This is a genomic window from Paenibacillus sp. 2RAB27 (assembly GCF_052115445.1).
Taxonomy (GTDB): Bacteria; Bacillota; Bacilli; order Paenibacillales; family NBRC-103111; genus Paenibacillus_E.
This window is the reverse complement of sequence record NZ_JBFRGR010000012.1, coordinates 1-57,671: the sequence shown is the minus strand read 5'-3', so window position 1 is coordinate 57,671 and position 57,671 is coordinate 1. Positions and strand designations below refer to the sequence as shown.

The window sequence follows — 57,671 nt, the reverse complement described above, 5'->3', positions numbered from 1 at the left end:
GCTTTTTATCTACCGAGGTGGAAATCAGCGGCATGGTGCATCCAGAGGCGCGGCGCCGAGGGATTTTCAACCAACTTGTTCAAAGGGCCATGGAAGTGTGCAGCCAAAGAGAGGTTCCTAAGCTTATTTTCATCAATGAGCGTGGCTCGGAAAGCGGAAAAGCTTTTTTGAGCAAGCTGGGCGCGGCGTACTCTTTTTCAGAGTATGTGATGGAGCTGAAAGAGCAGGTAATCCCACTCGCCTCCACGCAAACAGAGTTGAGCATTCGCTTAGCAGATCGTTCCGATTCGGAATTGTTAATTAAGTTGAATATGTCAGGCTTCGACATGACGGAAGCTGACACACGTGAGTATGTGATGCAAACCATTACGGGTGACAAGGAACGGACGTGGATTGCGGAGCTAGGTGAGAACAAAGAGCCGATTGGAAAGCTGGGTGCGATGGTGGAGCCGGGCGTTAGTGGATTTATTTATGGTTTTTGCGTGCTGCCTGGGATCAGGGGCAAGGGGTATGGTCGTCAGATTTTGAGTCAAACGATTACAGCGCTGAAAGAGCAAGATCAAGCGGAGCACATCAAGCTGGAAGTATCGGTAGAGAATGAGAAAGCGCTCGGCCTCTATGAATCCTGTGGATTTGCAACGAAAAACGCGAATGACTATTACGTGCTCCTCCGCGCTTAAAAAAAGGATAGTACAGCAGATTCTGCTGTCTATCCTTTTTTGCTATTCGAAAGGAGGTTAGGTTCATTCCCCCCATGAGAACCGAGAGTGCTGTGGCCCCACATCGCCAACCACCAGCTTGCCCTCTTTCGCCACCCAGCCGAGCTTAACTGGAAAACCTCCATCTATTTTCTCCAATTTAGCTCGATTTGGACGATTAGCTGGAAAAAGTACAGTTAAAATCCCCAATATCAGCCATTTCAGCGAAATAGGCTCAAGTTAACTGGAGGAAATCCAGTTATTTTATCCTACGCGAGAAAAGTAGCAAAATTAGCTGTAGTTTATACAGTTAAAGTCGCTATGGTGCGGAGGTGCGATTTGAGATGGTACGATGGTGCAATTGTCAGTCAACGATGCAGTCGTCGATAGTTAACAGTGCAATGGAGATATTGAAGTTGAAGCCTATCTATTAATGATAAATGAGTTCAGATGACGCGCTAATAATCGTACCCGTATTCAGCCCCGCACAGATGTCCTTCATCGAGCCAGGCTTGTCGAAATTGAACACGTGAATCGGTACATGGTAGTCCCGCGCTAGAATAAAGGCAGATTGATCCATCACCTTCAAATTGTGCTGAATCACATCGTTGTAATGGAGGGATTTGTACTGGAGCGCCTCCTGATGTTGCTTCGGATCTTTGTCGAAGACACCGTCCACGCCTTGTTTGGCCACGAGAATGGCATCGCAATTGACTTCGATCGCCCGCTGTACAGACGGATAATCCGTCGTAACGAAAGGCTGCCCATTTCCGCCGGCGAAAATGACGATGTACCCTTTTTCCAAGTGATGAATGGCTCGTAAACGAATGAATGGCTCCGCCACAGATGCGATCGGGATGGCTGTCATAACACGGACCTCGGCCTCTGTCTTGGCTTTCAACACACCGCGCAGCATCAAACTGTTGATGACTGTTGCAAGTGTGCCGATATTATCAGCCTCCGCTTTCTCGATGCCCCAGCTTTCGCCCATATTGCCGCGGAAAATATTACCTCCACCAATTACAAGACACACTTCAACGCCTAAATTCACGACGGTCATAATTTCATTGGCGATATGATCCAGCTGTGTAGGGTCAAATCCGAAGGAGTTGTCACCTGCGACAGCACCGCCACTAAGTTTAATGAGGACTCGCTTGTACCGTAAAGCCATTACCATATCCCCTCTTTCTGATGAGAACGCCTGTACGATAGTTTGTGTCTGACTAGGAAGTATAGTGCGGCAATCAACGGATGCTTACAAAAAAACACTAAAGCCTTAAATGCTCTAGTGTTTTCTGTGTCTGCTTCCTCATGTTAGATGTAATTGTACATGAATTAAGCGGAATTTTGCAATTTTTGCGGAACTCGCATGTGGACGATAAGTCCAATGATGACTAGGACCAGTAAAGAGCCAAGTGCTACTCGGCTCGCTAGGTTGCCAGTAGAGGCCATTGCCCATGTGATGGAGCCATAGAGTAGAGGTCCGACAATGGAGGACACCTTCCCTGAGAAGGCGAATAGGCCGAAAAATTGACCGCGTTTTTCTTCCGGTGTTAGCTGCACGATCAATGTACGAGAGGTCACCCACATCGCACCCATAGAAACACCATACAAGCTGCCTGCTACCCAGAAGATGCTTTGGCTTGTTGCTAAGGAAGCGAGGGAGATGGCCACAATGAGGATGATAGCGACAATGGTTACGGCTTTCTTAGGTCCAATACTGCGTGTCACATAACCGAATAGGAAGGACCCGATCACGCTAGACACCGTGGATACAAGATAAAGTAGAATGAACTGCCCTGTCGAGAAGCCCATGACGGTATTCGCATAAATGGCCATAACGGCAATCGCTGTAGCAATGGCATCGTTGAAGAAGAAGTAGGCGATCATGAACGTGAAAGCTGCTTGGTACTTTCGAGCTTCCTTGAACGTCGTCCAAATCTCGCGATAACCGCTAAGCAACGACTTATTGCTAGCCACTGGCTTTTGCCGCTTCTCTTTATACAAGAACATGATCGGCAGTGAGAAGATGAGGAACATGACCGCACTTGGGATGAATGTACTCTCGAAGTGATTATCGTGAACGAACAAGAAAACAATAAGCCCCACGAGCGTACCTACATAACCGACGGCTACACCAAATCCGGAGATCAAAGGAATCTCGCGTTCATTGCCCAGATCAGAAATCATGGAGTCGTAGAACACTAAGCTGGAGTTATAGAAAAATTTGGCGACCATGAAAAATAAAATAACACCAAGGATGGATGTATTGAGGCCGAGCCATTCTTTATTTGTATCCCATACGGCCGATGCCCCCATCAAAAATGTTGCGATGATCGCGATCAGTGTGAAGGGGACGAGATAGGCTTTCTTTTTGCCCGTGCGATCGATCCAAACACCGAATAAGGGAGATAGGAGCACTAAGAAGAAGCTAGATAACGCATTGGAGTACGTGATGAACGTACTTGCAATCTGGTTCATTTCCTCGCTGCTGCCTAAGGTTTCTTTTAAATAAAAAGGGTAGAACACAGTTACGATATTGGAAGAAAAAATGGTATTTGCAAAATCGTACATCGCCCATGCGAAAATAGGCAGGGAGAAAAATAACGCCCAAACACTGCGGCCTTGCAATGGTTTGGAAGCGGGTTCAAGCTTTGCCATTCGGGCACACCCTTTCTCTTCACTTACCTCTATTTTTCTATTATATTGGCGATTCTGTAGGGAAATCCCTTTTCTTCACAATAATAATAAAATCTCCCCCACCTAAGTAGGTAGGAGAGTTCTGTAGGAGAGATCAATAAAAGGCTACTTGTCCGATGGAGGTCTAATGAGATCAACCTCGATCATGTCCTGATTCTCTTGCATTTTGAGCACGTTAATGCCGTTGCGTTCTAAGGTGGTGGAGAGGGTTTCTTTGTTTTGAGCTGGGAAAACGTAGGCTAGGCTGCTTTTATTGTCGAGCAGGCGTTTCGCCACCTGTACAAGTCGTTCCATTGTGAACGGCTTTTTGAGATATTTCTCAATCTCTTTCTCATGATAATCATGAGGCGGATCGAGCGCTGTTGAAACAATGACCGGCGTTTGTGCATGCACAGGATGCTTGTACAAGTCTGCGATGAAGTCCCAGCCCGTTTTCTCGCCTTCTAGATGGATGTCTACGATGAACAGAACAGGACCTTCACCCTCACAGCGACGCAATGCGATCATGCCTTCCTCAGCGGAACGCAGTTGGATGGAAGGTAGACTTAGCTTATTTAAAGCGACTTGAATTAATTTGGCCAAGTTATCATCATCTTCGAAAATAACGATTTTCCCGTCTAAGCCGGAAATTTCATATTGATCGAGTTCAATCCGGAACGTGGTGCCGTGTCCCATCTCGGACGTATAGGAGATGTGCCCGCCATGGCCCTCGACGATTTCTTTTACAATGGCGAGTCCGAGGCCAGTGCCGCCTATTTGACGGCGGTCGGAGTTGTCGACTCGGAAAAACTTCGAAAACATATGCTCATTCGCTTCCGATGGTATACCGAGACCGTAATCTTGAATAGCAATGGTAACTTTACCCTCATGTGTCAACAAGTGAATGTCGATATGATCCGCTGCCGGTGAGTATTTAATAGCATTGCTAATTAGGTTATCAAAGACTTGGCGAATACGGTCCACATCTGCCCGTACCCACAACTCAGGTTCTTGCTGATGAATGACGATCTGATGCAGCTGCTTATCCTGCCATTGCTCTGCGATTTCGGTGACGAGAGACTGCAAATGAATCGGTGCGAAGTTGTACGACTGACGACCGGACTCCATCCGTTGTAGATCTAAGAAGTCATTGATTAAATTCGACAGGCGCTGAGCTTCGTTATGAATGGTTTCCATGTAACGTTTCTGCTTCTCTTGCGGAAGGTCGCGATGCAGTAAAATTTCTATAAATCCAAGCACACTGGCCAGCGGAGTCCGCAGCTCATGTGAAACAATGGAGATGAATTCATTCTTCATTTCATCCACGCGCTCTTCTTCTGTACGGTCACGGAAAACGAAGAGGTAGCCCTGCTGCTCGGTGCCTTCGCTCACAACGGTAGCGTAGAGCTCCGCGTGTTGGAGCTGTTCGTCCTGCTGGAAACTGAAGCGCTGCGTCAAATGAGAAAGCGAACGATCTATCAAGGCCTCGATGGAAGCTGCTACCCCATGAAAACTAGGCGATTTGGCCCCAATCTCATAGCTGCAGCTAACAAGGTTCTGGCCGATCCGTTCATTTATCCCGAAATATTGATTCATCCGATGATTGGCAAAGAGAATCGTACCCTCTGAATCACACATCATCATACCCTCGTGGGCGGATTCTAGAATATTTTGAATAAGGTCATGCTGACCTTCTAATAGCAATTTCTCTGCCGTGAGTTGATCGTTCAGTAAGGCTAAGCTTTCTGCTTGCTGCAGTTTCTCATCATTGACTACCTGTGCATAGAACGCTAGTCCGAATTGACGAACTAAACCTTTGGTTAGTCGTTGATTATCTTCTTGATATTGCGAGCATTGGTAACTCGTCAGTAAGAGAAAACCAATGACTTCTTGTTTGTCATCCGTGAGTGGAATGTAATGATCGATAGCTCGTGTCATACCGTTATGGACACCTTGCTCATTGCCTGTCACATCACGGGTATGTGTGATCGAAACGCCCTCTTCGAATACACGTCTGGCTGGGCCGAAGAGCTCGCTGCGTGAAGCTTGAACGTGTCCCTTGGGATACCCGATAGAATGAATAACCTCGTAGGAACTCGCCCCGTTCTCTGATCGATTCTCGAGGACAACTAAGGCCGCATCCTGCGCAAGCGAATTTAATAAGGCAGGCAGCGTATGTTTCAAGAAATCAGTTAACTTCACATAGCCAGTGAGCTTCTCTTGGTACGAGGAGATGAGTTCCAAATCTCGTTCGCGCTCAGACAACTTAGCCAACGTAATCTGCTGCTCCTCTTGCTGGGCAATAATTTCCTCGTTCTGGGATTCCAGGCTCTCCGCCATATAGCGGTAAGTTTCCTCGCTCTTGCGCAGTTCCTTCTCCGCTTGGTAGGAGCGTAAGGAGATGATGATGGACATAGCTCCTGCAAGAAGAGCGATCAGGAAGCCGACAATGGTGATCAAACGGGAGGTTTGACCTGCTTGCTGAGAAGCCTCATAAGCTGAAGACGTAATCTGCCCAATATTTTTTTCGATACTCGTATGAATGACACGATAGCGATCCATTAGCGTTTTGCCGCCAGTAACACGGGCTTTCGCTTCTTCAATTTTACCTGCACGGAATAATTCTAAAGTCGTATCATAGTACTTTTGCAAATTGGTAATGGCTGGTATCGCCTGTGTATCAATAATGAGTTGTAGGGTTGGATATTGCTTCTCGTAGGTCGAAAGCGTGCTTAAATCCATGGCGACCTGTTCTCTTCCCGTGGTATAAGACTCAAGAAACTGTTCATTTCCACCACCTAGTTGGTAACCGCGGAGACCCGTCTCCTGATTGATTAAGCTGGCCAATAAACTATTGGCCGTCGTCAGAATCGGAAGTGCCTGATTCACGATCGCATTGTTTTCTCTCTCCATATTTCGAGAAGCCATATAGTTGGATACACTGACGAAAGCTAGTAAAACGACTATTAAAATAACATATAGCATGGAGATCCGCGATCTCGTGAAAGTCTTCATTCCAATCGGTCACCTAACTTCTAATAGAGTAAAAGATCACCTAGAAATTCGACAAACGTCAACAAATTCCTCTAAAAATCGATAATGTCATGTTTTCTTCCATCATAGATTGCAGAAAAGGGAGATGTCGTTTAAAATATGAGTCAATAACGATGTGGATGTTAAGTCATGTGACATAAAAATTTCCAAGAGGGAGGCGCACTGTGCAGGTGAAAAACATCAAGATTCCGCCGCGTCATGAAGTACGTCCTTATTTTCAACCGATTATCTCTTTGCAGAGTCAACGAATAATAGGGTATGAAACACTAGGTAGATGGGTTCGCGAGAGTGGTGTGGAGAGCTTAGGTCCCTTTTTCAAAGACCCTGATATTTCCGAGGACATGCAGCTGATGATTGATCGTCATTTAAGAGAGCAGGCCATTGAACGAATAGTTGCTGCATCGGACGAGAGTGAACTGTTTATTAACCTAAAGCCCTCTTGGATTTATAGAACTTACAAGCGAACAGGCATCTTACCAACGATTGAATTGTTAAAAAAATACAAGATTAATCCTTCGCGGATCGTCATTGAAATCACCGAGGAGGAATTTACGGGCAAGCTCCAGGAGCTGACGTGGATTGTTGAATTATATCGTGAATTCGGATGTACGATCGCCATTGATGATGTCGGAAGCGGCTTTAGTAACTTCGACCGAATTGCGAGCTTGCAGCCGAAAATCTTGAAGGTTGACTTGAATATTTTGAAAAAGAGTATCGTCCACGATGGCTACAAGGCAGTTATGCAGTCATTCTCCATTGTATCTGCTCAAATTGGAGCTTCCCTACTCGTTGAAGGCGTCGAAACGAAGCAGGAGCTGCGCAGTGCCTTGCAGGTTGGGGCTAGATATGTGCAAGGCTTTTTGTTCTCAAAAGCAGAGCCAGACCTGCAGCGTCCAGATGCCTACAAAGCTATGCTGGAAGAGGAAATTAAATCGTTCGGACAGGATGAATTTGGGCGATATCATCACCTGCTGAGTGTACATCAAAGGCTGGATGCGTTAATCAACGCCTCCGTTCACTTCTCGACTGCGGAGGAGGCTGATGCGGTAATTGAGCAAACCATCGGTAACGTTACGGACAATTGCATCCGTATGTATATTTGCCAGGGCGATGGCTATCAGATTTCCTCTAACTACACGCGTTCCGAAGACGGGTGGGGCAAAGACGAGAGCTACCGTCAAGCGAATTGGACGTGGCGGCCTTATTTCATCTCTAACATTCTGATGATGAATTTGCAAAAGCAAGGCATTCTCTCCCAAGCCTATACCGACTTGGACACCTCACGACAGATTCAGACTTACTCGTGTGCGATGGGAGAGGGTTATTATTTGTTTTTGGACTTATTGATTTGATGGAGGGGGAAATAACCAATAATCAAATACCGCTCCACATTTCGCGAATAGATGGAAAAGGTACAGCTAATTATATCGTTTAAGCTGTAATAAAACGTTTATATGGAAAATCTCCAGTTAATTTGGGGTAAGTGGTTCATCGGAATCGGGCAGATTAGATGTAGGTTTTACAGTTAAATGAGTTAATTAAGAGAATTGAATGAAAATAGCTGGAGTTTATACAGTTAACTCCTTGGATTAGCTTGTTGGTGGATGGGGTAGTGTGGAGGATGGAAGGGAAATAGTGAAGGGTGGGCGTAGTGGGAGGACGTGTAAGGAGAGTAGCTGAGATCGTGTAGTAGGTTGCTAGAGAGATAGAGTAGGATGGACAACGGATATGCATGGAGCACAAAAGAGGTTATCCCAGGTGAAGCATGGGATAACCTCTTTTGTGCTTAATATGAGGGCCAAGGTGTGTCCCAAAAAGCTACTCGCATAAATAGCGTTATGCCATGACGTTATTCGGCTATATTTCAAATTTTTCCAAGGTATAGGATGATAGCATAACGTTATCTATAACTCGAAATGAGCATGGTTCTAAACTCAAAAAAGAGGTAGCCAAGATGAACTACATCTCAGGCTACCTCTTTTAGCTACTACGCCTCAACCCACTCGCGGCGGAGCGAGAACAAATCGCGCAGCTCGTCGGTCGACAGCTCGGTGATCCAGTTCTCGCCGGAGCCCACGATCTGCTGGCTAAGGCCGAGCTTGCGCTCGATCATCTCGTCGATGCGCTCCTCCAGCGTGCCAAGCGTCACGAACTTGTGCACCTGCACGTGACGCGTCTGGCCGATCCGGAAGGCGCGATCCGTCGCCTGATTCTCGACGGCAGGATTCCACCAGCGATCGTAGTGGAACACATGATTCGCCGCCGTCAGGTTGAGCCCGATGCCGCCGGCCTTCAGCGAAAGAATGAACACATTTCGCTGCTCGTCGACCGGCAGGTCATCATTGTCTTGGAAGTGCGCGATCATCTCATCGCGCCCATTCTTGGATGTTCCGCCGTGCAGGAACAGCACTTTTTCGCCGAGCTCCTGCTGAAGCACATGCTGCAGTAGGTTGCCCGTCTCGACAAATTGCGTGAAGATCAAGCATTTGTCGCCCTCTTGGCGCAGCTCCTGCACCATCTCGAGCAAGCGCTCCAGCTTGTTGGAGCGTCCGCTCCACGGGGCGCCAAGCCCTTCTTTGAGCAGCAAAGCCGGGTGGTTGCACACTTGCTTGAGCTTCGTCAATGCAGCGAGGATGAGGCCACGCCGCTCCATCGCTGATAGCTTATCCAGGCGATCGAACATATCCTGGATGTAATTCTCGTACAACGAGCCTTGCTCCGCTGTGAGCGAGATGAACGTTTTGGACTCGTTCTTCTCTGGCAAATCCAGCTGGATCGCCGGATCCTTTTTCTCGCGCCGCAGTAAGAACGGGCGGATCAGCTTCTGAACCTTGCCAATCGTCACCTCATCGCGTGTCTTCTCGATGGCATTCACATAGCGAGTCGTGAACTCGCGCACGGTGCCGAGGTAGCCAGGATTCGCGAAGTCGAAGATCGACCATAGCTCGGTCAGACGATTCTCGATCGGCGTTCCCGTCAAGGCAATGCGATGGAACCCATTCAAGCGGCGAATCGCCGTAGCTTGCTTGGTATAAGCGTTCTTGATATTTTGAGCTTCGTCCAAACAGATCGAGTTCCAAGCAATAGCGCCCAGCTCACTCTCATCCAAATGGGAAAGCGTGTATGACGTTAAGACAAGATCGTATTTGCCAACGATTTTCTCTGCAAAAGCCGGACCTTTTAACCGTTGTGGTCCATAGTGAAGATGGACACGCAACGAAGGCGCAAATCGTTTCAGCTCCATCTGCCAATTGCCCAGCACGGAGGTCGGGCAAACGAGTAACGATGGTGTGCCTGGCTGCTCGGTCTCTTTGACCGTGAGCAAGTACGTGATCCATTGGATCGTTTTCCCGAGACCCATGTCATCGGCTAAGCAGCCGCCAAGGCCGAATCTACGTAAGAACAACAGCCAGGAGATACCGTCCACTTGGTAGTGGCGAAGGGAGCCGTGAAAGCTAGGCGGTGGCTCAATCATCGGAATCGCCGAGGTCTGCGTCAGCTGTTCGATCATGTGGCGCAGCTGTTCGTTCAGCTCGACCTCCATGTCGAGGTAGCGCATCGCATCTGGATCATCCTCGGCAGGCAGCAAGCCGCCTGCGTCACCGGCAAAATGCAGCTCCAGCACATCGCGGAACGACAGCCCCTGCTTCTTGTGCACTTGCTTCATAATCTGCTCGACCTGCGCCATGAATTTGGGGTCGAGCTGAATCCAGTTGCCGCGAATCTGGATCAGCTTGCGCTTCTCCTCGAGCAATTGACGGAATTCCTCTTCCGTCAGCTCCAAATCCCCAACAGCCAGCTTCCAGTCGAACTGCATCAGCTGGGTTAGCCCGAACATCGTCTCCCGTCCAGAACCGACGGAAGACTTGATCTTCGCGCGCAGCTTCGGCCGCATCTTGCGGATGCGATCCCACCACGCCGGCAGGAACACGCTCGTTCCTGCCTCAACAAGCCTTACGCTTCCTTCTGCGAGGAAGCGCCAAGCCTCCTCCTCCGTCACCGTCTGACGGAGGACGCCCTCGCCCGCATCCAGCCACGGCAGGATGCGCACCCACTTCGCCGTGTCGCGCTCGACACGGGCGATCTCAGGCAGCCACGCCTCCGGCAGTGGCTGCTCCCCTGCGACCGGCTCGCCGACGGTCGTCACGGTGCGCAGCACCTCCGGCGCCAGCCGGTCCTGCAGCAGCACGCGCAGCTGCCAGCCTGCGCCGTGCGCCAGGTCGGGCTCGACGAGCTGCAGGCACGTGCGCATCGGCGTCCGATCCTGACGCCAGCCAATGCTGACGAGCCAGTCTTCCTCGTCGAGCCACACCTCTGCGCTGACATCGCCGCGCCGCATTAATGGATACGCAGATTCGAGCTTGCGTAAATTGTCTTTCATGATCCCGTCGGCATCGACCCATTCCGGGATCAGGGCATGAATCCAGCGTGATATCGCTGGCGTCTCTAACAATTGCAGCTCTTCCGGCAGCTGCAGCTTCCAGCCGATTTCGCCGGACTTCCATTTCTCGTAGTCCGGCATGAAGCGGCCTGTCGCAAGCGACTCGCGAATAGCAGGAGCCAGCGCAATGACATCAGCGCTAGAAGCATGCCACTTCAATTGTAAGTGCTGAACAGGCTGCGGTTCGCTGAAGTAATCGAGCGCTTCAAGCGGCAGCAGTTCGATGCCTTCTCGATTCTGCCATTCACTCGGTTCCATGAAGGTGCCGAAGAAGGAGGCGCGATGCCAGGCGAATAGCATATGTTTTAAATCAAGAGCATCCCAAATACCGCCGTTTTCACGGGAACCCCATAGAAATAATGACCCGTTAGGTAAGGAACTAACGTGAACGGTCAGCGCGCTGGTTTCGATCATCGAATCCATTTTCCTTTCTTGAGCTCTTCTTGGAAAGCACGCAAACGCGAGAACTTATCCGCTAAGCGGTAAATATAGTGCTCCCAGCGGTCATCCTGGCCGATGTGTTTATAAATGCTATGCAGCTTCTTAAGAAGACGGACTGCCGTCTTGTAAGAAGCTCTATTTTTCTCCAGAACAGCCCGTTCGGCTGCTTGATGATAGAGCGGAAGGAGCAGCGCGGAGTCGTGCTCTTCGATTGCTTTGAGCTCCATCCCGTATAAATTCAAGGGTGAAATCCGATTCGCCAGCTGCAAATCCACCCATTGACGGTACCTTTTCGTTTGGAGCAAATACGCGGTGTAATAGTAGTAGGAACGTGGGAGTAAGGACTCCATCACCTGTACCCATTCGCTATCGTTTGCCAGATGCTTCGTCGTATCTAACCAATATTGGCAGAACGTGCGGAAATCATCATGATTCGCATTCGTTATCGAAGGGAACAGCCAGCGCAGCCAGACCAGCATGTGGTCCCACTGTCCATCGCTCGCGAATTTATTTAAATAGAGGAAGAAATCCTTCGCATGTGGATGAGCCAATTGCCCAAGACGTTCGAAGGCTTGCTCGGTATGCCCTTGCATAATATCAAAATGCGCTCTAGCCGCAAGCAACGTATCCTTTTTCTTCGGAAGCAGTTCCTTCTTGGCCAGAAGACCGTCGAGACGTGCGACTTCCTCTTCCTGTGCGCTAGGTTGATCCGTCAGCTTCCACCAGATGAAACGATACACGAACAGCCAATCAACTGGACTGTCCTTGCCTTGCAGGGCGGATTCCCCAACCATTTTCATCGTGGATAACCATATCTTAGGCTCCGCCAGGAAAGAGCGGTTCACATCTATGCGGTCGACGAATTCGACAAGCTTATCTTCACAGTTTTTGGCGGAAATCTTGCACCCATTTTCATGGTAGTAGCTTAGGTAAGAGCTTTTCGTTTCTTGATAAAACTGTTCGATCTTCCGCATCATGAACAGTACAATGTGGAACATATAGAGTTCACGCGTCGTATCGCGCCAATTGGCTGCATAAGGCGGCAACGACTCCAAGGCGGACTCATAGAAGGTTTCTATGGAATGTTGATGCGAAATGGAGAAGCCGTGAAACTTGCCTTCAAAAAAACGATGCCAATCACTCGGCATACTCTCTTCCAAGGGCACGTTCGCCTGTGCGGCCGCTTTGCGTTCTTGTATAACGGAAGCTGCAGCACTTCGGGCTGGTTTCTTCCGTGTATGGATTTGCTGTTTTAGCTGCTGTAGGACAAGCTCTGCACGACCATAAGCGGCGTATAGGTTGAAAAACGTAGCACCGATATGCTGACAGAAGCCATCGAAAGAACAAGTGCAGGTACTTGCAGCGAAATTTTCTAAATGAACTTCTACCTTATGGACTTGTTTGCTTGTGACGGTGGCTAGAACACTAAGCCCTTTGAGATCAACCTCGGTCACGCGGCCTTTATGATAATACTCCCAGCCTTGCTCCAGACGGATGGCGTCAAAGTGCAGCGGGATTTGCTTGATGAGGTAGTTCATTCGATTTTTGGGAATTTGAAGTTTCAACATGTGATCGTTCCTACCCTCCGAGCGGCGCATTCCTTCTTCCATAGTAACAGATTTTTTCCGAAATTGCCCATTTCCACAGTTTATGCCAAAGGTGATATTTTTAATCCGTGCCGAAAGGGGTTAACCCTGCATTCTTACCTAGAATATGATAAAGTGAAGCTAGATGAAATGCTTCTTGAAGGGAGACTGCGCGAGTGGGTATTAAATTTGGTCGTGAATATAAGGACATTGTTACTGATTTTGTACGTGGGATCGAAATGGTGAATGGTTTCTATGAGCTGCTGGAGATGAATGCAGAAGACTGGCAGGAGCTGGATGAAAGTGAACAAGAAGAATGCCTGCGTACGCTGGCTGATGATATATTCTACGGACTAGGCAGTTCACCGGTGATGCAGGTTGGCGCAGGATCAGTTAAGCATGATGCGGGGAATCACGTGCTCAAGGTGCATGATGGCGAGAAGCTGGTTTCGGTCATTTATTTGGTTTAAAACAGGCAGAACTGTACGATAGAAAGGTGTAAAGAAGCTATGTTGGATGGCGCAAGAAAGGTTCTACAACAGGTTTACGGGTATCCGGAGTTCCGGGAAGGCCAGAAAAATATTATTACGAACCTTCTCGAAGGGAAAGATACGCTAGGAATTATGCCGACAGGCGGCGGGAAATCGATCTGCTATCAAGTGCCAGCCCTGCTGATGGAGGGAGTGACGTTAGTCATTTCCCCTCTTATCTCTTTGATGAAGGATCAGGTGGATGCGCTTGGCGCTCTAGGAGTTCCTGCCACATTCATTAATAGTACGTTGGAAGCTAGAGAAGTGGAACAGCGCATGCAGGGGGCTATGCAGGGCAAATATAAGTTGCTTTATATTGCGCCTGAGCGTCTAGAGTCGGAACGGTTTCGTGCCAGGATGGCGGCGTTGAATCTGCCTTTGGTTGCGATTGATGAGGCACACTGTGTCTCGCAGTGGGGACATGATTTCCGTCCGAGTTACGTCTCGATTGCTCCGTTCATTCGTCAGCTGCCGAATCGGCCGATTGTGGCTGCTTTCACCGCAACGGCTACTGCTGAGGTCACAGCGGACATCGCGCGTTTGTTGGATCTGGATGCCGCAGGGATTTTCATCAATGGCTTTTCGCGTGACAATTTGGAGCTAACCATTCTTCGCGGAGAGAAGAAGCGGGATTACATACAGAACTATGTGAAGGAACATACGCATCAGCCCGGCATTATCTACGCTGCGACGCGTAAGGATGTTGAGGATTTGTACGAGACGTTGCGCAAAAAAGGCTTCGCCGCAGGCAAGTATCATGCTGGCATGTCTGATGATGAGCGCTCCTACATGCAGGAGGCGTTTCTCTACGATGATATTCGCGTGATGATCGCCACGAACGCTTTCGGGATGGGGATTGATAAATCCAACGTCCGTTACGTGATTCACTACAATATGCCGAAAAATATGGAAGCTTATTACCAGGAAGCCGGCCGTGCGGGGCGTGATGGTGAGCCAAGCGAGTGTATTCTGCTGTTCAGTGCGCAGGATATTATGACGCAGAAGTTCCTGATCGAGCAGAACCAGCTCTCGCCTGAGCGCAAAGCGAACGAGTACAAGAAGCTCCAAACGATGATCGACTACTGCTATTCGCCGCGCTGTTTGCGGAACGCTATTTTACATTATTTTGATGAGCAAAATATTAAAGACACCTGCGGGAACTGCAGTTCCTGCAAGGACGATCGCGATACCGTCGACATTACGGTCGAGGCGCAGAAGATTTTCTCCTGCATCCGCCGTATGAACGAGCGCTTCGGGATTTCGATGGTCGCTTCGGTTTTGAAGGGCTCCAAGGCGAAAAAGATCATGGACTATCGATTTGATCGCTTGCCGACTCATGGGATTATGAGCAATTTGCCCGAAAAAGAGATCGCTGAATTGATCAATGTGCTGATTTCGGAAGGTTTCTTGCAGCTGTCCGATGGTCAATACCCGGTTGTTCGTTTGATGCAGCCTGCTGCCGAAGTGCTTCAGGGCAAGCTGACCGTGAATCAAAAGGTGCGCAAGCAACCCGTACGCGCTGTCGCCGCAATGGACAATACGTTGTTCGAGCAGCTGCGATTGTTGCGTCGTGAAATGGCTGCGCGCGAGAAGGTGCCGCCTTATATTATTTTCGCCGACAGTACGCTGCGTGAGATGAGTGAGAGCTGTCCGACTACGGAAGTCGCGATGCTGCGCATCAAAGGGGTCGGTGAGGTGAAATACCGTAACTACGGGAAGCCGTTCTTGGAGTTGCTTCGGACGTATGCGGGAGAAAGTGATATGGGTGTAGTTGCCTATGATTACGAGTGAGGGAGTGGGGACACGATCATCCTCACGAGTAGGTGCATCGACCCGATCGCTAACCCAGAATGGGCCTTTGCAATAGGCGTCGATTTTAGAGCCGGCTGTCTCCCCTTACAAAGGTGCGGTCACATACAATTCCAAATAAGGGTCTGCCATAACGCTATTTGTTCCACATACAGATTCTACGAGAAAATAGCATGATCAAATAGCGCTATTTCGATCAAAACGAGCGGCATACGCCGTTAATATCAAAATAAGGCTATGGGGTAACGTTATTATCCTGAATTCTCTTCTATACTAGCGAATAAGGTGTTTTCATAAGGCTATTTTTGGGTTGCCATATTTATTAATAGATACGCTGGCGGTAGAAGTATCGAGGAGTTGGTGAAGGTGAAGCTAGAGAAAGTAACTGTGGATGAGCGGTTGTCCGCGTCGGGAACGTGGAACCTCGAAGCTGAGGAGAGCAAGTGGATCGTACGGAAGTATCGGTTCAAGGCTTTCTTACAGGGAATCGACTTCGTTAACGAGGTAGCTCGCATCTCGGAAGCAGTTAACCACCATCCCATGATCGCCATTGATTATAAAATGGTAACGCTGCGCCTGACCTCGTGGAGTGCCGGTGGTTTGACCGAGCTTGATTTCTCGACTGCTGCGAAGTTTGATCAGGCGTTTGTGGAGTTAACGCGCTAAGAGGATAGTCGGACCTGTATAGACCATGCAGTGGAAGTCAGCTGCTCCGGTTGGCGTCCACTTCTCATAGGTATCCGTGATCGTGAAGCTAGCACGCTGGTAGGCACGAATAGCTCGCTCGTTCCAGACGAGTACCTCGAGGTCGATTTCTTGTTCGGGGGCTCTTTGTTGGGCTTCGGCCACAAGGAGTTGAACGAATTGCGTGCCAAGTCCCCCACCGATTGTGCCACGGATTCCGCCGACATTAGCACCACCGCTGCCGCATAGATCAGGCCGAAGCCCTAGGCCTAGCCGGGTAACGCCAACGATCGGGAAATACTGTACGAATCCGGTTAGCGTACCGTTTATATCCACCACACCGCGATATTGTTCATCCCTTATTGGGGGATCAGCGAATTCGGATTGGTTGTCGAGCATTGTGGCCCAGGTTGGCCAGTTGTAAATGTCGTAGGGAGCCGGATAGCTCCACGTRCACAGTTCCTGACAATCCGATGCCGTTAGCGGGACCACGCGCCAAGGTAAAGTTAAGGTAATAGGTTCAGGCATATTGTGGCAACCTTTCTATAAGCAGTATTTGGCCATTGTTCTATTTTAGACTAACAAATCCCCTTATTCTAGCCGACGTCTGAAAGATACGGAACGACGTTCCGCAATTTTTTAACATTCAATGCTGAAGCGCCCATTTTCATTATATCAATAACAATAAGGAGGGCACCCGTGATGACACAAGTGACCATTCGTGAAGCTGTCATGTCCGATATCCCCCAGCTCAAAACTTTAATGCTCGCTTATATTGTGGATTTCTATCAGTACCGACAACCGGAGGATGAGAAGCTGAACGCTTTGATTCATGAATTGCTCGAACAGAAAATTGGCATTCAATTTGTTGCTGAAACGGAGGAGGGGGCGTTAGTCGGCTTTGCGACGTTATACTTCACATTCAGCACGCTGCGCGCCTCCAAAATTGCGGTGATGAACGATTTGTACGTTGTTGAAGCTGAGCGTGGACAGGGTGCGGCGGCAAAGCTTTTCGCTGCCTGCAAAGGGTACTCGGCCAGACACGGTTATGCAAATTTAACCTGGACAACGGCACCAGATAACTTACGCGCGCAAGCTTTTTACGATAAAATGGGTGGAGATCGAAGCAATTGGCAATCGTACTCCGCTAATCCCACAAGTGGGATGGGAGATTAACTGTAGGTAGGGGAAGGTGGCAGAAACCGTGGAAAATATCGTAAGTCAGTCGTGGTTGCTTGGGCAATTGGGGGATGCGAATATCGTCATCGCGGATTGTCGTTTTGCACTTGGTAAGCCTGAATCAGGCCGTGAACAGTATGAGCAGGATCATATTGAGGGTGCGGTGTATGTCGATTTGGAGAAGGACCTTTCCGGTGCCATTATGGCGCACGGCGGACGACATCCGCTTCCGGATCTTGGTGCATTCTCGATCCTCGTCGGCAGTCTCGGCATTGACGGCACGAAGACCGTCGTTGCTTACGACGATCAAGGCGGAGCTATGGCATCGCGCTTGTGGTGGATGCTGAAATTCCTCGGCCACTCCGAGGTATACGTATTGGATCAAGGGTACACCACGTGGAAATCCGCGGGGTACCCGGTCACGGCTGAAGTGCCAGCGGTATTCCCGCGGACCTTCTCACCGAAGGTGCACCGCTCCATGCTGGCGAGCATGGATGAAGTGAAAGACAAGCTCGGTCGCCCAGGCACCGTGCTGGTGGATTCGCGCGAGGAGCGCCGCTACCTCGGGTTGGAAGAGCCGATCGATGCGGTGGCTGGCCACATCCCGGGCGCGCGCAGCTTCTTCTGGAAAGGCGTTCTCGGCGAGAACGGTGCTTGGTTGTCAGCTGCGGAGCAAGAGCAGCACTTCGCCGCGCTGCGTGACGCTGATGAAATCATCGTCTACTGCGGTTCGGGCGTGACGGCGTGCCCGAACGTTCTGGGGCTTAGCGAAGCGGGCTTTGACAATGTGAAGCTCTACAGCGGAAGCTGGAGCGACTGGATTTCGTGGGCAGATAACCCGATTGCGACGGGTGAGGAAAAATAGGATAGAAGCCGCGTCTGACGCGGGTTTGAGGGCTGTAACAGGTTATGAGTAAGTGACCTGTCACAGCCCTCTTTTGGTCTTTTGCAAACAAGTTTGCAAACAGGAATATGTTGAAAACAGTTGCAGAATACCCGTGACCAACCATAGCTCGGCAATCTTGTTTCCGTCCGTCCACAAACAAGGGCAGCGGAGCTTTTGATCGGGAGCAAGAGTAAGCATACCTTTAATAGCAATTCACTTGCCCTTTTCTCGCGTTTCTGTTGCATACTAGTCTTGGAGTATCCGCAGCAGGAATGGGCAGGTTCGGGGGAGTAGTCGCTGCAAACCAATGATCCACAAGACCTACAAGCCGCTTTGTAAAGTAGCTGTTCGGAGCAAACATTACCTATCCACAGATGTGGCAGCACCGTACGGGAGCAAGAGTAAGCATACTCGTCCACAAACCCCTGTAAGGGGAAAAGCCTAAGCTAAGCTTTGAAGAGTAAGTATTATATTATTTATTATTCTCTTGTTGTCACTCTTCTGTCACTCGCTGTCACCCTTTGTCACTGCGGTGGCAGTTTTACTTGCTCCCTCTCTAGGTTCCTCCTGTTAACTTCTGTCACCTTGTCACCTGTCGATCCCTGTTCCAAGCCATGTTGTTGTTTGCTGGTTGCTGCTTTCAAACTGGTGACATCGTGACAAGACTTGCAACGGTCAACCTTCACCACGTCGCTCGTCCACTGCCACCCCCGTGACAACAAGTGGCAGTCAAACGGGGCAAAGGACTCCCAAATGACTGCCACTACTTTTGTCTGTGTGTTGCTTTAGGTGACATTAGGGGGCCAGTAGAAGCAAACTAATAGCAATAAGTTATTCAAGTACTTTAAGTGCAAAATGGTGCCTATTCCCTACACCGCTTTCATCTATATCAAGCAATTCGACTTCAGAAACGGTTTTACCGATAATAACACGTAGTGCATTCGAAAACGATGAATATGAAGTAGTAAATGGATTAGTTACTCTACCAACCATCTCATTATTTCCATCTATAAGATTAACTGGTCCTTTATCATTCGGATTACCCAAAATTTCAATTTTCAGCCTATCTCCCCTTTTGAAATCTAGGATACTTCTCTTCATATTATACCTCTCTGCTGTGCTCCAAAAACCACTTAAAGTAGTATAACCCATTTCATTTTTGAGTTCGTAAAACTTTCTAATATTTTCATTTATCTGATCTTCTTCGTCTCTCTTAGCTTCTTGTTTACGTTGCTCCTTCATTTGTATTTTGATCGTTTCGGGCAAATTAGACATTAAACTTAATATTTTTTGATTATATTCTTCTAAAACTGCTACTTTTTCATTAATCGTATTATCATTAAAGTCGGTTCCGCTTTCTTTAGATACTTGGAGTGTTAATATTCTTTCCCGCTCTTTGAGGATTTTATTTAGTTCTTCTAGTGTCTCGATTTCATCACCTATTATATCGCCCCAGTCTGCGATAGAGGAACCAATATTTTGTTTTATTCCATCTGTTATTGCTAACAATATCTCAAAGTCCCCCGTACCTGCTGCACTATTTAATTTAATTTTACTTTGGATCTTTTCAGCTAATGCTGTAACTCTCTTATCTAATTCAGTAATTCGTCTATAAGCGGCAATTGCAAATTTCTTCTGGTTTCTTTCGAAATCAATCTGAAAAGAATTCTTAGCAAGAAACCATGAAAATAAAACCGAAAATATAAACTGAATAATATTTAATAATGCAACATCAAACTTTGTTGTTTTTTCGTCAGTCATTGCTACCTGTAAAACAACGATTCCTATCGCGATTATTCCCAAAAATCCTATAACAAGTATTTTCGAAATATGTTTATTAAAGTTCCTCTTTTTCATAATTTTCGACCCCTTATGCAATTTATCCCAATGATTCGACATTATCACATTTTAATTAAAGGGGGAAGTGTTAAATTGTATAATATTGGATCCCTATTGGTTATGCCACCGTCAAGCTTAAATTCTGCTTAGCGGTGGCATAACATCTAATGCTTTAAGGCATCTTGTTCAGGTTCCTCCTCTAAGCGTCTAGTTAACTCGATAGCTGCTTGTTTGATGTTTGCATCCGATTGAAGATCCTCAACGAAGCCAAACATCTCCGTAACCTCTTCCCAATCAAACGCGGTATAACGACCTCCCGCAACGCGATATCCTTGTGGCGCAAGTACTAGCCCATAACCGTCATTAGCCTGTGTTTTTTGGAAGTAGCTCATTATTATCGGCGTCAGCATCCTTTTGTCATATTGGTTTTTGATACCGATGCTGTGAAGTGTTTTTATTGCGCCGGAGATTTTAACGAGCAGCACCCTCCTACCTCGAACCTCCGCTTTCTGTCATTCTGTTATATATTCTCGAATCATATTTCCCTTAATTTCTATTTTCTTGGAAAATCCAACAAGTGGTTCCTGTAAATACTTTTATCGCAGATCCAGAGAACTCTTTGTATTGAATTTGCCCTTATAGATTTTGCCTTATAGACAGCGCTGTGAACTGTATCATAAGTTAAATCCTCCTGCTGGATTGGATTAGTTACTGAAAAGTTCTATAGCAACTGGCAGGGAGTAAGAGCCTCGAAGTTGTACGGTACGGGTACTTGGAGTGTATGGACCTTGGATTAAATATACCTGGTGTCATGTATTCATAATGTCCCAAGTTAATAGGGAGTCAACAAGCGGTTTCAAGAAATGCTTACCTGCAAACCTATTACCGAGTACTTGCCCGTATGTTCTGTGAAGGAAAAAAGCCGATTCGAACCTTGTTTAAGGTGCGTCTCGGCTTTTGAATTTATTCGTAGGGCTACTCGATTTGATCGAAAATCAACATKGGGGATTAATGAGATCTTAACATTAAAGTGTATTGGATTTAACATATTGTACTCATAATGGTCATAGGTCATATAGCAACATGAGGGGGGATAATTTAAATGTCAAGAATAAAAAAGTCAACAACAAAATTGATTCTAGCAATTTTAGTAGTGCTTTTAGCTACAAATGGGCTTGCGATGCCAATGACAGCATCGGCAGCAGCACCCGCGACAATTCCGTCGCAAATCACATTGGCTATAGGTGGAGGCGCAGCACCCGGTAAAACGGCTATGGCTTTCAACTGGCTTACGGATTCGACGGTTAATGTTTCAGAAATCGTTTACGGTACATCTCCTGATCTAACCGGCGCAGCAACAAAAAGCGCAACAGTCGCCACGGTGAATTCTTCGACTGTAGCGGGTAGTGTTCCAAGCGACAAGCTGGTAAACGTTAAAGAAGTTCGCACCTATCGTGTAGTTGTTCAGGATCTGATACCTGAATCCAAGTACTATTACAAAGTAGGTAACGCAACCAACGGTTATTCGGCGATCTCCAGCTTTAACGCTCCTGCAGATCCTGCGGCAAAAAAACCATTTTCTTTTATCGTTACTCCTGATACACAGGGAACATCTCCAAGCACGTATCAAAACACCGCCGACTTGTACGATTATATCAAGGCGAACCATCCAGATGCCGCATTTCTCGTCCATAATGGCGACGTAGTAGAGGATGCGAGCTTTTCGGATCACTGGCAGTATTTCTTTGATGCCGCGCAAAACCTTTCTAGTACGATGCCAATCATGGCTACCCCTGGTAATCATGACAATTCAATCTATGACCAAGATTCCGCTCAGTATACCAACAGATTTAATTATTCATCTTTACAGAGACCAAGCGGTCTGTCCGCGGCTGCTGTTGGGACCGTATATTCCTTTGAATATGGAGACGCTTTGTTTATCTCTCTTAATTCTTTTGGTCTTAATCCCAGCGATGATGCTGTTCAGTGGAAATTCCTGGCCGATGAGGCGGCAGCATCGACTAAGCAGTGGAAGATTGTAGATCTTCATGCTTCGCCTTATGACCCAGGTGCAAGCCACTATGCAGTGGACAATGTAATCGGTAAAAGGTTTACCGATGCCGGCATCGATCTGGTTCTCGCCGGTCACGAGCATGCCTATGCTAGAACTACTTTAAAGACAACGTCTACTGCGTCGGGCACGGGAAGCATTCAAAAAGCGAAGTTCGGCGAAGCGCCTACCTATGTCATAGGCGGATCGGTGTACAATTACGCGTACAGCTTGAATGGCACCAAAGATACTACGTGGAACGACTTCTTCTATGATCTTCGTATCAACAAAACGGGTACAGGTGGCGGATCCATCTATTCGCCAGGCGTTTACAGCAGAGCTGAGGTTACAAGCAACTCGATCATTTATAAAACGTACTATAAGGCGACTGGCTCGGCGAATCCATTCCGTGTCATCGATGAATTCACGATTTTCAAGTCCGGAGACGAAATCACCCAGCCGATAGGTGGCGGCACAGCGCCTACCTCGATGACATTCATGTTCGACAACTTTAATGAACAAACACGCAAACCAGAAAAGGACAAGTATATTGCCCGCTTTAACTGGGTAACTCCGGTAACAACAACGACGACGCAGCTCTTTTATGCGAAAAAATCGGAATTTGACAGTAATGGCCACAAATTCACCGATTTTGTGATGGGCACCAATTTCACGGTAGACTTGAGGAGCAACATTGAGAACTTGAATTATACAGGCGCAGGGACACAATACTCCGTCGATCCTATCCAAAGCCATAAGGCACAAACGGCCGTCCTTGAGCCGGATACGGAATATGTGTACAGCGTAGGCGACGGCGTTAAAAATGTAACGAGCGTTACAGCGCCGGCCAGCTTCAAGACACCTGCCAGCAATATCAATACGTTTAACTTCAACTGGATTTCAGACGCCCAAGCAAACAGTACGCAAGGCTATGAAGCAACACTCAATAGCTATAAAAGTATGAGCAAAAAAGCGCTGGACCAAGCCTTTACAGATTTTCCGAATGCGGCGTTTGTCGTGAGCTCAGGCGACCAGGTCAACTTTGGTTTCGACACTTGGGAATGGGATGCATTCTTCGAGGCCAACCAGAGTTTGTTCTCAAGCACGCCGCTCTACATGGCGACGGGCAATCATGAGTTTGATGGAGCGGGCAACAGCTGGGCAAACAACAGCTGGACTCCTGTAGACCCCACACTGCAGAACTTTTTGGGTCGCCACAATCCGCCTAAAAATGGCGCTTCCTTCTACGGTGGCGGCGACGGCACGAAGAGCATAGTTTCAGGTACGACAAAACTGCAGCTCGAGTCCAGCAACTACTATTATGTATATGGCGACACGCTATTCTTAGTTATGGATTATCAGGATCAGAGCACTTCTGCACAGATCAAAGCACAGCAAGACTGGATGAAGGCCGTCGTGAAGCAAAATCCGACCAAATGGCGTGTTGGAATTTTCCACAAAACGCTGTTCGGATATCGGATGGCTACCCCTGTATCCTCCTGGACGGACGCCTTTGATGCAGCGGGAATTGATGTGGTGCTGATGGGACATGACCATATTTATGCCCGCACCAAGCTTTTCGCGAGTGGTAAAGTCGTTGCGGACTACGGAGACGGAACAACCTATCTAACGAACTACTCTGCAAATAAGGACAACCGCGGAGCGTTATACACTGGAAACACAGCCATTGCGTACATTGATATTAGAGAAGTTGGACGGGGTTATGCCAACATTTCGATTTCACCTACTCAAATTAAAGTAACAAGCAAAGGTTTTGATAAAAGCGATGTACTGCAAACCGGGGATGTCGACGTGCTTGTAACCAACAAGCCGCGCACTTATGATTTGCAGGCGTGGAACTATCCTGCGGAACCGCAAGTAGTCAATGAGTTTACTATCACGAATATTGCCGTTAATGGAATTGCCAAAGAAGGACAAACATTGAATACCTCAATTACCCCGACGAGCGCTACAGCATCTTTCAAGTGGGAAAGCTCGAAGGACGGTATTGCGTGGACGACTATTGCAGGAGCAACTGCTGCTACTTACGTGATCAAAGCGGCGGACGTAGGTTCATATTTGCGAGCCGTTGCAACGGGTACAAGTTTTTATAACGGAGTCGTGACCAGCACCGCCACAGCCAAGGTCACTCCTCTCGCTGGCAACAGCTCAGCAAAAATAAAAATCAAAACAGCAAGTGATTTGGTTGCACTTTCGCAGAAATTTGGCACGCCTGAATATCCGGTTGACGGTAATTACGAGCTGTCGGCGGATATTGATATGAAGGATGTGGAGTTTACATCGATCGGCAAAGCTGCAGTTCCACAACAATTTATTGGAACATTTAACGGAAAAGGTTATACCATTAACAATCTCAAAATTTCGTCCTCAGATACCAGCACTGGCTTCTTCGCTTATATCGGATCGGGTGGCAGAGTCGTAAATACGAATCTGGGGAATGTAGACATAGCCGGCGGCAGTAGAACGGGGATCATTGCAGGGGTATCCAGCGGCACGATTGAAAACAGCTATGTGGACGGCAAAGTAACTGGCACCGGCTATACAGGCGGTATAGTAGGGTTGCTCTATGCGGGTACTTTGCAAAACACTGTGATGAACGCAGCTGTTAGCGGAACCACAGTAGGTGGCTTAATTGGAGGCACCAATTACAACGGTTCTGGTTGGTCACTTACTCAACAACCAACTGTTGGGAATGTAATTTTGAATAACGACGTGAGAGGTACGGTTACAAGGATCGGCGTTACTGATTATACCGGTGGTTTCATTGGTGATATGGGCGGCAGTTCGGGTAGCTTGCTTAAAACCTTAAATGGTAACGCAATCTCATCAGAAGTTATTGCTCATGATAAAAAGCCGCTCGCAGGCTATTGGTCAAGCAGCAGGTCGATCATGGACGCCAATCAAGTGAACAACTATGACAGCACCAAGCTAAACACAACCGGAATACCTTCTGGAACCATTCCTGCTTTTGTAGGGAAGTCGACAGCTGATTTTGCACTGCAAGCAACTTACACGGCTTTGGGATGGGACTTTACGAACATTTGGAAATGGGATACAACGAAAAACGTCCCCGTGCCTCGAGTGCTTGATCTTGGCGGCGCTCCAGCACAAATGAAAATCAAAACAGCAAGTGATTTGGTAGCACTGTCGCAGAATTTTGGCTCAGCTGAATATCCGTTAGACGGAAATTACGAGGTGTCGGCGGATATTGATATGAAGGATGTGGAGTTTGCAACGATCGGCGGAAACGACACTTCAAAGCCATTTATAGGCACATTTAACGGAAAAGGTTATACGATAAGTAATCTCAAAATATCGACCAGTAAAAATAGCACAGGTTTCTTCGCTTATATCGGCGAAGGAGGCAAAGTCGTTAATCTGAAATTGACGAATGTCGATATCGTAGGTGGTAATAGCACAGGTGCCATTGCGGGAGCTTCCCTGTTGGGAACAATTGAAAACAGTTATGTGGACGGTAAAGTAAAAGGTGGCAACTATACAGGCGGTATTGTAGGTACGCTCCATGCGGCTACTTTGAAAAATAACCTCTTACTTGCCGAAGTGACTGGAACTACAGTTGGAGGTTTGATTGGCGGTACTGGCTGGAACGGCGGAGGTTCGCCTATTACCCTACGACATGAATTATCGCCAACTGTAATTCTGAATAACTATGTGGGGGGAACGTTTGATAAGGTTGGCACCTATTCCGGAGCTTTGGTTGGGGATATGGGTGGTTCCGCAGGCAATCTGCTCCAAACCTTAACCGGTAATGTGGTAGCCAATTCCATTGTTGGGTCTACTCCTCCCGGACCAATCGCAGGCTACTGGTCCAGCAGCAGGCCGATCGTCGACACCAATCAAGTCAATTACTATGACGGCGCGAAGTTAAGCACAAGTGGAGTGACTGCAACGGCTGTCCCTGCATTCAAATCAAAGACGGTCGCTGATTTTGCACTGCAAGCAACTTACACGGCTTTGGGATGGGACTTTACGAACATTTGGAAATGGGATACAACGAAAAACATACCCGTGCCTCGAGCGCTTAAGCTCGGCGATGAGGAAGAAGATAACTTCTTAAGCATTATTGCATCGGCAGACCAAGATGGTAAAATTACTCCAGAAGGAAATGTTTTGGTCGAGCGCGGACAGGGTCAGAAGTTTACATTTACACCGAATCAATATTATGAAATTGACACCGTAAGAGTTGATAACGTGGTAAATGATGCTGCGGCGGCGGCAGGTGAGTATATGTTTGAAAATTTGACAGCGGTGCACAATATTCAAGTCACGTTTAAGCTGTCCAATCCTTCTTCCACCGGAGGCGGCGGTAACGACAATAGTAATGGTAATGGTAATGGTAATGACAGCAAACAAACGCTGCCTTCAGGCAGCGGTGGTATAGCTAAATTTGTGAATAACGCCATTACGATCGTAGTTCCTGCAGGGGCATCAGAGAAAGAATTGACGATTACAGTTGAGAAGGTATTGAATACTTCTCAGCTCGTAAGCGATAAAGACGTTCTTCTTAGCCCAGTGTATGAAATTTTGAAAAACTTCACGGGAAATTTCTTGAAGCCGATCGCGCTGACCTTCACGTTCGATCCGAAAATGGTCGGCGCGAATCAAACCGCATCTCTCTTCTACTATGATGAAGTGAAAAAGACTTGGGTGGAAATCGGAGGCAAGGCGAACGGCGACCAGATTACGGCGGAAGTCGATCACTTTACGAAGTTTGCGGTATTCGCCGTAGATAAGAAAGTTGAAGAAAATACTGAAAGCCAGCCAGAAGAGAACTTGGAAGTAAAGTTCAGCGACATTGCAGGCCACTGGGCGGAAGCAAGCATCAAGCAGACAGCGGCGAAGGGCATTGTCAGCGGCTATTCTGACGGTACATTCAAGCCGAACGGCGAGGTTACCCGCGCGGAGTTTGCGGTCATGCTGGCTCGCATGCTGAAGCTGCAAGGAAACGGAGCTGCCCTAGAATTTAACGATAAGGCTAGCATTGGCGAATGGGCGAAGCAAGGCATCGCACAGGCTGTGCAAGCCGGAATCGTGAAAGGTTACGGGGATGGCAGCTTTAGGCCGAACGCGAACATTAGCCGCACCGAGATGGTGACGATGATCGCGAATGCGCTTGGTATCGCCAGTAACGCCAAAGCGGCAACCACATTTGCAGATGACGCCGAGATCCCTGCATGGGCTAGAGCAGCAGTTGCGGCAACTATGGAGCAAGGTATCGTTCAAGGACTTAACGGCAACAAATTCTCACCGAATCAAACGGCGACAAGAGCCGAGGCGACGGTCGTCCTTATTAGAGCACATGTGTTTGCCAGCAAGTAAGTTTCATCTGATCCACAAAACCGGGCCCCGGGTACTTGAAACAGGGGTCTGGTGATTTATTTAGCTATAAACTACCTTGAGGAATTTCTGTTTTCAATCTTCAGTAAGGTGACTTTTATTTGCCTTTCTCGAGTAGTTTTTCCGCTCTATAACTAATTGAACTTAAAGGTTCTAAACAACAATGCATCATGGCACTTCTGGTCGTATCCCGACGTATGCCCTGAAACCATTTGCAGAGAAAATCCTCCAATTGGAGCGATTGGATTTCGTGGTCGGATAACCGGATTGCGACGGGTGAAGAGGAATAGCGGAAAGACCGCGTGGAACGGGAACTTGGCGTACAGTGTGATATCACTGTACGCCTTTTTGCGATGCTTCGGAGGTCGTGCAACGTAGATAATCATTCACAGGCGTATATTCCTATGAGACAATACGATTGAAACAAACTGCTTGCATATTCTTTGTGATGGGGGTACATACTGTGAAGCTGGAAAGGCTCTTATCCATAATTATTCTGCTTCTGAACCGCCGTGTGGTGCAAGCCAAGGAGCTCGCGGAGCGGTTCGAGGTGTCCATACGAACGATATATCGAGATATTGAAGTAATTAATGGGGCTGGCATCCCTATCGTTACCTATCAGGGAACGAATGGTGGCATTGGACTGATGGAAGGTTACCGCTTGGATCATAATGTACTTACCAACAATGAGCTTGCGGACATCGTTACCGCCCTCCGCAGCATCTCAACCTCATACGGCAACGAGCAACAACTGCGGTTATTGGAGAAAATCCATAGCGTTGTCCCGCCTGCATACTCCGAAGATTTCCAACATAAGACGAACAGCGTGTTGATTGACTACTCGCCTTGGGACGGCAATGAAAGGCTGCAACCGAAACTTCAGCTATTAAAGGAAGCCGTAGATAAGTGTCTGATAGCTAGATTTACCTATTCCAATGCCGAAGGTGAAATATCATACCGTACGGTAGAGCCGTATATGCTCATCTTAAAAGGGAGACAGTGGTACTTGCAAGCCTACTGCCTGGAGAAAGAGCAGTTTCGGCTGTTCAAGTTAATGAGAATGAGGGAGCTGGAGATAGCTCCAGGAAGCATATTCATTCGCCGAGAGCTTCCGATGCAAGAGCGTGACACAGGTCAAAACCCATGCGAGCCTTCCCGGGTGACAGAGATCGTCTTGCGTTTTCATGCTGACTCTCGTCATTTGGCTGAGGAGTGGTTTGGCATCGAAGGGCTTGTGCCAGATGAAGACGGCAGTTGGCTAGTAAGGAAGGCATATCCGGAAGATGATTGGTTGTATAGATTCATTCTCGGCTTGGGTCACCATGCAGAGGTACTTGAGCCACCCCATCTGCGGGATATTATCGCTACTCGTGCAGAGCAAGTTGCGAAAATATATCGCAGAGATAAATCAACCTGACAGAGAGATGTCAGGTTTGTTGTTTTATACTAAACTCATTCCAATTAAAGGAGAATGAGTAGTAATGAAACAAGACCAATCTGAATTGAAACACTCGCTGTCGGTAGATTCGGCTACCCGCAAACCAATGGAGCCTGCACGTATAGAGGAACTTCCCTCTTTCACGCTAGCTGGAATTAGCGTCGTCACAACAAATGAAGCCGAATTTAGTGATAAAGGCAAAATCGGCAAGCTGTTTGAACAATACTACATACACGATATTGGCGGACAACTGGCCGCCTATGTTCAGCAACAGGGTCAATATAGCTGTTACTTCAACTACGAACAGGGCGATGCCGGACGGTATGAAGTAATGGTTGGCGTAAACGTTCGGGAAGGATTGCAGGATCAATATCMAGAATCCGTATCGACGTTCACAGTTCCTGCTGCGAAATACGCCGTATTCGTTACAGAGCGGGGACCGATTATAGAGATGGTGCAGCGGGCTTGGGGCGATATTTGGCAATGGTCGCGACAATCCGGCAATGATCGAGCGTTCACAGGCGATTTTGAGTATTATAAACAGAATATCAATCCGAATGACGGGCAAGCTGAAATTTATATCGCTTTACGCCAATAGCCTGTTGCCGTCACCTGAAAAAATAGGATGCGACGATATTCCAGCTTGTAACGACAAAGCCTATGCCATGTATTTTAACTGTCATACCATGTTGGTTGACACATTCAAGGAACTTTTTAGAGATAAATTTAAATTTGAAGGCAATCGAGCGATTGTGTTCGAGGAGAACGATGAAATACCTGTCGACGAATTAAAACAATGTATTGCATCGTCTCTCACTTACCATACCAGAAAGCATCTTCCAATGCTGGGTATATGATAACGTCATTCGTCATCCGTTCCCGACTCTCTCCCATCCTGCAATTTTTGTAAAATCTTGATCTGTTTTGTCGCCCCAATATGCTAGAATAAGAGAATTAGATGGAATAATTAGGCAGAGGGGCTTATAGATGAGGAACAAGAGTGGGATTCTCGTGGTGGGTTGTCTTGGTTTCATTGGCATAATGGTGTTAATTGCGATCATTACAGCAGTAGTTGTATGGGGACAACGGGGGACGGCGATTGCGCTAGATGAGAAGATCAAGTCGCAGCACGTCGCGAATAAGTCGAACTACGATAACATGTGGAAACGATTCAAAGAGATGGCGCAAGTCACCGACATGCAAGCTGATGATATCAAAAAGGTATATACCGACCTCATCGCGGGTCGTTACACGAATACACAAGCTCTTTTCCAAACGATCCAAGAGCAGAACCCGCAGATGAGCAGTACGTTGTATACGAAGCTGCAAAATGAAGTATCTTCGGCGCGAACCGAATTCGACCGGAATCAGAAGAAAATTGCCGATCAAGTCCGTGAGTATAATACGCATATTCGGAAGCATGTGCTGATGAATGCGATTTTCCATTTCGAAACGATGGACGCGGAGAAATTCATTATTACCTCAGACCGCACGAGTGATGCGTATCAGACAGGCAAAGATAACGAAGTGAAGCTGAGGTAGCAGATGGCGTATTGGACAGCGTTATTTCTCGTAATGATTGTTGGTTTTGCCATCGAACTTGTGACGGCCCGTAAATGGTGGCGGTACGTGCTAATATCGCTACTCGCCGTAATCCTATTCGCAAGTGTGGTAGCCGGTGATTTCTATCTACGGACAGTGGATACGGAGGTCTGGTCTGGGCGTGTAACGGACTTAGAGCACATCGAAGAGTGGGACGAGTGGATCCCGGGTAAGGAAGAATGCTCGAATGATGACAATGGGCGCAAGAGGTGTACCCAAAGGCCGGGACATTTCGAGCACCATAAGGAAATAAACAAGATTAAAACCTCGGACAACGGATGGTTTGAGGTCAATGAATCCATGGATGGAAGAACTACTTTCACCAATCGCTCCCCCAATTCGACATCAGAGTTGGCCAAATACTATCCACTTGGGACACCTTCGGCCTCCGTACACAGGTATGTGAATAAGGTGAGAAGCTCTTACAGCCTTTTTAAGCATAACGATATTGATCTAAAAGATTACCCAGGACTGCCTGGATACCCGAGCCACGTCTCGGAGGTGCTTCATGTCGATCGGATTGTGGGTGATGTGCCGAACAAGCCCAGAGCGTTGGCGGCGTTGCAAGCTTGGAATTCCGAGCTCAACAAAGCAGTGCCAGACCCCGATCAACCTGGAGAGACGAAGTCGTGGAAGCAGGTAAATTTGATTTTTGTGAATATGGGGATGGATCTGCCGCAAGAATACGGCTATGCCCTCCAGGATAAATGGAAGAACGGCAACAAGAATGATTTCATTGTGAGTTTTAGCCCGGCTTCGGATGGCTCTATGAATTGGGTGCATGCTTTCTCATGGAGTGAAGTGGATATGCTCAAGCTTGAGGTGCAGGATTATATGACGGAGCAGGGGTATGGCAAGGATTTTGCGCCGATCGTGGATCATGTAGCTCAGATGGTGGCGGATCAATTCGTCAGAAAACAGTTTGCGGACTTTGACTATTTGCAAATTGAAGTAAGTGATACGTCGATCTATATCATTTGGGGACTTGAGATGTCTCTGCTGGCATTTTACATGTACAGATGCATCAAAACCTTCCTTCATCGTCGACGGAAGATGACATTGTATTCATAAGTAAAAGCGTTCTTCCGCCGGATGGTGAGAGAGCGCTTTTTTTCATGCCTAGCTAACCTCTCGTTAAATTAACAAAACAAAAATAATTACCTGTTATACCCCTTACAATTAAGTAATACAATGTGTGGATTACGCTAAGTTAACGAAAGGAAACGAGGCGATGATACCAAAATGGATGAAGTCGACGCTGAAAACTATCCTTGTCGCAGTGATCGTGTATTTTGCTCTGCGAAGCTTGCCACTTCAAGGTGCTGACCTGGTTGCGTTCCTAAAGCGTGCGGATTATCGATTCTATCTATCGATGATTCTATTTGCCGTCTTTTTAATGTTACAAGCGAGCATTTGGGTACTCATCGTTAATGGAGTAGGCATGGGAATCGCGCAAGCGGGCAATAGTCACAAGCTTAGTCTACTGTCAGGTTTGAGGATCTTCCTTGATTCGCAATTTGCGAAGTACATCCCAGGCGGCATTTGGAACTATGCGGGACGTATCGTGCTTGCTACGAGGGCAGGTGTTCCCTTGGCAGCGCAGTTCGCTGCTATTCTATACGAGAACATTCTGTTGGTATTCGCTGCACTCTCATACGCCCTCTTACTCGCTATGAACTTGGTCGCGAAGCCAACACCCATTCTCTTATCTATGCTAACAGCCGTGGCTGGTGTTTATGTGTGCTATGCCCGCATTGTGGCTTGGATTAACCGATTAATTCGGTGAGCTTCCAAGAGGAATTGGCTGCAGAAATGGTTTGAGCGAATCACGAAGCCCAATGACCCACCTTCCAAAGTGAGTTCAGTCTTCCCCGCATACACGCTGTCTCGCAATCAATTTTTTGCGTATTTGTTATGCTTCATAGGTAGTCACTTCGTGATGGGAATCGCTTTTTGGATGCTAACGACAAGCTTTGACGCCGGCCATATCAGCATCTTATATGCTGCGGGTACGTTCGCAACGGCATGGTTGCTCGGTTTATTGAGTCCACTTCCAGGTGGGCTTGGGATAAGGGAAGGATTTCTTGTTTACTTTTTATCACTTAAGTTACCTACAGATGTGGCAGTGCAGATATCGATCATTGCTCGGTTATGGAACGTGATGGCTGAAATTACGTTCTGGATGAGTATTCAGATGGTCAGCAGACTCGCGAGGAAGGTGAGAAGTTATGAATCGTAAAAAGGTCGTACTAGTTACCGGGGTATTTCCACCAGGAATCGGTGGGATGCAAAGTTATTACTTCAACCTGTCCAAACATACCAAACATGACATTACCGTGCTGGCTCCTGAGTATCCGGGGAGTGAAGCATTCGATGACGAACAGTCCTTTCGGACAGTGCGTGGGTCATTTATGCGTGGAGAACGTGCACACTTTTTGAGTTGGGGACGATTGTTCAGCCACGTGAAAAAGATGATGACGGTTGAAGAACCAGATGTCACGGTATATGGCTATGTGCTAATCGGTTTCATTGGATTGCTGTTTAAAGTGTATGGCGGTCGGCGCTATGTCATTTCGACACATGGTATGGATATGCTTATGTTTCGTCGTTTTTTCGGCTTAAATTATTTAGTTAAACAAATATTGATACATGCTGATGGCGTGTTGACGAATAGTTTATTTACTAAAAGGTTCGTGGAGGATTATGGGGTTAATCCTTCTCGTATTAGTCTTGTGCATCCTGGTGTAGAGGCCGTTTTTGAGCGGAAACCTGTCAATGTGGAGCTACTTCGACGACATGGGCTTGAAGGTAAATATATTATTTTATCCGTAGGGAGATTAGTCACGCGAAAAGGGCAAGATCGGGTCATTGAGTCGATGCCTCAAATTATCCAACACATTCCCAATGCGGTGTATGTCATTATTGGTGATGGTCCAGATCGAGCCCGCCTCGAGCAGCTTGCCATTACTACAGGCGTTGCGAATGCTATCATGTTCATTGGAAGCGTTAGCGGCGGTGAGGAATTGAATGACTATTATAACTTGGCTGATCAGTTCATTATGGTATGCAGGGAACTGGAGAAGGGGGATGCGGAAGGGTTTGGCATTGTATATCTGGAAGCAGCATCGACGGGTATCCCGGTTATTGCAGGAAGATCCGGTGGCGCTCTAGAAGCGGTACTTGATGGAGTGACAGGCGTTCTCGTGGATCCAAATTCACATGCCGAAATTGTAGAAAGCGTTCTCCAGTTGGCAAGGGATGAGGCGTTCAGAGAAAGGCTTGTACAAGGTGGTTACAGACGTGCGAAGTCCAGTTTCCAATATGAAGTACTCACAGAGACGTTCGATCAATACGTGGAAATCCTTTGTGCGACCCACTCTCCACGTGAAAAGATTATCAGAAGTCGATTCGATGTGAAATCATAATAGTTGATAAGACCGCAGGTCCTTGTTATATTTCAAATAGAGGAATGCTCCTAGTAAACCTGTGGAGGTGAGACCTATGGAAATGACGTATTTGAGGACATTTCGGGAAGTGGCGAAGTGGGGAAGTTTCACGCGGGCTGCGGAAACGCTAGGTTATGCGCAGTCAAGCATCACGGCTCAAATTCAGAAACTTGAGGAATCCTATGGCGTTGTTCTCTTGGAACGTTTTGGACGGAGTATGAAATTAACGATGGCTGGAGAAGCACTCCTGCAATACGCGAATGATATTCATAGGTTACATGAAGAGTCCAAGGAAGTCGTATCCAAGCAATCTAAAGGGACGCTCACGATAGGGACGATTGAGACGCTAGCGGCTTTCTATCTGCCCCCGTATCTACAGGCGTATCGCCGCGATTACCCAGACGTCAACATTGTCATTCAACCGGGGAATGAGCCCTTCATTATTGAATCGGTGAAAGAAGGCGTTATGGACATCGGGATCATTCTGGACCCGCCATTTACGGATCCAGAGCTGGAGAGCCGTATTTTGAGAGAAGAACCACTTGTCATCATTGTTAGTCCCGATCATAAATTAGCTGGGCAAAGTGAAGTTCACGTGGAAGATCTGCAGAATGAATCTCTGATCCTGACGGAGGATGGCTGTACATACCGCGCTATGTTACTTAAGGTATTGAAAGGACATCAGGTAAGTTACAACTTATCTTACGAATTCGGCAATCTGGAGGCGATCAAGCAGTGCGTGATCTACGGTCTTGGGATTGCATTATTGCCCCGAATTGCCGTCGCCGAGGAAATACGCAAAGGCCAGATCGTCGCGATTCCTTTCGTTCATTCAGCGTGTAAGTTCTACACGCAATTGATTATCGCTAAGAAAAAATGGAAATCGAAAGCCTATCTAGGATTTCTAGAGGTACTTGGCGGCGCTAACTATCGAAATGACTGAAGTATAGGTTCGATAACTATCGATAACTCCAGTGTTTAGGGTTGTGATACATTAACATCAAGAAATCGACAAACCCACTGGAGGTAACCCAAATGACTATTCAAACAACCAAATCGCTCGTTCTTGAGACGCCTGCCCCATCACCGGAGCATACGCACCAGCACTATATGAATAAGCTTTCGGTGGAAACGGACGTTGCGGATGTGCGTTATGACATGCAGCATGGCTACAATGACTTCCTGCTCATCGATGTTCGCAGTGCAAAAGCCTACGGAGAATGTCATATTCCCGGTGCAATTAACCTCCCTTCCAATCTAATCAGCGTCGAAACGACGGCTTCCTTTTCCAAAGATCAAACGATCGTCGTTTATTGCTGGGGGCCAGCTTGCAACGGCGGTACCAAAGGGGCCGCTCGTCTCTCAGGCCTTGGGTTCAAGGTGAAAGAGATGTTAGGCGGTATCGAGTACTGGAGGAAAGAAGGGAATGAGGTCGAAGGAACGCTTGGCCAAACAGCCCCTTTAATCGGGTGAAAATAACGAAAAGAGGCTGTCTCAAAAGTCAATTTAGACTTTTTGAAACTGCCTCGTTTTTCATTAATGACCGATGAGCAAGGAACCTGCTTCCCGCAACTGGATTTTCTCCATCTATTTGAAGTGGAATTCTCGAATTCCGAAGATTACCTGTATTTCCTGTAGTTAAATTCCTTCGATGTGTTCGATTCTTCAAATTTCATACGAATTACATGTACTTTCTCCATCTAAATACGAAAATACGTCAAATTCGAGCAAATTAGCTGTAGTTTATGCATCTAAAGACGAATCGGCACTCACCTTGCGTTCGCAAGCTACAAATCAACCTCAAACCTTTCTCAGGGCTGTCTTTTGGGACAGCCCTTGTATTCGTGTGGATTAGCGTTCTTAAGCGTCGGCATCTTCTGATTGCGAAAGTAAGCGATCTAGCTTAAGTGTGACTCTAAAGGTATGCTCAGCAATTTGTTGCTTGTTCGTGACGATAGCTTTATACGAAATTGGTTTACCTAAGTTTTCTAAAATCCCCATAGGAACAGCTCCTTTGACATCTAGTTTCCTAGGAAACAACGTAACGGGATAAGGCAATGAGAAAAAGGGATTTAACATAGCCAATAACTCCTGACACAGGTATGATAATGACGAAAGGCATTTTGTAGCAGGGGAGGAAGATTCGGAAATGGCTAAAGGCAGCGAAGGGATTCAAGCTTATAAGCATTCTCCAGAAAAACAACAGCAGCTCTACCGCAAAACTTTACGCACAGTCATCGTCGCTCAACTATTCGGCGGGGCAGGGCTCGCGGCAGGTGTGACGGTCGGAGCGTTACTCGCACAAGATATGCTTGGAACGGACAGCTTGGCTGGTATCCCTTCGGCATTGTTGACACTAGGTGCCGCTTCGTCCGCCTGGATAGTTGGAAGACTGTCTGGGCGTTATGGTCGGAGGGTAGGCTTAACAGCCGGTTTCCTCGCAGGAGGAGTAGGGGCTATGGGCGTTGTATTCGCAGCTATTGCGAATAGCCTGCCACTTCTGTTCCTCTCGATGCTGATTTACGGCGCAGGCACATCAACGAATCTCCAAACACGTTATGCGGGAACCGACTTGGCTAGGCCTAAGCAGCGGGCAAGAGCGATTAGCTTAGCCATGGTCTTCACGACGTTTGGTGCAGTCGCAGGGCCGAACTTAGTCGGAGTGATGGGGCATTTCGCGACATCCGTCGGTGCACCAGCACTGGCGGGGCCATTCATGCTAGCCGCTGCGGCTTTTGTGCTGGCGGGCTTGGTATTGTGGGTTTGGCTCCGGCCCGATCCTTATATCGTAGCTAAAGCGATAGCCGAGGCGCAGGAAACGAATCAAGCGCATGGGGCGGTTTCTGCGAATCCTTCAGCGCCTGCTGGGCGTAACCGAGGCATACTCATCGGGACCACGGTGATGGTGTTGACGCAGATTGTCATGGTAGCGATCATGACGATGACGCCGATCCATATGAAGCATCATGGACACGGCTTAGATGCGGTCGGCATGGTAATTGGCATCCATGTCGCAGCGATGTTCTTGCCTTCCTTGGTAACGGGTATACTTGTGGATAAACTAGGGCGCATCTTCATGTCCTGTGCATCGGGGGTTACGCTGCTATTGGCCGGACTGTTTGCTGCATGGGCGCCGGCGGATTCGATGCTCTGGCTCATTGTCGCGCTGGCCTTGCTCGGACTTGGCTGGAATTTTGGTTTAATCAGCGGTACTGCGCAGATTATTGATGCGACAACACCGGCAACACGTGCGAGGACGCAAGGGACTGTCGATGTCTTAGTCTCGTTGGCGGGAGCATCTGGCGGAGCTTTGTCAGGCATGGTTGTTGCGCATTCAAGCTTTGCTTGGCTCTCGTTGGCGGGAGGCTTCCTATCTCTGTTGTTGATCCCTGTTGTGATCTGGTCGCGTAGAGGGAGTGCGAGTGGCGGCGAGGCTGTATTTAATTCCTTTAAGTAGTCATTTTTAGAAAAAATAAAAATCATCGATTCATTTAAGAGGCGGTTCATTGCTAAGAAATTGGCGGTGAGCCGTCTTTTGTTTTGTAATAAATAGGTAATTAGTTGTATGGATGTATTTTCCAATTAATAGTATATTCCAATGTATCATGGAAATGGGATTATCATCCAAATAAATAGATGAAATCCCCAATTTTCCTGCAACTTTTTAGTTACTTGCACCGTCTACTTTATCATACGGATAATTTGGAAATGAAAGGAAAATCAACCATATGACAAACTGGTTGCGTAAAAAAAGCACATTGGAGGCTTTTTCTGTCGAAGAAGAACCGTTATCTGACGTGGCTTCCTCTCGCATTATTGGGCCCCATTTGCCTTTGTTGACGGTAAGTGATGTACATCGCTCCTTTCAAGTTGGAGGTCAGCAGCTAGATGTCCTGAAAGGGATTGAAATGGAGCTGAGGCCGCTGCAACTTGTCATGCTCAAAGGTCGATCGGGTTCGGGGAAAACAACGCTGCTTAACTTAATCGGAGGGCTGGATCTGCCAACGAAGGGGGAGATTTTGTTTCAAGAGTATGCCTTTCACCAAAGCAGTGATGATGAGAGGACGTTGATCCGTCGTAAAGAGATTGGTTTTATATTTCAATCTTATGCTTTAATGCCATTGTTATCTGCATGGGAAAATGTTGAGTTGGCGCTGCGCATGGCAGGGACGCCACGTTCTCAGTGGAAAGAGCGGGTCAATCATTGCCTAGACCTTGTTGGGCTTAGTAAACGGATGCATCATCGTCCCTATGAGCTCTCTGGTGGTGAACAGCAGCGTGTCGCGATCGCCAAAGCTATTGCACATAAGCCATCGCTCATACTGGCGGATGAACCAACGGCTGAGCTGGATTCTCAGATGGGCGCCCAAATTATGTCTGTTTTTCGAAGCATCATCGCTACAGAGGAAATCACGATTTGTATGACCACACACGACCCTACAATCTTGGAGGTTGCCGATCATGTTTATGAAATGGTGGACGGAAGATTCGTCACGTAAGTGGGCGATGAGACCGCTAGCAGCACTATTATTAAGTTCCACACTCCTTCTTGCTTCGGGATGCTCACTGTTGCCCAAGGAACAAGATGAAGAAGCGCTTCCGTCGATTAATCCACCTAAGCTTTCGAAAAAGCCTGAATATACGGTGAAAACAGAAACCCTTGAGACGAAAGTGAGAGGGAGCGGGCGATTAATGGCTTTGCAAGAAGAGAAATTGTTCTTCTCCGAAGATATGTCTGCCAAACGGATAAGTGCCATACTTGTGAAAAATGGAGATTCCGTTGAACAGGGACAGCCGATTGCAGAACTCGACTTATCGGATATCGAGAGCGATTTGAAACGGAAGAAGCTTCAAACACGTAAGGACGAGCTGACGATGATCGAAACGCTCCGCAAGGCTGACGAAATGTCACCTGAACAAGTCGAGCAGGCGAAGATTGATTTTGAACTGAAACGTGAAGAGCTGACGAAGCTTGAATCACAAGTGAGTAAAGCGAAACTGCTCGCACCGTTCAGTGGAACAATTGTCACCGTATCTGCTAAGAAAGGTGATACCGTGAAATCCGGGGAATCCGTAGCAACTCTCGCTGATTTGAAAGAACTGACTGTCGCTGCAAGCATTAGTGCTGATGATGCGAAGAAAGTGGCTATCGGCATGGAAGTTCAGGTAGATATCAATTCAGCTGGTCAGCACAAAGGGAAAGTAAAGCAGCTTCCAAACCCGCAAGCTGGAAACAACAATAATAATGGTGGGTTCCCGGGTCAGGGGCAACAAGGGGAACAGGACACGATTGATAACTATTTGGTTGTTCAATTGAATGAGTTTCCGAAAGGGCTGAATCGCGGTACGCCGCTAAGTGTGACGATTATTACCCAGAGGAAAGAAAACGCCACGACGATCCCGCTTGCAGCTCTACGTTCCTATTCGGGCCGAAATTATGTGCAAGTCGTTGATGCCCAAGGAAATAAGAAAGAAGTGGATGTAGAAATTGGTCAGCAGACGTCAACGGATGTGGAAATCATAAAGGGTCTCACAGCCGGACAGAAAGTAGTAGGTCGCTAATGTCCATGCCGATGCTGCGGTTTTTATTTCGGAAAATGTGGAATACCCGCTGGCTAACGCTCAGCACCCTGCTTGGTCTTGTCATGGCCGTGGCTTTCACCACGAGCATTCCCATGTATGCCGATGGGTCTCTGAAGCGTGTTGTCGCCAAATCATTAGAAGAAAAGAGCGAGGGACTTCCCGCAGGCTCACTACTTATGCGGTATCAAGCAGTAGGAACAGAACGTGCAGATTTGAATGATCTGGAGAGCGTCAAGACGTATATCCAACAGGATGTTCCCAAAGATATCGCTTTTCCCATACATACATATGCAAGTAGTTATGCAATTAAAGGAGCACAATTAACGCCCGCTGAGGGTACAAAAGCAGATCCTAGTAAACGTCGTCAAATGACGTTAACGTCAATAAGCGGGTTAAAGGATCAAGTCGATTGGTCAAACGGACAAATGCCTTCTGGACAATTACAAAATGGCCAATTGGAAGCCGTCGTCCTAGAAGAAGCTTTGTTTCGCAATGATTTGCACGTAGGTGACGTGTTTAACTATTCCGTTGCAAGTGCAAGCGGCAGTCAATTGCTCAAGGTGAAGATCGTAGGTTCCTTCAAACCGAAGAACGAAACGAGTGCGTATTGGTTCCAAGGGTTAGAAGGGTTAGTTAATGCACTTATTATTAATGATGATGTATTCATGAAGACGTTGCTGACGGAGAAGAAAATTCCGCTGCAACTTGCTAATTGGTATTATGCTTTCGATCTGCGCAACATTCAAACAAGTCAATTGTCGCCGCTAGAGAGTCGTTTGGAACGACTCGATATTAACTTGTTCCAGAAACTTAAGAATACAAAGGTAGATGTATCCTTTAAGCCGATTCTAACCGAGTTTAAAGCTCAGAGCCTACAGATGCAGATTTTATTATTCACATTGGCGGCGCCCATGATTGCCATGGTTTTCTATTACATTATGATGAATGCCAGACAATCGCTGGATCGGCAGCGAGGCGTGATTGCGATTCTGCGAAGTCGTGGGGGCAGCACGAAGCAAATTGTGGGAATTTACTTTCTAGAAGGATTGGTACTAGGCGTGATAGCGCTGTTGATCGGACCGTTTATGGGCTGGTTCATGGCGAAGAGCATTGGTTCTACCAGTGGGTTCCTAACATTCGTGGATCGCAAATCGATTCCGATTAGCTTTACACCAGAAGCGATGCTTTACGGTGGGCTTGCTGTTCTCATTGCGATTCTTGCCAGCGTTATTCCAGCTGTGCTTTTTGCTAGATCTTCAATCGTCAACTATAAGCAGCAGCTTGCAAGGTCAGACCGTTCGCCACTATGGCAGAGGTGGTTTCTCGACATTGTCCTGCTGGGGGTAGTTGGGTATGGTTTCTACTTATTTGACCAACGTCAAGTACTATCCGTGCAAACAGGAATGACAACTGATCAACTTCAGGTGCACCCGTTGCTGTTTTTCGTACCAGCACTTTCGATCTTCGCACTGGGACTGTTCTTTCTACGCATCTTTCCATGGTTGCTACGGTTGTTCGGTTGGTTTGGCCGAAAGTTCCTGCCTGTGCCGCTCTATTTAACGCTTATTCAGCTGTCTCGTTCAGCCAAAGCGTATTATCCGTTAATGCTGTTGCTCATTCTTACACTCGGTCTTGGTGTGTACAATTCCTCGGCTGCACGTACGATAGATTTGAATTCTTCGGAGCGAATCTTATACCAGTATGGTACCGACGTTGTGATACAAACCGTGTGGGAAGGTTTCTCCGATGATTTGCCGCAGGACCCGAACGCCGGTGGAAAAGGCGGCGAAGCTCAAGGAGGGAATGGGGCAAACGGAGGATCCGGTTCAGGCGGTGGCCAAAACCAGGGGCAAGGTCAAGGCGGTCCGAAGCCTGGTGAGGAAACCCCCACCAAAATACGTTATGTAGAGCCGCCATTTCAAGTATTCCGCGATTTGGAAGGCGTTCAGGCTGCTGCCAGAGTGATGCAAACCAAAGGAAATGTCGTCGTTTCCGGTAAATCCACTGGGCAGGGAACGATTATGGGGATCGATAATACGGATTTCGCTAAAGTAGCGTGGTTCCGACCTGATTTATTCCCTGCCCATCCGAATCAATATTTGAATTTGCTAGGCAGCTATGAGCAAGCGGTTATCATTCCATCCAGTTATGCCAGCAAATATGCGCTTAAGGAGGGTGATTTGCTATCCATTACAGTCGGACAGCAGCCCTTGGAATTCGTGATTGTTGGGATATTACCATATTGGCCGGCTCAATATCCGGATCAAACACCATTTTTCATAGCAAATCTGGATTACATCTACGATCAAGCACCAATTTTACCCTATGAAGTATGGCTCAAAATGAAACCGGACGCTAAAGTGGCTCCGATCGTTACAGCTTTACAGGGCAAAGGAATTGAAATTGCTTCCATTAAGGATGTTCGCAACGAGCTCATCGTCCAGAAGAAGCTCCCAGCAAGAGGTGGCGTATTCGGTATTCTTAGCTTGGGTTTTCTCGTTTCTGTCGTTGTGTCTTTGATCGGTTATATGCTGTATTGGTTCTTTAACTTATCTAGCAGGGTTGTACAATTCGGTGTCCTGCGTGCTATGGGGCTTTCCCGTAAGCAATTGACGGGGATGCTGCTGCTCGAGCAGGGGTTCACCGCTGGACTTTCCATCGTGTTAGGTATCGTAATTGGCAAGCTAACGAGCTATTTCTTCCTACCCTTTCTACAAACATCCCAGAATGTAAAGACGCAGGTGCCGCCGTTCCGAGTCATCTTCGATTCCAAAGACACCTATCAGTTATATTTCGTGGTTGCTTTCATGATGCTAACTGGCGCACTGTTGCTGTTCTTACACATTAGAAGGCTGCGCGTTCATCAGGCAGTGAAACTGGGGGAGGAGAAATAGCGTGATTACTTGCGAGGGCTTAGTGAAAATTTATAAAACCGACGAGATCGAAGTTGTCGCGTTGCAAGGACTTAATATCCAGATTGACGACGGGGAGTTAATGGCGATTATTGGCAATAGCGGAAGCGGTAAATCTACCTTGCTGAACATCTTAGGAGGTCTTGATCGCCCTTCCGCAGGTGGAGTGAAAGTCGGAGATTGGGATTTGCTTAAGATTACAGATAAGCAGCTCGTTGATTACAAACGACATACGGTAGGCTTCATCTGGCAAAATAATGCGCGGAATCTCGTTTCCTACTTGACTGCACTTGAAAATGTGGAAATGCCCATGATGCTTAGCGGGAACTATGATCCTGCCTACGCGAAGCAATTGCTGGACTGGGTGGGCCTTAGCCACCGTCTAAATAATAAACTGCAAGAGCTTTCCGGTGGTGAGCAACAGCGCGTGGCCATTGCGATTTCGCTAGCAAACCGTCCACGATTACTGCTGGCAGATGAACCTACGGGGTCGGTGGATACGAAGACGGCGGATATGATTCTTTCTATTTTCCAACGATTGAATAAGGAATTAGGTGTCACGATTGTGATTGTTACCCACGATATGTCTATGGCGGGCAAAGTAGGGCGCGTCGTTGCTATTCGAGATGGGATGACAAGCTCGGAGTTTATTGCCCGCAACCCTTCGATTTCGACTGTAGAGGGAATTTCGACAGGACTCACAGGTGATGCTCATGAGGAATATGTCGTGTTGGATCGTGCAGGCCGTCTACAGGTTCCCAAAGCGTATTTGGCCGCTCTGAACATTAACGGGAAAGCAACGATGGAGTTTGATGGCGATACGATCATGATTAAAGCACCGAGAGCACTACAGGCAAATGAGGAAAAAGATTCATCTAATTCGGGAGCGGTCGGAGGAAAATTAAAATGATAAAAATGACACGTAAAGTGATTGTTACAACCCTAACTTTAGCTTTGATGGCTCCACTTGCTGTTGCTTGTACCAAAGGGGAGAAAACCGACGATAATAAGGAGCGCGTGCTGAAGATCGCGACCAATATGGGCTATGGTGGTAATTATGAATATTTCACACAGCAATTCACCGAAATATTTGAATTTGCTAATCCGAATATCAAGCTAGAAATCATTTCAACGATGGATGAAAAGTTCATGAACGGAAACATTCAGCCGGGTGAGAAGATGCCGGATCCTATGGATAAGCTAAAAGAAGTGATGCAGAGCGATAATCCGCCGGATGTGGTCATGCTTGGTTATGAACAGTTGCCTGAAATCATCGAAAGTAACTTGCTATTACAGTTGGATTCTCGGATAACGAAAGATAAATTCGATACAACGGGCATTGTTCCAGCTGTGATAGAGGGAATGAAAAATGCAGGCGGAGGCAAGATTTATGCACTTGCTCCGACATTCAGTTCCTCTGCACTTATTTATAATAAGAAAATGTTCCAAGATGCAGGAGTCGATTATCCGAAAGACGGCATGACTTGGGATGAGACATTTGATCTTTCCAAACGATTGGCGAAAGGTGAAGGGGATAAGCGAATTAATGGGTTCTCTTTTACAACACAAGCCCAGGGTGGCGATTTGTTCTACGGCATGCAAATGTATACGGCTCCTCTGCAATTAAGAATGTTTGATGATGCTGGCGAGAAGATGACGGTAGATACGGACCAATGGGAGAAAGTATGGGCCAAAATGGCACAGTTGCAAAAAGATAATGTTTTCCCAGCGGTAGCAGATCCGCAGAAGCAAATGAATCAAAGGTATGATCAGAATAATCCTTTTGCGTACGATGATTTTATGTCGGGTCGGTTAGCTATGGGGATTCTCAATTATGGCCAAATTCAACAGCTCACGAACGCAAATAAAAATGCAGCCAATTATAAAGGCTACACACCGATCGATTGGGATGTTGTCACAATTCCTTCTCACCCTGAAGCCAAAGGCGTAGGCGGCTCTATTTATATGAACGGCATTATGGGCATTAACGCCAAATCGCAAAACCCAGACGATGCCTGGAAGTTCATCAAGTTCATTAATGGCGATGATTGGGCCAAACTAAAATCGCGCAGTCAAAATATGTTGGTGGCACGCTCCAAATACTTGAAACCTACAGAAGGACTGGATTTTCACATGGAAGCTTTTTATAATGTAACGCCGGCTCCAATTGAAGATAATTCGAAAATTTATCGTAATAATCCTAATATTTATCAAGTGCAAGAGATTGGTCGTAAGCTGTTTGCTGATGTCCTACAAGGGAAAATAACGGCTCGCGAAGCGCTTAAGAAATGGCAAACGGATGGCGATGCCATGCTCAAACAAATGAAAGAAAACCCAGCTGCGCCTATGCAACCGATGATGAATCAAGTTCAAGCGGTTCCCGCAGGATAAGGTGGAAATGGAAGGAGGAAATAGCCCATCATGATCATCAAAACTCACCATAAGTATGTAGCAACTATAGCTTTGTCAGCGCTGCTTACGCTAGGAGCCATTGCACCTGTCTGGGCCGATAGCAGCCCCTCCACACTTGTTCTAGATGTGGGAAAGGTCAACATGACTGGAAGCAGTTACTTTGAGTTGAAACAGATTCATCTTCTACAGGATCAAAGTGGCAGATTGGCTACATTTACCATTTCTATTCATAACGAGGGTAGCAGTGAACTGCAATTTATCGATTATTGGGTGCGTCTGAAAAGCAAATCCGGTAATCAATTCTCAGCTCGGTTACTTCCGGCAGATAAGGATAAGAACCGGGTAGCTCCCGGTTCAACGACCGATATAACGTTCTATGCCACTGTGAATACGAGCACGAACTTACAAGATCTCGTTGTGCAGTTTATTAAGTGGGATTTCAACCAAGCTAACTTTGAACGAGTGTTAGGCGAGGTAGCCGTTCCTGATGACTATACAGATGTAACCCCTGCTGATCTTGCATCTGTGATTTCTGTTGGTGGAACTAACGTGAAGGCTTCGATTAAAAAGTTCGTCAGTAACAAGAATGAGAAATATCATGTTCCAACGGTGTATGTGAGCTTGGAGAATGTTGGAAGTCATACTGTAACTATTCCTGCGTACCTCTTCTCTATCCGCACTTCAGAAGGGCTGCTGTATCCGATGGAAGCCAAAGGATTGAAGGATTTGCAAATTAATCCGAAGGAGACGAAAGACATTCAGCTCTCGGGTTCGATTCCAGTTACAGTCGCGGCAGATGCTTGGCAATTAGCGGTTGCGGAGACGATTCCAGATTTGAAATTGAATGTCGCCGTTGCGAATTTCCAGCTTCCAGCTGTTTCTCAGCCCGAAGGAGGCTCCGTAGGGAAGGCATATACCTTCACAAGTAAATCTGGTGTGTATACGACTGAGCTTAATGGTTTGCACAGATTGCCGTGGGAAGATCAGGACCTGCTTACAGCCGATTTAACATTGAGTAATAAGGGGGAAGAATCACTGCCTATCCCGAAATTATCCGGGTATTTCTTATTGGATGACGCAGTGAAAATTGATGCAAAGCTTATTCAGACGGCCAAAGTGATTGGGTTGGGAGCGGGTGCAAGCGTCAATCTGCAAATTGCAGGTAAAGTACCCTATACGTACGAGTTTTCCCGCATTAAATTAGTTCTCCAAGAGAATGAGGGGGAAACGCCAGGAACGGGAACAGGTACAAGTACAGGCAGTACGACAGCTACGGATGTGCTGGAGTTCTCGACTCAAGCTGAACTTCAAGCCATTCCATTCATCGGTATGGGGCAATTTTATACATCGAATGACATCGGGCGAAAGGCGAAGTACGGGGTTCGGAGCGTATCGACCTATGAGGATAAAACGAATATCATGTACTCCGCGATGGTGGAAGCCACCAATTTGGAGAAGCGGTTCACGAATGTGTCCAAGCTCGTTGCTAATTTCCGTTCATCAGACGGTACGGTATTCCCGGCAAACGTTGTTGAAGTGAAGAACAAGATTAGTCCTACTGGCAAAGCGCTGCTCAATGTTTGGGCATCGGTTCCCAAGGGATTCTCCACGACAAATATGAATTTACTTCTAGGAGAAGCAGTCTCGGAAGGCAAGCTGTCGGAAGGTGAAAAATCCGTTCCAGATTCCTATGTGAATCCAATAGCTTACTGGCTGCCAGACGAGAAGACGAATGCAGCAACAACACTTAAAAATGTGGATTTATTCCCGTATACGATCTCGATTGATAAAATTGGAACATCCATTTCGGACGGTGTATTTACGTTGCAATTCAACTATGAGTTAACCAAAGAGAAAATGACGGAGATTAATACCGAAGGTCATAACTTGCTGCTTGTTTTTGAGGATGGCGGCGAAATTAAGCGATTTGAGAAGAGATTTGATTTCAAAGATTTTGATGTCATCAATGGAGATTCAACGGCGGATGAAGATTCTAAGATTCGTCTCGGTAAGAGAAACAATTTCAAAATATCAATTCCAGATCCTGGCCTCATTTATAATACAAAGTTTCTACAAAAATATACCCTCAGCATCTATGACGAATTCCAAGGTCAACGAAAGCTGCTAGCCACACAGAAGGCTGATTGGTTTATTACTACGGACTAATGGTTGACAGTAACGAAACCTACAACTGAACGCGGTCTATCTGCTTCAAGCGAATAACTGGATTTTCTACAGTTAGATTTTTAGTTTTGGGGATTAAACTCAGAATAGATGGATATTATACAGGTAATTACAAACATTTTTACCAATTTAAACAAAACGGGTAATTTTAACTACATGTTTTACAGTTAAATCGAGTTTGCGAGGAAATTACTCATAATTAGCTGTACATTTTCCAGTTAGTACAAATGTCTGTAGCAACTGCCTCACAAAAATAAACAAACTCTACCTCCAACATTCGAGCGATAAGGACCGTCAGGATGAACATACCTGACGGTTTTTATCACTACGAATAAAGGTGACTAATCTTGGCAAGGCTGTGGGTAGCCTTCTTAAGGATGAGGGGGAAGCCAATGAAATTTGTACTGGGTCGTTGTTTACTACAAGAACGCTTGGATGAGCACGGATTGGGTAGGGAGGAACTAGCTAGAGCTTTGTTCTATAAGCCGGAGCGGATTGGTGACTATATCGAAAATAAGAGAGTTATGCCCCTACAAGTGGCTATTTCCGTTGCGGATACCATCGGTTGTCAGGTGAGGGACTTGTATGAATTGATTAGCGAAAATCCCACCCTCTGATATAGAGAGTGGGATTTTTTTCATTTGTTTTATGAAGATGAGTTCGTAAAAACAATTTCAAAATCAGGCACGACTGAATTATCGCTGCTGTATCTCAGTTTCTCGGTTGCATCGGCTGTGTATGTGAGAACGACAGGAAAAGTTGATGTATGTACAAATGTGAAATCGTACATATTGGTGAAATAACTCGTGCTGTACCTAGCTAGGTAGCCGTTCTGGTTACGTGCGGTATCGTATCATTGCTCTGGCAATAATCTGACGTTCGTTAGTTGTACTTGGCTAGTATTCGAATAACTATCCTTTTGAATTGTTTTCTCCGATTGGCTAATAAAGTGAATTGGGCGATTTGGGAAATTCAAATTACCATAAGAATAGATATTTTCAGCTACATAAATGGTTGAAACATCTGGATTAGCAAGAGCATTTCCTAGTCCTTCAGCGTTGTTGACAAAGGCAGTAAGATTGCTTGAACCATCTGTGATAAAGTAATTCTTTTGAGATACAATTCTGATGAACCCATCATAATTTCCTAGACCGTTTAACTTAATTGCTCCTACGAAGCTGTAGAGTGCCCCTTGCAGTTTCATTTCGTCATTGCCAACTTCACAATACAGATCTACGCCACTCCAACCGACACCAGCAGATGAAATTGAAAATTTAGGAGACGTTAGCTTGATGTTGGAATCAGAAACGGATACCCCTCTGAGCGAGATAGGTCGGTTGAAATTGAATGGTGCTGATAGATGTATATCATTGAGTAATAAAATATAAGGAACACTAGTATCAGCATATGCCGCTAGTAGTTGGGATTCGTTCGTTACTGCTACACCTTGCTGCAAGTAAAGATATTTATAATTTTGACCCTTAGTAACAGTGAACGGCTGTATCGGATACAACACATAGCCTACTTTTTCAATAGTAAGGGTATAACTTGCATTTGCAGGAATATGACTAAAGCTGAACGAGCCGTTATCATCTGATGTGGTCGTTTGCACATAAGTATCGCCAATTGCCTGCAGAGTAACAGTCACATTAGATAGCACGGGGTTGTTATTGGTTGCATCGCTTGCTCTAACAACGCCTGTTATTGTCCCCAAGGGTTGAAACTCAAGTGTACCGATACTGTTCAGATTCGGGGTAACCGTGATCGCAGTTAACGGAAGTTTTGGTTGGTAGTCCGCAATAACGATCTCTTGAATCGTATATCCCACAGGCAAATTATAAAATGTAAATTGACCGCTTTCGTTTACATAAGCTGAGTAGCTAGTTCCTGGAATTGTAGCTTGTGTATACGCGATGATCTCACCGGTAGTGGATCTGGCGTAGCCCTGAACATTAGCGGTTTGATGCGTGAGACTTACCGAGACGGGCGGAGTCCCAGCTTGCAGGACATTCACGGATATGTCTTGTCCGATATAGTTCTCAGCTGAAATCTGAAGCTTATGGCTACCTACTGGGAGGTTATTAATTGTAAAATTACCAGATACATCTGTATATTCCGTTATTTCGGTTCCTTTAACACGGATTTGTACGGATGCTAAGTTGCTTCCCGTAGTAGAAGTCACCTTGCCTGAAATACTGCCTTTGAGCACGACAGCAGGAGATAACCGGATTGTTCCTGTATCATATACAATTTCTGAAACGGTAATGCCAGGGATATGTAGGGGTTGGAAACCTTCTTTCAATATATGTAATTCAGCTATTCCCACAGGTATGTTGGAGAGGGTGAATGACCCATTATTATCAGTCGGGATCGAATAGGTAGTGCCAGTGACACTAACCAAAGCTTCACTTAGCGGCTGATTATTGGAAGACGTCACTACACCACGAATACTACCTGTCAGTTGTGGACTAACTACTTTTGCAAGCTGAAGGGTAGGTATCGTCGTTAAGTTGTCCTTTGTTACGTTGAAGGCTTGCGTAATTGATGTGTAGGTGTCCTTCGTTACCGTGAGGCTTTGATTACCAGTCGGCACTTCGCTCAAGAAGAAATAGCCGCTAGAATTTGTAAGCACAGTCTTAGGTGTGGTGAGATCATCGACTGAAACAAGTGCTGACGCCAATGCGTGTTGATCAGGTCCATACACATAACCAGAAACGGAACCGTAGGTAGGGATTTTTCTCAAAATCAAATTGCTCAAGTTGCGAGTGTCCCCACTCCATATATTAAATAGTTCTGAAGATGCCGTGGCGTAACCTTCCTTTGTAACTTCAACTTTCGTCTGATAAGTAATAGGGACATCGTTGAATTGAAAATAACCCAATTCATTCGTCTGCATTTGCAAACTGGTTCCTTCAATTTTGATCTCAGCCTTATTAACCGCGGCACCGGTCTCATCCGTGACGAAGCCTGTAATTGTCCCAAGACTTGCCTCCTGATTACTGGACTGGATTTGTCTTAAGAGATTTCGTATATCAGCTTGATCAAATATATTTTTCCCTGTAATCGTACGCATTGCTTGTGGATCTTGAATGGCTTTCACCACGTCCGCAATATCAACGCCATTAGCGTCTTGATCGAGTGTATAGCTGGCAAGTACCGATGTCGGCAAAGTGCTAGACAGTAAACAAATACTTAAAAAAATCTTTAACTTTTTCATATATTCATCTCTCCTACAAAAAGCTATTCCAGACCTATTGATAGTTCATTAGATACACAAATCGTATCATATGTCGGGAGTTTTTTGTTGGTTTTTGGCGATTTTTGTTAGAAACTAATGGAAAGTTGCTTCTCAATAGATGATGAGTACCTATAACAACAAAAAGGGCTAAGAATCACCCAAATGGGGACTCTTAGCCCTTTACATTTACTCACACCGTGACAGGCATCAACTGCTCATGTTCATCATCATTACTCTCCGTCTTTTTACGAGAAAGGAAGTAAACACTTGTTAAGATCAGGGAAGCTACCAGATAGATACTCAAGTAGCCCACTTGGTGCCACATCTCCGCGTATTGACCACTGGAAATCACATACCGGAATCCTTGAATCGCATAGGTCATTGGCAGCCAAGGGTGAAGGGCTTGAGCCCAATTCGGCAGCAACTCTAGCGGGTAGGTCCCAGCACTTGAAGCTAACTGAAGGATCATCAGCAGCAGAACAACGAATCGACCTGGTTGATCCAACCATGTGACGAACATTTGGATAATCAGCATGAAGGTTAAGCCGACGACGAAGGTAAAGACATAGAACAACGGAACACTCTGGACCTTCAAATCTAGCACATAGGTGAGTACGGTCGTTGCAATCAATGCTTGGAAAGTACTCATTAGACTAAAAGTAAGCAGCTTGCTTACCAGTAATTGAAGCCCCCGTGCCCCTGGCGTGGATGTGCTTCTGGCTGCATAGATGGTCGTGAACACAAGCGAGCCTGCAAATAACGCCATGGATATGAAATAAGGAGCAATACCGTTCGCGTAGATCGCAACCTTGCGATCATCATTGGCTGTAATCTTTACGGGCTCCGCCAGCATTTTGATCGTATTGTCATCCGCTTTGACAGCTGCAGTTTGCTTCGCGGCATCATTCAATTTCGTGGCGAGTTGTCCGCTGCCATCCACCAACTTCGGTGCACCAGCGTCAAGCGCAGTCGCACCTTCATTCAGCTGCGCCGCGCCGCTGGCTGCCTTGTGAATACCCGCGGACATTTGCGTCATGCCGCTGGCCAGATCTCCAGCGCCGGTGCTGACTTGCGCCGCGCCGCTTTGCAGCTTGTTGCCGCCAGTGGCAAGCTGCGGCAAGTTCGCATTGAAGGTGTGCAAGCCATCAGCCAGCTGCTGCCCACCCGTTTGGAGCTGCGTTGCGCCAGCAACGAGTTGTTTGTTGCCGTCACGTAGCTTCTCAGCTCCAGCGACTAGCTTTTCCGTGCCTGAAGCGACAGCCTGCCCTCCTGTGAGGAGCTTTATCTCCGCGTCATGCAGCTTCTTGTTTCCATCTGCGACATCCTTGCTGGCTGCAAGCAGCTTGGTTACTGTTGCATTCGAAGCGAGATCGGGATGAGCTGCGACGAATGCCTCAAGACCTGAGGCAAGCTGTGCGGAGCCGTCTTCCAATTTATCACTAGCGCTTAGGGCTGACGTAAGGCCCTCTACTAATTGTGTACTTCCTTTTGAAGTTGAGGCAAGGCCAGAAGCCAATTGATCGGCTCCCGTTTGAGAGGCTTGTAATCCCGTAACCAAGGAAGATGCGCCTGCTGCTGATTTTTGAGCGCCTTGTTCCAGCTGAGCGCCTGCGGTTTGCAATTGGCTCACTCCGCCAGCAAGTGTAGCGGCACCTTTACTAACTTCCAATGCGCCTGTGCTTAGTCCAGCTGCCCCTTTTTGCAACAAGCCAGCACTGTCATCTAACTGCTTGGTACCGTCCGCAAGAATAACCAAATTGGTTTTTACCTCATGAATCCCGTCACTTAAAGTCTTTGCGCCAGCCTGAAGATCGGAGGCTCCTTTTCCGGCTTCGCTGAGCCCATTTGAAATGGTTTCGAATTCCGAGAGAATACTCGTTGAATAGGCTTCTGTTAGCGTTTTGGACAACTTATTTCGTAATTCCTTCGTTGCGCTTTCTCCGATTTGACCTGCTACAAAGTTGTAATAGCTGTTGGATTCGAAAATGATCTCCGCCTGTTTCKGAGTCGTGCTCGTAATGGAGGCTGCATCTGTTGAAAATGTGGGGGGAACCGTAATCGTCGCATAATAATGATTATTTCTCATCCCCTGTGCAGCTTCTTCTGCACTCATAAACCCCCAAGAAAAACTGTTGTTTTTCTTCAGTTCATCCATGAATTCATTGCCTATATTTCGTGACTCGCCTTCAAACTCAGCGCCTTGATCCAAGTTCACAACGGCGATCGGGAGCTTCTCGAGTTGCCCGTAGGGGTCCCAAGTTCCTTTGATCAAGAATCCACTATACAGAATAGGAACTAAGGCGACAGCTACGAAAGTGATGATCATCATAGGGTTCCTAATAAAGCGGCGAAATTCAGCGGCAAATACGTTTAAAATGTTTTTTTTCAATTGCAATGCTCCTTTACTTGTGACAATCGTCGTTAATGATGTTCCCTTTTTCCAATCAATTATTCGAAAGATGTAAGGCTCCATCTAGAGTTACTCGGCAAGGTGAATAGGATTACTGTATAATACCACTGACAGATGATAAAATATATTTAAGTTTAATTTATTTATCTAAACAAAAAGTTAAGGATGAGTGACATTGAATATTATACAGCTCCAATATTTCGTTGATTCGGCGGAGTCGGGCTCTTTTACAGAAACGGCCAAAAAGCACGGGATTACCGTCCCTGCCGTCAGTCAATCCATCAGTCAACTAGAGAATGAGTTAGAAACTAAGCTTTTTACCCGTTCCAAAAAAGGGATTGCTCTTACACAGGATGGGTTTAAAGCTATGAAATATGCACGTACCATACTGACTAACGTCCGAAATATGAGAAATGAGCTCTCCAAGTCCAATCCAATCAACACAGGGAATATCGTAATCGCTACCATACCTGGCATGGTTTCGTTGGTAACGGACACCACGATTACCTTTATGGGGATCTATCCTTATATTAATGTTCAACTTTTGGAGGGCGATAATACAGCGGTTATGAATCAGGTGATGAAAGGGGAGGCAGATATGGGGTTCGTCTCCTTGTCACGCGAGAGTCAGGACGACTCCTTCACGTGGGAGCCTGTGATTCGCGGGGAAGCGGTCATTGTGGTGAATAAGCAATCCCCTTTGCGTTTTTTAACAGCGATAACAAGCTCTGAATTACATAATGAAGTATTGGTTATTTATAAAGATGCTTATATTGAGAGGATTGCAGCGGAATTGATTGCGGGAGACTCTGGCAACCGAATTGCATTGACGACCAATAACACCCAAGCCATCATGCAAATGGTTAGCCGCGGTAATGCCATCACCATCGCGACGGATTACATCGTGACTACGATGCCAGAGAAATTCAAGAGTGAGGTCGTTTCGATACCGATTGGAAAATATAAAAAATACCCGAACTATCTCTGGCGAATTACGAAGAAGGATGTTGAAGTGTCTGCGATCATTAAGGAGTATACGCAGCATTTGTATGCGAATTTGGAGTGAGGGTAATAACCACATTCCCCTTCTTACGCCCAGTTTCCACATACCTATGAGCCTCACCCATCTGTTCCAACGGATAACGTCTGTCAATCACGGCTTTCATGTCACCCGCATCAAAAAGCTCCGCAAGAAAAGCGAGATTCTCTTTCTTCTGCTGTAAGCCTGAAGCTGTAAACTTGGCTTTTTTGCTGCCGATCTTGGATGTCCATAGCATCTGAAGCATAATGCCCAGCGATGGAACGGTAGTGAGATAGACCCCATTTGCAGATAGCGAGCCTCTACATTGTGAGAATGACCGCTTACCTACCGCATCGAAAATAACATCGTAAGTTTGACCACTTTTGGCAAAATCCTTTTGGTTATAGTCAATGACCTGATCTGCCCCCAGCGATTTCACCAATTCGGCATTCGTGGAACTGCATACACCTGTCACCTCAGCACCGAAGTACTTCGCCAGTTGTACCGCGTAAGCCCCCACGGATCCGGAGGCGCCGTTGATCAAGATCTTGTGTCCCCGTTGAAGTCGTGCCGTATCTCGGAGAAATATCAATGCCGTTAAGCCGCCGTCACAGAGACCCGCAGCCTCTTCATAGCTCGCATGAACTGGAAGCTTAGCCAATGTGCCAGCTTCAGGCAGACATACGTACTCCGCATAGGCGCCGAAAGTAGTCGGACTAATACCACAAACACGGTCTCCACTCCGGAAGGACGTTACAATTTTACCCACAGCATCAATTTCACCTGCGAATTCCACACCTAGTATCGTATGTTTGGGCCTGCGCAGACCATACATCAGTCGGATGATGAAAGGGTCAGCCTTGCGAAAAGCACAATCCGAAGGGGTGACAATGGCCGCGTGCAGTTTAATGCGTACTTCATTGTCTTTGGGGGTCGGCTTTGCTACCTCTGTGAGCTGAAGAACCTCAGGTGTTCCGTACTTCGTACATACAATCGCTCTCATTCGAATCCCTCCTGGATGCATTGTCGTTGGTCATTCTCATACCTGCTTATTCTCAACAAAGAAAACATCTTCCAACGGTAACTTGAAGACACCTGCAATACGAAAAGCTAATTCCAAAGAAGGGGAGTATTTGCCCTGTTCGAGGGCGACGATGGTTTGTCTGGTTACCCCGACTTTATCTGCCAACTGCTGTTGGGTCATTTCATCCTGATTAAATCGTAATTTCCGTATGTGATTGCTGATCAGACTTTTGCCCATCTTAAACTCCTTTCCGATAATGGTAGAGCTGCGTGAATACACCGGCCATTTCTGAGAAAAATCCTGAGAAAATAAGAATGATGAACATCGTGGCAGGCGTCATATCCAACACCAGCGATCCCATGGCTAGAAGAAAACCAATCGTAAAGACATAATGCGAATTTCTTGTCGCTTTCAAATCAATGAGTTTGTCGAGTTCATCGGAGAAAGAAGGTTCAATTTCCTTCGTTGTTATGCGATAGATGATATTGAAGACAATAGCGATGATGATTTTAGCTACAACAGACACGGGAATTAGGATGAGAATGGCAGCTGCCCAAAAGCGGAGAGTTTCCATCGTATCCATATTCGTATTGGGAACCTTTTGAAAGACATACCAACAATAAAAACCAAAAATCAGTACCGTGCTTATAAATGAGACGATATGCTTTTTCTCTTGATAGGACATTCCTTTCATGCCTCCTGTATGTTCATTTTTACCTATAGTAAAGTATTCTATACATAATGTAACTTATACTATACATTAAGTCAACTGTACAATACACCATTTAATTAAAAATGTCGTGACCCCAAACATGATATAATCAGCCTAGAATGAATGATGCCAGGTCAAAGGGGATAGCTATGAGTGTAATTCGATTGGAGAACGTTACGAAGAAATATGAAGACGCGATGATTTTTCGCGATATTTATTTTAAGGTGAGTCAGGGTGAGCGAATTGGCTTAATTGGTCGGAACGGTGCGGGGAAATCGACGGTTTTTAGACTGATCATGGGGAAAGAAGAGCCCACGTCAGGCAAAGTAGAAGTTGATCCTCAGGTTAAAATAGGGTACTTCTCACAATTCTCAGAAATGACAGGAAGCTTGTCCGTTCAAGAAGAGTTGGAAATGTGTTTTGAGCAGGTTGCGATGATTGAACGCGAGTTGCAGGAAGTTGGTGAAGGGCTCGGTACCGTCACGGATGACGGCGAGATGGATAAGCTGCTGACGAGGCAAGCTGAGCTATTTGAGCAAATGGAACATTTGGACGGGTGGAATGTGTCCGTTGAGATCAACACCGTTCTAACTAAGCTTGGGTTTAATGAACGGTCTCGTCACCAACCTGTCGATGAATTGTCCGGGGGCTGGAGAAACCGCGCGGCGCTTGCCAAAATGCTCATAGAGCAACCTGATGTTGTCCTGCTGGACGAGCCGACCAACTACTTGGATATCGAAGGGATCGCTTGGTTGGAGCAGTGGCTCTATCGGTTCAAAGGCGCGATGATTCTGATTTCCCATGACCGGGAGTTTATCGACAAAGTGGTCACGCAAGTGATCGAGATCGAGAACTATCGCTTTCAGGAATATGAGGGGAATTACACCGATTATATCCGCAAAAAGAAGATGCGCAAAAAGGAGCTCGACCGCCAATTTGAGTGGGAAGAAGAGCTGCTCCTCATGGAGTCGGAGGCTATCGACAGCCGCGCCAGCAAGAAAATGTCCAAGGACCGTCTCTCGCGTCAGCTAGCAGATAACAAGAAAAGGATCGAACCACACCCTATTAACGTGTTGATCACGGATATTTACGAGCGTCTGCGGTTTCCGGACAAGCTGTGCGAGGTGAAAGGGATCGGGCAGACCTACGAGGATCGGACCATTTTCCAAGACGTTAGCTTCGATATTCAAAAGGAAGACCGCCTAGTCATTGTGGGCCCGAACGGAAGCGGGAAATCCACGCTTATTAAGGTGCTCACAGGACAGGAGAAGCCGGAGTCCGGCGAGGTGATCTGGGAGAAAGGCGTCAGCTACGCGTATTTTAACCGGATGTGGGAGGAGCTTAATCCGAAGGATACCGTTAGTCATGCTGTGAATACGTACGGCCTTGGACTGGATGCGCCGCGGAAAAAGGTGAACAAATTCCTCGCCATGCTGCAATTTTCAGAGATGGACCTCAGCAAGTTTATTGGCAACCTATCTGGTGGTCAAAAGGCTAGAGTCGCGCTAGCGAAGTGCCTTCTCTCTGGCGCCGCGGTCATCATCTTGGATGAGCCGACGAACCATCTCGATCTCATGAGTATTCAAGTCATGGAGCAGGCATTGATTCATTTCCCTGGTGCAGTCATTACGGTCAGCCACGATCGGTTCTTTATTGATAAAATCGGCACGAAAATGCTGACGTTTGACCCGGCGACGGGGGTAACTGAGCAGAATTTATAAGTGAGGAGAGGGTCGTGTGGGAGAGTTTACTGTTGTACAAAGTATTTGGATTCAGGTATCGCTTGAACGTGCATGGCAAGCGGTGACGGAAGGGGATCAGCTTACGATGTGGTACTCACCGGGCTCTCCATGGGACGTACTGGAGCTTTCGCCAGGTGCTGCGGTTTACTTCCACCATTCACCGAACGAGTACCATGAGGGGACGGGGGTTGTCACCTTGCAAGCAACCATCGAGGCGGTGGAGTCTCTAGAACGCTTCGCGTTGCGATGGGAGTTTAGTGTGCCAGATTCTGAGATGATCACGACATTTCTCACTGCGGAGGAAGGTGACGGCACACGTGTGACGATCACGGAGACGGGTTATGAGAGCGAAGAGCAGGCGAAGCCGACCGAAGAGGGCTATGCCATGTCTTTGGAGAATTTGAAGGCTTACTTGGAGGGGCATGAGTTGCCTTATTAGAAAGAAGCGTGAGCCTCATCATCTTGAGCTTGGAGCCACTAACTGGATAACATACAGTTAATTTCGCCCGAATAAGCGCTTTTGTTCAATTAACTGGAAAAAGCCAGACTGTCGAGAAAGTCTCGACAGTCTTTATTATTTTCTTTTTAGTTCATCACATTACCGCGTTAATTTGGTATAATATAAGTATACTCTTGAAAGTGGTGAACCTCATGCTTCGCTCTAAACCGAATGACCCTCAATTAGACTATGA

General features: G+C 46.8%; 42 protein-coding genes (1 of these 42 running past the window's edge). 28 read left to right on the top strand and 14 right to left on the bottom strand.

Translation table 11 applies throughout. The annotated features are described in order from the left end of the window. Nucleotides 1-680 carry the 3' portion of a GNAT family N-acetyltransferase gene (locus AB4114_RS17775; RefSeq protein WP_441989664.1) on the top strand. The gene continues 202 nt to the left of window position 1, outside the view, so 680 of the gene's 882 nt are visible here — the last part of the coding sequence; its start codon lies beyond the left edge, outside the window; it ends in the stop codon at nt 678-680. Between the two features lie 448 nt (nt 681-1,128). Here the strand turns inward: AB4114_RS17775 and pyrH are convergent, their stop codons facing one another. The 3 genes from pyrH to AB4114_RS17760 form a co-directional block, all read right to left on the bottom strand. Further along, nucleotides 1,129-1,869 (bottom strand): UMP kinase, encoded by a 741-nt coding sequence (pyrH, locus tag AB4114_RS17770; RefSeq protein WP_441989663.1) that lies wholly within the window; start codon nt 1,867-1,869, stop codon nt 1,129-1,131. 164 nt (nt 1,870-2,033) lie between these two features. Continuing rightward, on the bottom strand, nt 2,034-3,359 hold the full coding sequence (locus tag AB4114_RS17765) for an MFS transporter (RefSeq protein ID WP_441989662.1): 1,326 nt from the start codon (nt 3,357-3,359) through the stop codon (nt 2,034-2,036). 144 nt (nt 3,360-3,503) lie between these two features. After that, on the bottom strand, nt 3,504-6,392 hold the full coding sequence (locus AB4114_RS17760) for an ATP-binding protein (RefSeq protein WP_441989661.1): 2,889 nt from the start codon (nt 6,390-6,392) through the stop codon (nt 3,504-3,506). A gap of 209 nt (nt 6,393-6,601) precedes the next feature. Between AB4114_RS17760 and AB4114_RS17755 the strand changes: the two genes are divergently transcribed. Then, nucleotides 6,602-7,783, top strand: coding sequence for an EAL domain-containing protein (locus AB4114_RS17755; protein ID WP_441989660.1), 1,182 nt, complete (start codon nt 6,602-6,604; stop codon nt 7,781-7,783). Nucleotides 7,784-8,418: 635 nt separating this feature from the next. Here AB4114_RS17755 and AB4114_RS17750 read toward each other — a convergent pair. Together AB4114_RS17750 and AB4114_RS17745 are read right to left on the bottom strand one after the other, a co-directional pair. After that, nucleotides 8,419-11,295, bottom strand: a complete 2,877-nt coding sequence (locus tag AB4114_RS17750) for a DEAD/DEAH box helicase (protein WP_441989659.1) — start codon at nt 11,293-11,295, stop codon at nt 8,419-8,421. Then, complete coding sequence (locus AB4114_RS17745) at nt 11,283-12,881, bottom strand: SWIM zinc finger family protein (RefSeq protein ID WP_441989658.1); 1,599 nt, start codon at nt 12,879-12,881, stop codon at nt 11,283-11,285. The genes AB4114_RS17750 and AB4114_RS17745 overlap by 13 nt, the downstream gene beginning before the upstream one ends. 194 nt (nt 12,882-13,075) lie before the next feature. Between AB4114_RS17745 and AB4114_RS17740 the strand changes: the two genes are divergently transcribed. The 3 genes from AB4114_RS17740 to AB4114_RS17730 all read left to right on the top strand — a co-directional run bounded on the left by AB4114_RS17740 (nt 13,076) and on the right by AB4114_RS17730 (nt 15,904). Next, entirely contained in the window at nt 13,076-13,369 is a 294-nt protein-coding gene (locus tag AB4114_RS17740; protein WP_171638187.1) for a hypothetical protein, read from the top strand. 39 nt (nt 13,370-13,408) lie between these two features. After that, nucleotides 13,409-15,220 (top strand): DNA helicase RecQ, encoded by a 1,812-nt coding sequence (gene recQ / locus AB4114_RS17735; RefSeq protein ID WP_441989657.1) that lies wholly within the window; start codon nt 13,409-13,411, stop codon nt 15,218-15,220. Nucleotides 15,221-15,604: 384 nt separating this feature from the next. Further along, nucleotides 15,605-15,904, top strand: a complete 300-nt coding sequence (locus tag AB4114_RS17730) for a 4a-hydroxytetrahydrobiopterin dehydratase (protein ID WP_441989656.1) — start codon at nt 15,605-15,607, stop codon at nt 15,902-15,904. Here AB4114_RS17730 and AB4114_RS17725 read toward each other — a convergent pair. After that, nucleotides 15,893-16,450, bottom strand: coding sequence for a GNAT family N-acetyltransferase (locus AB4114_RS17725; RefSeq protein ID WP_441989655.1), 558 nt, complete (start codon nt 16,448-16,450; stop codon nt 15,893-15,895). The genes AB4114_RS17730 and AB4114_RS17725 overlap by 12 nt on opposite strands. A 174-nt stretch (nt 16,451-16,624) precedes the next feature. Here AB4114_RS17725 and AB4114_RS17720 point away from each other — a divergent pair, with 174 nt between their 5' ends. Further along, nucleotides 16,625-17,098: a GNAT family N-acetyltransferase gene (locus tag AB4114_RS17720; RefSeq protein ID WP_056622098.1), complete on the top strand. Its 474-nt coding sequence runs from the start codon at nt 16,625-16,627 to the stop codon at nt 17,096-17,098. 28 nt (nt 17,099-17,126) lie between these two features. Next, entirely contained in the window at nt 17,127-17,966 is an 840-nt protein-coding gene (locus AB4114_RS17715; protein ID WP_441989654.1) for a sulfurtransferase, read from the top strand. Nucleotides 17,967-18,818: 852 nt separating this feature from the next. Here the strand turns inward: AB4114_RS17715 and AB4114_RS17710 are convergent. Together AB4114_RS17710 and AB4114_RS17705 are read right to left on the bottom strand one after the other, a co-directional pair. After that, nucleotides 18,819-19,844, bottom strand: coding sequence for a hypothetical protein (locus AB4114_RS17710; RefSeq protein WP_441989653.1), 1,026 nt, complete (start codon nt 19,842-19,844; stop codon nt 18,819-18,821). Between the two features lie 146 nt (nt 19,845-19,990). Next, complete coding sequence (locus AB4114_RS17705) at nt 19,991-20,311, bottom strand: hypothetical protein (protein WP_441989652.1); 321 nt, start codon at nt 20,309-20,311, stop codon at nt 19,991-19,993. Between the two features lie 617 nt (nt 20,312-20,928). Here AB4114_RS17705 and AB4114_RS17700 point away from each other — a divergent pair. The 10 genes from AB4114_RS17700 to AB4114_RS17655 all read left to right on the top strand — a co-directional run bounded on the left by AB4114_RS17700 (nt 20,929) and on the right by AB4114_RS17655 (nt 35,214). Continuing rightward, entirely contained in the window at nt 20,929-27,237 is a 6,309-nt protein-coding gene (locus AB4114_RS17700) for an S-layer homology domain-containing protein (RefSeq protein ID WP_441989651.1), read from the top strand. Between the two features lie 481 nt (nt 27,238-27,718). Then, complete coding sequence (locus AB4114_RS17695; protein ID WP_441989650.1) at nt 27,719-28,672, top strand: helix-turn-helix transcriptional regulator; 954 nt, start codon at nt 27,719-27,721, stop codon at nt 28,670-28,672. A 64-nt stretch (nt 28,673-28,736) separates the two neighbouring features. Further along, nucleotides 28,737-29,291, top strand: coding sequence for a GyrI-like domain-containing protein (locus tag AB4114_RS17690; protein ID WP_441989649.1), 555 nt, complete (start codon nt 28,737-28,739; stop codon nt 29,289-29,291). Between the two features lie 389 nt (nt 29,292-29,680). After that, a complete protein-coding gene (locus AB4114_RS17685) occupies nt 29,681-30,235 on the top strand; it encodes a hypothetical protein (protein WP_441989648.1) in 555 nt (184 codons plus the stop codon). A gap of 3 nt (nt 30,236-30,238) precedes the next feature. Next, complete coding sequence (locus tag AB4114_RS17680) at nt 30,239-31,366, top strand: hypothetical protein (protein WP_441989647.1); 1,128 nt, start codon at nt 30,239-30,241, stop codon at nt 31,364-31,366. A gap of 160 nt (nt 31,367-31,526) precedes the next feature. Continuing rightward, on the top strand, nt 31,527-32,081 hold the full coding sequence (locus AB4114_RS17675; RefSeq protein ID WP_441989646.1) for a hypothetical protein: 555 nt from the start codon (nt 31,527-31,529) through the stop codon (nt 32,079-32,081). A 153-nt stretch (nt 32,082-32,234) separates the two neighbouring features. After that, entirely contained in the window at nt 32,235-32,534 is a 300-nt protein-coding gene (locus tag AB4114_RS17670; protein ID WP_441989645.1) for a hypothetical protein, read from the top strand. Further along, complete coding sequence (locus AB4114_RS17665; RefSeq protein ID WP_441989644.1) at nt 32,524-33,720, top strand: glycosyltransferase family 4 protein; 1,197 nt, start codon at nt 32,524-32,526, stop codon at nt 33,718-33,720. The genes AB4114_RS17670 and AB4114_RS17665 overlap by 11 nt, the downstream gene beginning before the upstream one ends. A gap of 76 nt (nt 33,721-33,796) precedes the next feature. After that, entirely contained in the window at nt 33,797-34,684 is an 888-nt protein-coding gene (locus AB4114_RS17660) for a LysR family transcriptional regulator (RefSeq protein WP_441989643.1), read from the top strand. A gap of 92 nt (nt 34,685-34,776) precedes the next feature. Further along, nucleotides 34,777-35,214: a rhodanese-like domain-containing protein gene (locus AB4114_RS17655; RefSeq protein ID WP_441989642.1), complete on the top strand. Its 438-nt coding sequence runs from the start codon at nt 34,777-34,779 to the stop codon at nt 35,212-35,214. 387 nt (nt 35,215-35,601) lie between these two features. Here the strand turns inward: AB4114_RS17655 and AB4114_RS17650 are convergent, their stop codons facing one another. Beyond that, entirely contained in the window at nt 35,602-35,820 is a 219-nt protein-coding gene (locus AB4114_RS17650; RefSeq protein ID WP_441989641.1) for a hypothetical protein, read from the bottom strand. A gap of 70 nt (nt 35,821-35,890) precedes the next feature. On the opposite strand from AB4114_RS17650, the gene AB4114_RS17645 reads away from it, so the two are divergent. The 8 genes from AB4114_RS17645 to AB4114_RS17610 all read left to right on the top strand — a co-directional run bounded on the left by AB4114_RS17645 (nt 35,891) and on the right by AB4114_RS17610 (nt 47,449). Then, nucleotides 35,891-37,198 carry an MFS transporter gene (locus AB4114_RS17645; RefSeq protein WP_441989640.1) on the top strand — a complete coding sequence of 436 codons (1,308 nt, stop codon included), beginning with the start codon at nt 35,891-35,893 and terminating at the stop codon, nt 37,196-37,198. A 271-nt stretch (nt 37,199-37,469) separates the two neighbouring features. Further along, complete coding sequence (locus tag AB4114_RS17640) at nt 37,470-38,240, top strand: ABC transporter ATP-binding protein (RefSeq protein ID WP_441989639.1); 771 nt, start codon at nt 37,470-37,472, stop codon at nt 38,238-38,240. Continuing rightward, on the top strand, nt 38,203-39,303 hold the full coding sequence (locus AB4114_RS17635) for an efflux RND transporter periplasmic adaptor subunit (RefSeq protein WP_441989638.1): 1,101 nt from the start codon (nt 38,203-38,205) through the stop codon (nt 39,301-39,303). The genes AB4114_RS17640 and AB4114_RS17635 overlap by 38 nt, the downstream gene beginning before the upstream one ends. A 5-nt stretch (nt 39,304-39,308) precedes the next feature. After that, nucleotides 39,309-42,218, top strand: coding sequence for an ABC transporter permease (locus AB4114_RS17630; RefSeq protein WP_441989759.1), 2,910 nt, complete (start codon nt 39,309-39,311; stop codon nt 42,216-42,218). 1 nt (nt 42,219) lies between these two features. Beyond that, nucleotides 42,220-43,146: an ABC transporter ATP-binding protein gene (locus AB4114_RS17625; RefSeq protein ID WP_441989637.1), complete on the top strand. Its 927-nt coding sequence runs from the start codon at nt 42,220-42,222 to the stop codon at nt 43,144-43,146. Beyond that, a complete protein-coding gene (locus tag AB4114_RS17620; protein ID WP_441989636.1) occupies nt 43,143-44,627 on the top strand; it encodes an ABC transporter substrate-binding protein in 1,485 nt (494 codons plus the stop codon). Before AB4114_RS17625 ends, AB4114_RS17620 begins: the two co-directional genes overlap by 4 nt. 30 nt (nt 44,628-44,657) lie before the next feature. Beyond that, nucleotides 44,658-46,814, top strand: a complete 2,157-nt coding sequence (locus AB4114_RS17615) for a hypothetical protein (protein WP_441989635.1) — start codon at nt 44,658-44,660, stop codon at nt 46,812-46,814. A gap of 410 nt (nt 46,815-47,224) precedes the next feature. Continuing rightward, on the top strand, nt 47,225-47,449 hold the full coding sequence (locus tag AB4114_RS17610; RefSeq protein ID WP_441989634.1) for a helix-turn-helix domain-containing protein: 225 nt from the start codon (nt 47,225-47,227) through the stop codon (nt 47,447-47,449). Between the two features lie 236 nt (nt 47,450-47,685). On the opposite strand, the gene AB4114_RS17605 is transcribed toward AB4114_RS17610, so the two are convergent. Together AB4114_RS17605 and AB4114_RS17600 are read right to left on the bottom strand one after the other, a co-directional pair. Then, on the bottom strand, nt 47,686-50,049 hold the full coding sequence (locus AB4114_RS17605) for a carboxypeptidase regulatory-like domain-containing protein (RefSeq protein ID WP_441989633.1): 2,364 nt from the start codon (nt 50,047-50,049) through the stop codon (nt 47,686-47,688). Nucleotides 50,050-50,260: 211 nt separating this feature from the next. Then, nucleotides 50,261-52,459 (bottom strand): YhgE/Pip family protein, encoded by a 2,199-nt coding sequence (locus AB4114_RS17600; protein WP_441989632.1) that lies wholly within the window; start codon nt 52,457-52,459, stop codon nt 50,261-50,263. 196 nt (nt 52,460-52,655) lie between these two features. On the opposite strand from AB4114_RS17600, the gene AB4114_RS17595 reads away from it, so the two are divergent. Continuing rightward, entirely contained in the window at nt 52,656-53,546 is an 891-nt protein-coding gene (locus AB4114_RS17595) for a LysR family transcriptional regulator (protein ID WP_441989631.1), read from the top strand. Here the strand turns inward: AB4114_RS17595 and AB4114_RS17590 are convergent. From AB4114_RS17590 to AB4114_RS17580, 3 genes are read right to left on the bottom strand one after another with little or no spacing between them, the layout of a single operon-like run. Beyond that, a complete protein-coding gene (locus AB4114_RS17590; protein WP_441989630.1) occupies nt 53,506-54,504 on the bottom strand; it encodes an NAD(P)-dependent alcohol dehydrogenase in 999 nt (332 codons plus the stop codon). The genes AB4114_RS17595 and AB4114_RS17590 overlap by 41 nt on opposite strands. Before the next feature lie 36 nt (nt 54,505-54,540). Further along, nucleotides 54,541-54,762, bottom strand: a complete 222-nt coding sequence (locus AB4114_RS17585) for a helix-turn-helix transcriptional regulator (RefSeq protein ID WP_171638134.1) — start codon at nt 54,760-54,762, stop codon at nt 54,541-54,543. A 1-nt stretch (nt 54,763) separates the two neighbouring features. Continuing rightward, on the bottom strand, nt 54,764-55,210 hold the full coding sequence (locus AB4114_RS17580) for a hypothetical protein (RefSeq protein ID WP_441989629.1): 447 nt from the start codon (nt 55,208-55,210) through the stop codon (nt 54,764-54,766). A 176-nt stretch (nt 55,211-55,386) separates the two neighbouring features. Between AB4114_RS17580 and AB4114_RS17575 the strand changes: the two genes are divergently transcribed. Both AB4114_RS17575 and AB4114_RS17570 read left to right on the top strand, forming a co-directional pair. Beyond that, entirely contained in the window at nt 55,387-56,958 is a 1,572-nt protein-coding gene (locus AB4114_RS17575; protein WP_441989628.1) for an ABC-F family ATP-binding cassette domain-containing protein, read from the top strand. A 16-nt stretch (nt 56,959-56,974) separates the two neighbouring features. Beyond that, the gene (locus AB4114_RS17570; RefSeq protein WP_441989627.1) at nt 56,975-57,418 is read left to right on the top strand and encodes an SRPBCC family protein; all 444 of its coding nucleotides are present in this window, start codon (nt 56,975-56,977) and stop codon (nt 57,416-57,418) included. Nucleotides 57,419-57,671 lie beyond the last annotated feature (253 nt).

Coding starts and splice junctions, on each gene's coding strand:
- AB4114_RS17650 (WP_441989641.1), bottom strand. CDS start 35,820: ATGTTAAATCCCTTTTTCTCATTGCCTTATCCCGTTACGTTGTTTCCT.
- AB4114_RS17665 (WP_441989644.1), top strand. CDS start 32,524: ATGAATCGTAAAAAGGTCGTACTAGTTACCGGGGTATTTCCACCAGGA.
- pyrH (WP_441989663.1), bottom strand. CDS start 1,869: ATGGCTTTACGGTACAAGCGAGTCCTCATTAAACTTAGTGGCGGTGCT.
- AB4114_RS17605 (WP_441989633.1), bottom strand. CDS start 50,049: ATGAAAAAGTTAAAGATTTTTTTAAGTATTTGTTTACTGTCTAGCACT.
- AB4114_RS17635 (WP_441989638.1), top strand. CDS start 38,203: ATGTTTATGAAATGGTGGACGGAAGATTCGTCACGTAAGTGGGCGATG.
- recQ (WP_441989657.1), top strand. CDS start 13,409: ATGTTGGATGGCGCAAGAAAGGTTCTACAACAGGTTTACGGGTATCCG.
- AB4114_RS17580 (WP_441989629.1), bottom strand. CDS start 55,210: ATGTCCTATCAAGAGAAAAAGCATATCGTCTCATTTATAAGCACGGTA.
- AB4114_RS17645 (WP_441989640.1), top strand. CDS start 35,891: ATGGCTAAAGGCAGCGAAGGGATTCAAGCTTATAAGCATTCTCCAGAA.
- AB4114_RS17710 (WP_441989653.1), bottom strand. CDS start 19,844: ATGAAAAAGAGGAACTTTAATAAACATATTTCGAAAATACTTGTTATA.
- AB4114_RS17590 (WP_441989630.1), bottom strand. CDS start 54,504: ATGAGAGCGATTGTATGTACGAAGTACGGAACACCTGAGGTTCTTCAG.
- AB4114_RS17670 (WP_441989645.1), top strand. CDS start 32,235: ATGGGAATCGCTTTTTGGATGCTAACGACAAGCTTTGACGCCGGCCAT.
- AB4114_RS17685 (WP_441989648.1), top strand. CDS start 29,681: ATGAGGAACAAGAGTGGGATTCTCGTGGTGGGTTGTCTTGGTTTCATT.
- AB4114_RS17620 (WP_441989636.1), top strand. CDS start 43,143: ATGATAAAAATGACACGTAAAGTGATTGTTACAACCCTAACTTTAGCT.
- AB4114_RS17585 (WP_171638134.1), bottom strand. CDS start 54,762: ATGGGCAAAAGTCTGATCAGCAATCACATACGGAAATTACGATTTAAT.
- AB4114_RS17720 (WP_056622098.1), top strand. CDS start 16,625: ATGACACAAGTGACCATTCGTGAAGCTGTCATGTCCGATATCCCCCAG.
- AB4114_RS17615 (WP_441989635.1), top strand. CDS start 44,658: ATGATCATCAAAACTCACCATAAGTATGTAGCAACTATAGCTTTGTCA.
- AB4114_RS17655 (WP_441989642.1), top strand. CDS start 34,777: ATGACTATTCAAACAACCAAATCGCTCGTTCTTGAGACGCCTGCCCCA.
- AB4114_RS17745 (WP_441989658.1), bottom strand. CDS start 12,881: ATGTTGAAACTTCAAATTCCCAAAAATCGAATGAACTACCTCATCAAG.
- AB4114_RS17700 (WP_441989651.1), top strand. CDS start 20,929: ATGTCAAGAATAAAAAAGTCAACAACAAAATTGATTCTAGCAATTTTA.
- AB4114_RS17760 (WP_441989661.1), bottom strand. CDS start 6,392: ATGAAGACTTTCACGAGATCGCGGATCTCCATGCTATATGTTATTTTA.
- AB4114_RS17575 (WP_441989628.1), top strand. CDS start 55,387: ATGAGTGTAATTCGATTGGAGAACGTTACGAAGAAATATGAAGACGCG.
- AB4114_RS17610 (WP_441989634.1), top strand. CDS start 47,225: ATGAAATTTGTACTGGGTCGTTGTTTACTACAAGAACGCTTGGATGAG.
- AB4114_RS17680 (WP_441989647.1), top strand. CDS start 30,239: ATGGCGTATTGGACAGCGTTATTTCTCGTAATGATTGTTGGTTTTGCC.
- AB4114_RS17660 (WP_441989643.1), top strand. CDS start 33,797: ATGGAAATGACGTATTTGAGGACATTTCGGGAAGTGGCGAAGTGGGGA.
- AB4114_RS17750 (WP_441989659.1), bottom strand. CDS start 11,295: ATGGATTCGATGATCGAAACCAGCGCGCTGACCGTTCACGTTAGTTCC.
- AB4114_RS17675 (WP_441989646.1), top strand. CDS start 31,527: ATGATACCAAAATGGATGAAGTCGACGCTGAAAACTATCCTTGTCGCA.
- AB4114_RS17640 (WP_441989639.1), top strand. CDS start 37,470: ATGACAAACTGGTTGCGTAAAAAAAGCACATTGGAGGCTTTTTCTGTC.
- AB4114_RS17630 (WP_441989759.1), top strand. CDS start 39,309: ATGCCGATGCTGCGGTTTTTATTTCGGAAAATGTGGAATACCCGCTGG.
- AB4114_RS17765 (WP_441989662.1), bottom strand. CDS start 3,359: ATGGCAAAGCTTGAACCCGCTTCCAAACCATTGCAAGGCCGCAGTGTT.